This is a genomic window from Noviherbaspirillum aerium, assembly GCF_008929045.1.
In the GTDB taxonomy this organism is placed as follows: Bacteria; Pseudomonadota; Gammaproteobacteria; order Burkholderiales; family Burkholderiaceae_D; genus Noviherbaspirillum; species Noviherbaspirillum aerium.
This window is the reverse complement of record NZ_VFAH01000019.1, coordinates 1-55668: the sequence shown is the minus strand read 5'-3', so window position 1 is coordinate 55668 and position 55668 is coordinate 1. Positions and strand designations below refer to the sequence as shown.

General features: G+C 62.8%; 57 protein-coding genes and 1 pseudogene (1 of these 58 only partly in view). 28 read left to right on the top strand and 30 right to left on the bottom strand.

The annotated features are described in order from the left end of the window. Positions 1-894 carry the 3' end of a S8 family serine peptidase gene (locus FH061_RS22070; protein WP_225984805.1) on the top strand. 1461 nt of this gene lie to the left of the window's left edge, so 894 of the gene's 2355 nt are visible here — the last part of the coding sequence; its start codon lies off the left edge, out of view; the stop codon is at positions 892-894. Positions 895-943: 49 nt separating this feature from the next. Here FH061_RS22070 and FH061_RS22065 read toward each other — a convergent pair whose 3' ends face one another. Together FH061_RS22065 and FH061_RS22060 are read right to left on the bottom strand one after the other, a co-directional pair. Further along, positions 944-2014 carry a flavodoxin family protein gene (locus FH061_RS22065; RefSeq protein WP_151638002.1) on the bottom strand — a complete coding sequence of 357 codons (1071 nt, stop codon included), beginning with the start codon at positions 2012-2014 and terminating at the stop codon, positions 944-946. A 76-nt stretch (positions 2015-2090) separates the two neighbouring features. After that, positions 2091-2426, bottom strand: coding sequence for a hypothetical protein (locus tag FH061_RS22060; protein WP_151638001.1), 336 nt, complete (start codon positions 2424-2426; stop codon positions 2091-2093). A gap of 268 nt (positions 2427-2694) precedes the next feature. Here FH061_RS22060 and FH061_RS22055 point away from each other — a divergent pair, with 268 nt between their 5' ends. After that, positions 2695-4722 carry a spermidine synthase gene (locus FH061_RS22055; protein WP_151638000.1) on the top strand — a complete coding sequence of 676 codons (2028 nt, stop codon included), beginning with the start codon at positions 2695-2697 and terminating at the stop codon, positions 4720-4722. A 25-nt stretch (positions 4723-4747) separates the two neighbouring features. Here the strand turns inward: FH061_RS22055 and FH061_RS22050 are convergent, their stop codons facing one another. After that, positions 4748-4993, bottom strand: a complete 246-nt coding sequence (locus FH061_RS22050; protein WP_225984804.1) for a hypothetical protein — start codon at positions 4991-4993, stop codon at positions 4748-4750. Positions 4994-5148: 155 nt separating this feature from the next. On the opposite strand from FH061_RS22050, the gene FH061_RS22045 reads away from it, so the two are divergent. Then, entirely contained in the window at positions 5149-6555 is a 1407-nt protein-coding gene (locus tag FH061_RS22045; protein ID WP_151637999.1) for a polysaccharide deacetylase family protein, read from the top strand. An 85-nt stretch (positions 6556-6640) separates the two neighbouring features. Here the strand turns inward: FH061_RS22045 and FH061_RS22040 are convergent, their stop codons facing one another. The 6 genes from FH061_RS22040 to FH061_RS22015 form a co-directional block, all read right to left on the bottom strand. Beyond that, on the bottom strand, positions 6641-7066 hold the full coding sequence (locus FH061_RS22040; RefSeq protein WP_151637998.1) for a GNAT family N-acetyltransferase: 426 nt from the start codon (positions 7064-7066) through the stop codon (positions 6641-6643). A gap of 51 nt (positions 7067-7117) precedes the next feature. Continuing rightward, positions 7118-7354, bottom strand: a complete 237-nt coding sequence (locus FH061_RS22035; RefSeq protein ID WP_151637997.1) for an acyl carrier protein — start codon at positions 7352-7354, stop codon at positions 7118-7120. Then, complete coding sequence (locus FH061_RS22030; protein ID WP_151637996.1) at positions 7351-8337, bottom strand: amidohydrolase family protein; 987 nt, start codon at positions 8335-8337, stop codon at positions 7351-7353. Before FH061_RS22030 ends, FH061_RS22035 begins: the two co-directional genes overlap by 4 nt. Next, positions 8331-11675, bottom strand: coding sequence for a class I adenylate-forming enzyme family protein (locus tag FH061_RS22025; protein WP_192805196.1), 3345 nt, complete (start codon positions 11673-11675; stop codon positions 8331-8333). Before FH061_RS22025 ends, FH061_RS22030 begins: the two co-directional genes overlap by 7 nt. A gap of 89 nt (positions 11676-11764) precedes the next feature. Further along, entirely contained in the window at positions 11765-12766 is a 1002-nt protein-coding gene (locus FH061_RS22020) for a 3-oxoacyl-[acyl-carrier-protein] synthase III C-terminal domain-containing protein (RefSeq protein ID WP_151637994.1), read from the bottom strand. A 247-nt stretch (positions 12767-13013) separates the two neighbouring features. Next, on the bottom strand, positions 13014-13343 hold the full coding sequence (locus FH061_RS22015) for a hypothetical protein (protein WP_151637993.1): 330 nt from the start codon (positions 13341-13343) through the stop codon (positions 13014-13016). A gap of 576 nt (positions 13344-13919) precedes the next feature. On the opposite strand from FH061_RS22015, the gene FH061_RS22010 reads away from it, so the two are divergent. Beyond that, complete coding sequence (locus FH061_RS22010; protein ID WP_151637992.1) at positions 13920-14117, top strand: hypothetical protein; 198 nt, start codon at positions 13920-13922, stop codon at positions 14115-14117. 146 nt (positions 14118-14263) lie between these two features. Here FH061_RS22010 and FH061_RS30650 read toward each other — a convergent pair whose 3' ends face one another. After that, on the bottom strand, positions 14264-14434 hold the full coding sequence (locus FH061_RS30650; protein ID WP_192805195.1) for a hypothetical protein: 171 nt from the start codon (positions 14432-14434) through the stop codon (positions 14264-14266). 422 nt (positions 14435-14856) lie between these two features. On the opposite strand from FH061_RS30650, the gene FH061_RS22005 reads away from it, so the two are divergent. Next, complete coding sequence (locus FH061_RS22005; protein WP_151637991.1) at positions 14857-15858, top strand: MBL fold metallo-hydrolase; 1002 nt, start codon at positions 14857-14859, stop codon at positions 15856-15858. Positions 15859-16093: 235 nt separating this feature from the next. Beyond that, the gene (locus FH061_RS22000; RefSeq protein WP_225984802.1) at positions 16094-16966 is read left to right on the top strand and encodes a MipA/OmpV family protein; all 873 of its coding nucleotides are present in this window, start codon (positions 16094-16096) and stop codon (positions 16964-16966) included. Between the two features lie 4 nt (positions 16967-16970). On the opposite strand, the gene FH061_RS21995 is transcribed toward FH061_RS22000, so the two are convergent. The 5 genes from FH061_RS21995 to FH061_RS21975 form a co-directional block, all read right to left on the bottom strand. Continuing rightward, positions 16971-17324 (bottom strand): CzcE family metal-binding protein, encoded by a 354-nt coding sequence (locus tag FH061_RS21995; RefSeq protein WP_151637990.1) that lies wholly within the window; start codon positions 17322-17324, stop codon positions 16971-16973. 64 nt (positions 17325-17388) lie between these two features. Continuing rightward, positions 17389-17862, bottom strand: coding sequence for an SRPBCC family protein (locus FH061_RS21990; protein ID WP_151637989.1), 474 nt, complete (start codon positions 17860-17862; stop codon positions 17389-17391). A 147-nt stretch (positions 17863-18009) separates the two neighbouring features. Further along, on the bottom strand, positions 18010-19179 hold the full coding sequence (locus FH061_RS21985; protein WP_151637988.1) for a glycosyltransferase: 1170 nt from the start codon (positions 19177-19179) through the stop codon (positions 18010-18012). A gap of 48 nt (positions 19180-19227) precedes the next feature. Beyond that, on the bottom strand, positions 19228-20316 hold the full coding sequence (locus FH061_RS21980; protein ID WP_151637987.1) for a PRC-barrel domain-containing protein: 1089 nt from the start codon (positions 20314-20316) through the stop codon (positions 19228-19230). 130 nt (positions 20317-20446) lie between these two features. Beyond that, positions 20447-21505 carry an HDOD domain-containing protein gene (locus tag FH061_RS21975; RefSeq protein WP_192805194.1) on the bottom strand — a complete coding sequence of 353 codons (1059 nt, stop codon included), beginning with the start codon at positions 21503-21505 and terminating at the stop codon, positions 20447-20449. Positions 21506-21728: 223 nt separating this feature from the next. Between FH061_RS21975 and FH061_RS21970 the strand changes: the two genes are divergently transcribed. The 4 genes from FH061_RS21970 (at position 21729) to FH061_RS30645 (ending at position 24302) form a co-directional block, all read left to right on the top strand. Continuing rightward, entirely contained in the window at positions 21729-22793 is a 1065-nt protein-coding gene (locus FH061_RS21970) for an HDOD domain-containing protein (RefSeq protein WP_151637985.1), read from the top strand. A 170-nt stretch (positions 22794-22963) separates the two neighbouring features. Continuing rightward, the gene (locus FH061_RS21965) at positions 22964-23380 is read left to right on the top strand and encodes a hypothetical protein (protein WP_151637984.1); all 417 of its coding nucleotides are present in this window, start codon (positions 22964-22966) and stop codon (positions 23378-23380) included. Positions 23381-23418: 38 nt separating this feature from the next. Then, positions 23419-24096: a DsbA family oxidoreductase gene (locus tag FH061_RS21960; protein ID WP_151637983.1), complete on the top strand. Its 678-nt coding sequence runs from the start codon at positions 23419-23421 to the stop codon at positions 24094-24096. Between the two features lie 53 nt (positions 24097-24149). After that, entirely contained in the window at positions 24150-24302 is a 153-nt protein-coding gene (locus FH061_RS30645; protein WP_192805193.1) for a hypothetical protein, read from the top strand. A gap of 244 nt (positions 24303-24546) precedes the next feature. Here the strand turns inward: FH061_RS30645 and FH061_RS21955 are convergent, their stop codons facing one another. Beyond that, the gene (locus FH061_RS21955; RefSeq protein ID WP_151637982.1) at positions 24547-25308 is read right to left on the bottom strand and encodes an ABC transporter permease; all 762 of its coding nucleotides are present in this window, start codon (positions 25306-25308) and stop codon (positions 24547-24549) included. Continuing rightward, entirely contained in the window at positions 25305-26231 is a 927-nt protein-coding gene (locus tag FH061_RS21950) for an ABC transporter ATP-binding protein (RefSeq protein ID WP_192805192.1), read from the bottom strand. The genes FH061_RS21955 and FH061_RS21950 overlap by 4 nt, the downstream gene beginning before the upstream one ends. A gap of 190 nt (positions 26232-26421) precedes the next feature. Here FH061_RS21950 and FH061_RS21945 point away from each other — a divergent pair, with 190 nt between their 5' ends. Beyond that, on the top strand, positions 26422-26862 hold the full coding sequence (locus FH061_RS21945; protein WP_151637980.1) for a hypothetical protein: 441 nt from the start codon (positions 26422-26424) through the stop codon (positions 26860-26862). 36 nt (positions 26863-26898) lie between these two features. Here FH061_RS21945 and FH061_RS21940 read toward each other — a convergent pair whose 3' ends face one another. Continuing rightward, entirely contained in the window at positions 26899-27474 is a 576-nt protein-coding gene (locus FH061_RS21940; protein WP_151637979.1) for a hypothetical protein, read from the bottom strand. A 197-nt stretch (positions 27475-27671) separates the two neighbouring features. Further along, positions 27672-28349 carry an alpha/beta hydrolase gene (locus FH061_RS21935; protein WP_151637978.1) on the bottom strand — a complete coding sequence of 226 codons (678 nt, stop codon included), beginning with the start codon at positions 28347-28349 and terminating at the stop codon, positions 27672-27674. Positions 28350-28642: 293 nt separating this feature from the next. On the opposite strand from FH061_RS21935, the gene FH061_RS21930 reads away from it, so the two are divergent. The 4 genes from FH061_RS21930 (at position 28643) to FH061_RS21915 (ending at position 32358) form a co-directional block, all read left to right on the top strand. After that, a complete protein-coding gene (locus FH061_RS21930; protein ID WP_151637977.1) occupies positions 28643-29995 on the top strand; it encodes a cytochrome P450 in 1353 nt (450 codons plus the stop codon). Between the two features lie 97 nt (positions 29996-30092). After that, positions 30093-30632, top strand: a complete 540-nt coding sequence (locus FH061_RS31505) for a hypothetical protein (protein ID WP_151637976.1) — start codon at positions 30093-30095, stop codon at positions 30630-30632. A 310-nt stretch (positions 30633-30942) separates the two neighbouring features. Continuing rightward, positions 30943-31722: a CBS domain-containing protein gene (locus tag FH061_RS31840; RefSeq protein WP_404822493.1), complete on the top strand. Its 780-nt coding sequence runs from the start codon at positions 30943-30945 to the stop codon at positions 31720-31722. Positions 31723-31836: 114 nt separating this feature from the next. Beyond that, entirely contained in the window at positions 31837-32358 is a 522-nt protein-coding gene (locus tag FH061_RS21915; RefSeq protein ID WP_192805191.1) for a hemerythrin domain-containing protein, read from the top strand. Positions 32359-32535: 177 nt separating this feature from the next. On the opposite strand, the gene FH061_RS21910 is transcribed toward FH061_RS21915, so the two are convergent. Then, positions 32536-33150 carry a hypothetical protein gene (locus FH061_RS21910; protein ID WP_151637974.1) on the bottom strand — a complete coding sequence of 205 codons (615 nt, stop codon included), beginning with the start codon at positions 33148-33150 and terminating at the stop codon, positions 32536-32538. Positions 33151-33405: 255 nt separating this feature from the next. Between FH061_RS21910 and FH061_RS21905 the strand changes: the two genes are divergently transcribed. Together FH061_RS21905 and FH061_RS21900 are read left to right on the top strand one after the other, a co-directional pair. Beyond that, positions 33406-34125, top strand: a complete 720-nt coding sequence (locus FH061_RS21905) for a transglycosylase SLT domain-containing protein (protein WP_151637973.1) — start codon at positions 33406-33408, stop codon at positions 34123-34125. A gap of 265 nt (positions 34126-34390) precedes the next feature. Next, positions 34391-35182 carry a DUF3014 domain-containing protein gene (locus FH061_RS21900; RefSeq protein ID WP_151637972.1) on the top strand — a complete coding sequence of 264 codons (792 nt, stop codon included), beginning with the start codon at positions 34391-34393 and terminating at the stop codon, positions 35180-35182. A gap of 25 nt (positions 35183-35207) precedes the next feature. Here FH061_RS21900 and FH061_RS21895 read toward each other — a convergent pair whose 3' ends face one another. Continuing rightward, positions 35208-35588, bottom strand: a complete 381-nt coding sequence (locus tag FH061_RS21895) for a hypothetical protein (protein WP_151637971.1) — start codon at positions 35586-35588, stop codon at positions 35208-35210. A 562-nt stretch (positions 35589-36150) separates the two neighbouring features. Between FH061_RS21895 and FH061_RS21890 the strand changes: the two genes are divergently transcribed. The 3 genes from FH061_RS21890 to FH061_RS21880 are packed head-to-tail and all read left to right on the top strand — an operon-like array spanning position 36151 to position 37611. Beyond that, entirely contained in the window at positions 36151-36483 is a 333-nt protein-coding gene (locus FH061_RS21890; protein WP_151637970.1) for a hypothetical protein, read from the top strand. A gap of 37 nt (positions 36484-36520) precedes the next feature. After that, positions 36521-36997 (top strand): hypothetical protein, encoded by a 477-nt coding sequence (locus FH061_RS21885; protein ID WP_151637969.1) that lies wholly within the window; start codon positions 36521-36523, stop codon positions 36995-36997. Between the two features lie 14 nt (positions 36998-37011). Further along, the gene (locus FH061_RS21880) at positions 37012-37611 is read left to right on the top strand and encodes a hypothetical protein (RefSeq protein ID WP_225984801.1); all 600 of its coding nucleotides are present in this window, start codon (positions 37012-37014) and stop codon (positions 37609-37611) included. Between the two features lie 231 nt (positions 37612-37842). On the opposite strand, the gene FH061_RS21875 is transcribed toward FH061_RS21880, so the two are convergent. Together FH061_RS21875 and FH061_RS21870 are read right to left on the bottom strand one after the other, a co-directional pair. After that, positions 37843-39603 carry a glutamine--tRNA ligase/YqeY domain fusion protein gene (locus FH061_RS21875; protein ID WP_151637968.1) on the bottom strand — a complete coding sequence of 587 codons (1761 nt, stop codon included), beginning with the start codon at positions 39601-39603 and terminating at the stop codon, positions 37843-37845. 73 nt (positions 39604-39676) lie between these two features. Next, positions 39677-40009, bottom strand: coding sequence for a YnfA family protein (locus tag FH061_RS21870; RefSeq protein ID WP_151637967.1), 333 nt, complete (start codon positions 40007-40009; stop codon positions 39677-39679). Positions 40010-40150: 141 nt separating this feature from the next. Here FH061_RS21870 and FH061_RS21865 point away from each other — a divergent pair, with 141 nt between their 5' ends. After that, a complete protein-coding gene (locus FH061_RS21865; protein WP_151637966.1) occupies positions 40151-41239 on the top strand; it encodes a DUF2157 domain-containing protein in 1089 nt (362 codons plus the stop codon). 492 nt (positions 41240-41731) lie between these two features. Further along, entirely contained in the window at positions 41732-42145 is a 414-nt protein-coding gene (locus FH061_RS21860; RefSeq protein WP_151637965.1) for a hypothetical protein, read from the top strand. An 18-nt stretch (positions 42146-42163) separates the two neighbouring features. Here the strand turns inward: FH061_RS21860 and FH061_RS21855 are convergent, their stop codons facing one another. From FH061_RS21855 to FH061_RS21825, 7 genes are all read right to left on the bottom strand, one after another. Further along, positions 42164-42961, bottom strand: a complete 798-nt coding sequence (locus tag FH061_RS21855; RefSeq protein WP_151637964.1) for a LytR/AlgR family response regulator transcription factor — start codon at positions 42959-42961, stop codon at positions 42164-42166. Continuing rightward, positions 42958-44043 (bottom strand): sensor histidine kinase, encoded by a 1086-nt coding sequence (locus tag FH061_RS21850; RefSeq protein ID WP_151637963.1) that lies wholly within the window; start codon positions 44041-44043, stop codon positions 42958-42960. Before FH061_RS21850 ends, FH061_RS21855 begins: the two co-directional genes overlap by 4 nt. Next, the gene (locus FH061_RS21845) at positions 44040-44315 is read right to left on the bottom strand and encodes a 2TM domain-containing protein (RefSeq protein WP_151637962.1); all 276 of its coding nucleotides are present in this window, start codon (positions 44313-44315) and stop codon (positions 44040-44042) included. Before FH061_RS21845 ends, FH061_RS21850 begins: the two co-directional genes overlap by 4 nt. A 34-nt stretch (positions 44316-44349) precedes the next feature. Next, positions 44350-44730: a DUF2306 domain-containing protein gene (locus tag FH061_RS21840; RefSeq protein ID WP_151637961.1), complete on the bottom strand. Its 381-nt coding sequence runs from the start codon at positions 44728-44730 to the stop codon at positions 44350-44352. A 128-nt stretch (positions 44731-44858) separates the two neighbouring features. After that, a complete protein-coding gene (locus FH061_RS21835; RefSeq protein ID WP_151637960.1) occupies positions 44859-46466 on the bottom strand; it encodes a gamma-glutamyltransferase family protein in 1608 nt (535 codons plus the stop codon). Between the two features lie 57 nt (positions 46467-46523). Continuing rightward, on the bottom strand, positions 46524-47762 hold the full coding sequence (locus tag FH061_RS21830) for a CaiB/BaiF CoA transferase family protein (RefSeq protein ID WP_151637959.1): 1239 nt from the start codon (positions 47760-47762) through the stop codon (positions 46524-46526). A gap of 146 nt (positions 47763-47908) precedes the next feature. Then, entirely contained in the window at positions 47909-49750 is a 1842-nt protein-coding gene (locus FH061_RS21825; protein ID WP_151637958.1) for a sensor domain-containing protein, read from the bottom strand. Positions 49751-49887: 137 nt separating this feature from the next. Between FH061_RS21825 and ugpQ the strand changes: the two genes are divergently transcribed. The 6 genes and pseudogenes from ugpQ to FH061_RS21795 form a co-directional block, all read left to right on the top strand. Next, positions 49888-50664: a glycerophosphodiester phosphodiesterase gene (gene ugpQ / locus FH061_RS21820; RefSeq protein ID WP_151637957.1), complete on the top strand. Its 777-nt coding sequence runs from the start codon at positions 49888-49890 to the stop codon at positions 50662-50664. 125 nt (positions 50665-50789) lie between these two features. Beyond that, complete coding sequence (alaS, locus tag FH061_RS21815; RefSeq protein WP_151637956.1) at positions 50790-53417, top strand: alanine--tRNA ligase; 2628 nt, start codon at positions 50790-50792, stop codon at positions 53415-53417. 47 nt (positions 53418-53464) lie between these two features. Then, positions 53465-53962 carry an NUDIX domain-containing protein gene (locus FH061_RS21810; protein WP_151637955.1) on the top strand — a complete coding sequence of 166 codons (498 nt, stop codon included), beginning with the start codon at positions 53465-53467 and terminating at the stop codon, positions 53960-53962. A gap of 137 nt (positions 53963-54099) precedes the next feature. Continuing rightward, entirely contained in the window at positions 54100-54327 is a 228-nt protein-coding gene (locus FH061_RS21805; RefSeq protein WP_151637954.1) for a sulfurtransferase TusA family protein, read from the top strand. 273 nt (positions 54328-54600) lie between these two features. Further along, positions 54601-55350, top strand: coding sequence for an electron transfer flavoprotein subunit beta/FixA family protein (locus FH061_RS21800; protein ID WP_151637953.1), 750 nt, complete (start codon positions 54601-54603; stop codon positions 55348-55350). Positions 55351-55400: 50 nt separating this feature from the next. Beyond that, positions 55401-55668: pseudogene (locus FH061_RS21795) on the top strand (electron transfer flavoprotein subunit alpha/FixB family protein); the annotation flags it as partial.

Genomic DNA, 55668 nt, shown 5'->3' with positions numbered 1-55668 from the left:
GAACCATCGGAGGCGCTGGAACAGCAGATCGTCCGCGCCAAGAACGCCGGCGTGGCCTGCATCGTCGCCGCCGGCAATTCGGGAGGGCGGGTGCAGTATCCCGGTTCCTCGCCCAATGTGCTGGCGGTATCGGCCATCGGCCGGCTCAATGAATTCCCGCCGGACAGCTATCACAGCCAGGCGGTGACACCGATGGTCGATGCCAGCGGCTATTTCTTCGCCCGCTTCAGCTGCTTCGGTCCCGAGATCGGCGTCTGCGGACCGGGCGTGGCGATCACGTCCTCGGTGCCAGCCAACAATTTCGCGGCATGGGACGGTACGTCGATGGCGACGCCGCACATCACCGGGCTGGCGGCGCTGGTGCTGGCGCATCATCCCGACTTCCAGGCGGCCTACAAGCTGCGCGGCCCGGAACGGGTGGAGCGGCTGTTCCAGATCATCAAGGCCAGCGCGCGGCCCGTCAATCTGGGCGATACCAGCCGCACCGGCTTCGGCCTGCCGGATGTGCTGACCGCGGTCGGCCTGCAGGCGGGAGCTGGTGCAGGCGCAGGGGCGGGCATCGGGGCGAGCGTTGGGGGTGTTGGCGGCGTCGGCACGCAGGCGGCCACCACCCCGCTCGGCATGGCACCGCAGCAGCAAGGCGGCTTCTTCCCTCTGGGCGCGGTGTATGCGGACTCCGCCCGGCTGGCGCAGCTGGCGCAACTTTCCCAGCTGGCGCAGATGTCACGGCCCGCCGCCGCGGCCTGGGCGCAGCAGGGCCAGGGCGGCGGACTGGGAGTGATGTCTTCCGATCCGTACGGGCTGTATTTCGGACGGCAGGGAATGGGCGTCGGCGCAGGCTCCATGATGCCGTTCCAGATGTCGCCGGGCGGGATGATGGTGCAGGGATGGTAGCTTGTAACGCGGGATGAGTTCCGGCGAGGCGCCCTGCACCGGCAGGGCGCTACTTCGCGCGCGGATGCTGCAGCCGGGCGTCCGGCGCCGACAGCGTGCCCTTGCGCGATTCGGCGACCGCCTGCGCCACGGCGCGGGCCACGTTGCGCACTTCTTCCTGCACCGCGGCATCCTTGTCCAGGGTGTCGTGGCTTTGCGCATAGGATTCGTAATAGCCGATGTAGCGGTCCAGCCGCGCCTTCATCCCGGCGTCGATCAGGCCCATCCAGTCCAGCCAGTCCGACAGGTTGCGCCGCACGCTCTCGATGCCGGCCACGTCGCCGTGCACCGCCAGGCCGTAGACGCGCCCGGCGAGATGCTTGGGATAGGGCCAGCCTTCGTTTTCCATGGCCTTGGCCTTTTCCGCATTCTTGCCCGAGGTGCTGGTCGGGTCGGGATTGCCGCCGTCGGCGCAGACCAGCCTGTCCATCATCAGCTTGAGCACGCTGGGCGCCTGGTACCAGTAGACCGGCGTGAGAATGATGACGCCGTGGGCGGCCACCCATTTCTCGTAGATCTCGTTCATCCAGTCGTTGGTCTGGCGTGCGCCGTGGTTGGGATAGCAGCTGCAGGGCCAGTGGCACAGCGGCATCGCGGTCGAGGCGCAGCCCTTGCACGGATGGATGTGGCGATCGTAATCCGAAATCAGCAGGCTCAGGTCGAGCACGTCGGCGTCGATGCCTTGCGCTTCGAGCACTTCCCGCGCCACGCCGGTCAGGCGGAAGGTCTTGGAGATTTCTCCCGGGCATGAACCGTCGTTGCGGGCCGATGCACAGATGAGCAGCACCCGCGAACGGGTGGCCGGGTCCTTTTGTTTCGCTTCGGCCAGCAGCAGCCGTTCATGCGCCTGGCGCCATTCGACCGACAGGTCATAGTCGGGATCGGCAAAGCCCGGTCCCGCCTTGGCCGTCACCGGCGCCTTGCGGCTGCCGTGATAGTTTTCCCATGCGATCTGCTCGATTTGGTCGAGCGCCTCCGCCGCTTCATTGAAGCTCGGATCCATGAAGGAATTGCGGAAGCGGACATGGAATTCTTCGCGCGACAGCTTGGCGGGCGCCTGCCCGGTACGAGGCTTGGTCATGGGAATGGGTTGTAAAGTGGGTCGGCGCCATGGCGGCTAAGGCCGCCATGGCGTGGGGAAATCCTGTCGCAGCGGTTCAATGCGTGCGATGCGTGCGTCGTCCCGGCCGATGCGGCTGCCCCCTGCGGGCACTTCGGATGATCTGCACGCGCTGCGCCTCGCCGCCCATCCACAGCCATTGCGGATCGGTGCCGCCGCGATTGAGGCACCATGCATGCCAGCGGTAGGTCGCATAGAAACCGAGCGTGATCGCCACGCCCGCCAGCAGCAGGAAGGCAGTCGTCCATGCCAGCACGGGTACCAGCGGAAGTCCGGGAAGGGTCTTGCTTGCCAGGTAGATGATCGTGGCCGCGAGGGCTGCCGCGAAGGTCAGCACGCGCGCGAAAAATCCGAAGCGGGGCTTGCGGTTCATTCTTGCTCCTTGTTTTCTCCTTGAATGCGGCTTCCGATCCGTTGCCGGCAGCCGCAGCCTTGCAGGCGGTCCAATGTCGGCAACCGTACGCTGCACTGGTTGGAGATATGGCCTGCGGCAATGGTTCATTCGGTTCATTCCGGCACGCTTGATCGAATGCAAGAACGCAAACTCGGGAAAGCCGGGGCAGTCTCAATGAGGTTCCATTGCAGGCTTGGCTTGCGTCAATATCGACGCCGCTTCCGATTTTCCCCGTCCCCGAAGGCCAATGACGACACTCCTGTTCGCCGGCACCATCTTTTGCAGCGCCTTCCTGCTGTTCCTGGTGCAGCCCCTGATTTCCAAGCAGATCCTGCCCTGGTTCGGCGGTTCGGCGGCGGTATGGGCAACCTGCATGGTGTTTTTCCAGGTGGTCCTGCTCGGCGGCTATGCCTACGCCGACTGGCTCTCGCGCCATCTGACGCCGCGGCGGCAGGCGATGGTCCACGGCGCGCTGCTGGCGCTCAGCCTGCTGTTTCTTCCGATCGCCGCCGACCCCGCCTGGAAACCGGAGTCGGCGGAAGATCCGGCGCTGCGCATCCTGCTGCTGCTCGGCGCAACGATAGGCCTGCCGTATTTCCTGTTGTCCACGACCGGACCGCTGGTGCAGTCATGGATTGCGCGCACCTTGCCCGATGCCAGGGTCTACCGCTTCTATGCGCTGTCGAATCTTGCCTCGCTGCTGGCGCTGGTGTCCTATCCGTTCCTGGTCGAGCCATCGGCGGCGCTGCTCACGCAGGCCAGGCTGTGGTCTGGCCTGTATCTGCTGTTCCTGCTGCTGTGCGCCGCATCCGCGATGGGTTTCGCGCGCGGCGCCGCGCCCGGTATCGATGCCGGCAACAACAGCAAGGGGAGCGATGCGTCGGATGAAGCGCCGCCGCGCCTGCGCGACTACCTGACCTGGCTGGCCCTGTCGGCAATGGGCTCATGGACCCTGCTCGCCGTGACCAGCCATATCACGCAGAACATCGCGCCCGTGCCTTTCCTCTGGCTGCTGCCGCTCACGCTCTACCTGCTGAGTTTCATTCTCTGCTTCGAAAGCGACCGCTGGTACAGGCGCGCGATTTACATTGCGCCGACCGCGGTGGTCGTCGCATTCTGCGCCTATGCGCTGCAGCATGCCGAGCTCGGCCTCAATCTCAGGCTGGCGGTGCCGCTGTATGCGCTTGGCCTGCTGCTGATCTGCATGCTGCTGCATGGCGAGCTGGCCCAGATGCGGCCGAAAGGGCGCTATCTCACGCGCTTCTACCTGATGCTGTCGCTGGGCGGCGCGCTCGGCGGCATCGCGGTCAGCCTCATCGCGCCGCGCGTGCTGCCCGCCTATTTCGAACTCGGCATCGGCTTCGTCATCGTCGCCTGCCTGGCGGCTTGGGTGTTTCGCCGCAAGCCGCTGCAGACGATGGCGATGCTGCTGCTGGCCGCGGCCTGCGGTTATTTCGTGCATGCGCAAATCAATCTGTACCGCAAGGACATGCATGCCCTGGTCCGCAATTTCTACGGCAGCCTGCGCGTGGCCGATGCGCGGCAGGGCGATCCGCGCCATCATGTGCGCGGGCTCTATCACGGCGTGATCCGGCATGGGAAACAGTTCCTCGATCCGCAGCGCAGCCGCGAACCGACCAGCTACTACGGCCGTGAATCAGGCATCGGCCTGGCCATCCGGCATGCCGGGGAGGCGCCGCGCCGGGTCGGCCTGATCGGCATGGGCGCGGGCACCCTGGCCGCCTACGGCCGGGCGGGCGACGTGTACCGCTTCTATGAAATCAATCCGCAGGTCATCGATATCGCGACGCGCGACTTCAGCTTCCTGCGCGACAGCCGGGCACGCATCGAGACCGTCCTTGCCGACGCCAGGCTGGCACTGGAAAAGGAGGCGCCGCAGCAATTCGACGTGCTCGCCGTCGATGCCTTCTCGGGCGATGCGATCCCGGTGCACCTGCTCACGCGCGAGGCGATGGCGATCTACCGCCGCCATCTCCGGCCGGGAGGCGTGCTTGCCTTTCATGTCACCAACCGCTACCTGAAGCTGGCGCCGGTGGTGCGGCAGCTGGCCGACGAACAGGGGCTGGCGTCGGTGCTGATTCATGACGACGGCATGCTCAGCACGCGGCACAAGACCGACTGGGTGCTGGTGTCCCAGGATGCCGCCGCGCTGCGGCACCCGGCGCTGGCCAAGGCAAGCGTGCCGATCGGCGACATACCCGGCCTGCGTCCCTGGACCGACGATTTCAACAACCTGTTCCAGGTGCTCAAGTAGGCCGCGTTGCCGCTACATCATGCCGTCATGCCCCCGGCTTGCCGGCAATGCTGCAGCGCGCATCCTTGTACGGGCCATCCACTTTTTCCCAGCCGCTGCCCGGCGGCGTCTGCGAGCAGATCAGCGTGCCGTCCATCTTGCTGCGCCATTTGTGCCATGCCGCCGGCGCCGACCAGGCGATGCCGCAGTCGTACTGGATGGCGAAGAGCAGCAGCGCCGCGCGCAAGACTGATTTGAGCGGAGTCATGCGGCGCCGGTGAATAGTTGACATGGATCGCATGACGCCCTCATGTCGTGCAGTTTTCATGAGTTGCAACAATTGAATAAACGATATGGATCATAAGTCGCCGCTTCCTTCCTTTGCATCATGGTGTTCATAAACGCGGTTGGGAGCATCGTTCCCATCGCATTGAACATACAGGGGGAATGATGATTCGCGCAAGTGTCGTACCGGCGGTGGTACTGGGAATGAGTCTGGGTCTGGCAGGATGCGGGGGCGGAGGCGCCGACGGTGGTGGTTCGCCGTCGCCGGGTACTGCCGGCAGCATCAACTCCAGTGCAGGCGCGGGCAGCGTCAATGGCAGCACGCAGACAGGCAACGGAAATGCCGGCAGCAAGCCGGGCAGCGGCGATGCTGCCGGAAGCGTGCAGAACGGGACCGGCAGCACGGGCAGCACAGGCGGCACAGGCGGCACAGGCGGCACAGGCGGCACAGGCGGCACAGGCGGCACAGGCGGCACAGGCAGCACAGGCAGCACAGGCGGCACAGGCGGCACAGGCAACACAGGCAACACAGGCAGCACAGGCGGCACAGGTAGTACAGGCAGTACAGGCAGCACCGGCAGCACCGGAACCACACCCGATGCCAATTGCGTGGACATCAGCCGCTGCCTCAATTTCACCTCGGTGAAGGTGGCTCGCTACAAGGACAACAAGGAAGCCGCCGCATCGTACACCTTCGATGACGGCTACCGCACCAGCGCGGCCATTGCCACCCTGTTCGAAAAGGCGGGCACGCGCGTGACGTTCTATATCATTCCGGGACTTGTCGCCAGTACCGACTGGGCGATGTGGCAGGACCTGAATCGCCGCGGGCATGAAATCAGCAACCATTCGATGACGCATCCGGACTTCGTCGCCACCCCCATGACGGACCAGATGCTCGATACCGAGATCGTGCAGTCGCAGCGCCTGATCGAGCAGAAGGTCGGCGTGCGCCCGCTGAGCTTCGCCTTTCCTTACCATCTCTCGACCACCCGCGCGATGGCTCTGGCGCAGCAAAGCCACATGGCGGTACGCAAGATGGATATCGGCGAAGCCGGCTACCGCTTTGCTTTCTTCGATACCGAGCACGGCACCGATCTGGCCGGCACCCTGCGCACGGTGAACCGCCAGCTCGATGAAGCGGTGCAGCTGGGCGGATGGTTCGTCGCGGGAGGGCATGGCATCGACGGCGACGGCTGGAGCCCGGTGACCACCGACTTCCTGCAGAAGCACCTGGCGCATGCGGCAACCTATGCGCCGCGCCTGTGGACCGATACCTTCGCCAATGTTGCCCGCTACCGGCTGTGCCGCGATAGCGTCATGCCGGAAGCCCAGGTGCTGACCTCGAACAAGGCCAGCGTGCGCCTCGCGGGCTCCTTCAATGCGGCTACCTGCACCGCGCCGCTGACGGTGACGCTGCCGGTCACCGCGATGAAGGAAGGATGCAAGCTGCGCGCGCGCGGCGCCGACGGCACGGAGCTGCCGGTCGTGATTCAGGGCAGCGTCGCCTATTTCAATGCGAAGCCGGGCGATACGGTGTCAATCGAACTGGTACCGGTGGTGAAGTAAGCCGGCGCAGCAGGCTCAACGCGGGAGCAACAAGGAAGTAACGCGGGGCAACGCCTGCGTTGCCCCGCGCAGCCGCAGCCGCCGTTCACAGCATCAGTTCGAAGTGATAGCAGGTGATGTTCATCCTGTTGCGCAGATAGAAGCGGTGCGCGCCGTGCCGCTGCACGCCGGAATCGAGATGCAGCTCGGTGCAGCCCTGCGCCTTGCTGTGGCGGCCGATCCAGTCGAGCAGCGCCTCGCCATAACCGAGGGAGCGCTTCTTTGCATCCGAGATCAGGTCGTCGACATACACGTAGTGTCCCCAGGCCAGCGAACGGGAGATGTGAAATCCGGCCACGGCGCGGACCGCATCGCCGTCGTGCAGGAATGCCAGGCGATAACCGGATTCGTTCGTCTGGCGCCGGACCTGCGCAACATACTCGTCTTCCTTGAGGTGGGGGCGCAACTGCACCATGACGCCGAACGTCGATGCAATGTCGGCATCGGTGTCGGCCAGTCGAATGTCATGCATGGCGATTCCTTGTAGAGGTAAATGAAGTTTGATGATGCATCAATAGCGGGCTTACTGCCCGAGCGGCGCGAGCAGGTCGCCGACCGTGCGCAACTGTCCCACCGTTTCCATGTTGAACGCCGGGCGACCCAGCGCCTGCTCGACATCGAGCACCATCATGATGAAGGCGAGCGAGTCGATGCCGAGATCGGTCAGGCTGTCGGCCGGCTGCAATGTGTCGGCGGGACGTTGCGCGGCGCGCGCCACGATGTCAAGAATGATGTTTTTCTGTTCCGAGCTGTTCGTCATGAGGGAACTCCTTCTCTTTCTTCTCTTTGGGTTGTGGGAACGCCGGCAGCCATGCTGCCGCGCATCGGTTCGCGCAGGATCTGCGCCGCATTGTCATAAAAAATCCACCCCAGTTCCTCGTCGCTCAGAATGCCGCGGCGGGCGCAGTCGATGAAGGCATCCACCCATTGTTTCTGGCCGCCGAGGATGCGGTGAATCGGCCAGTCGGTGCCGAACAGCAGCTTGCGCAGCAATCCGCCGCGCTTGTGCTCCAGCAGAATGGCATCCAGGTCGCCGCGCCGCCACTCCGGCTGGAAGCCCGACAGATCCATGTAGACGTTGGGCCGGTATGCCGCCAGCATGCCGGCTTCCTGGCGCCAGACGACACCCGCATGGCCGAGGATGAAATTCACCCTGGGAAAGCGGAATGCGGCATCTTCGACATCGTCGGGGCGGGTGAAACGGAAAGACAGGGTGGGCGAGGTCGGGCCGATGTGCGACAGCACGGGAGCGCCGTATTTTTCACAAAGCTCGTAGAACGGATACAGCTCATGCACGGAGGGGGAATAGCCGCAGGGCGGATATATCTTCAGCCCGCGGAATCCCCAGTCGCGCAGCGCCTGTTCGACCAGTTCGAGTCCCGCCTGCCCGCGTCGCGGATCGATGCCGGCAAACACGATGAAGCGGCCCGGATGTCTTTGCATCAGCTCCCGGTGCATCGCATAGACCTCCCGCAGCAGGTCGGGCTGGTCCGGATAGGCGAAGGCGAAATCGACGATCAGCAGCACCGTCTTGGCAATGCCGGCGCGGTCCATTTCCGCAATCAGCTTGTCGCACCGCGGGTCCTGGTTCAGCCGCCTGAACATCGCATTGAGCGCATCCCGCTGTCCGGCGGGCGCGTCCGGCGGCAGCAGGCGTTCGAGGTTGTCGACCCAGCCGTCGAAGAAGCGCACCGGCAGGACGTCTTCCGTGGCCGCATGCGCATGGCTGTCAATGATCAGCATGTGGCTACCTCGCCGTTCTCCGCGTGCAGGGCAAGCGCGAGCAGTTCGCGGTGCGCAGCCTTGCCCGAGGGCGTGCGCGGCACGCGCTCGATGAAGACGATGCGGTCCGGCATGTAACGCGGCGTCAGGCGCCGGTGCACGATCGCCTCGACATGCGAACGCGGCATGGGACGGCCGTCGGCGGTGACGATGAAGGTCCAGGCGACGTCCGGCTTGCCCGGCTGGCACTGCACGATGCTGGCGCAGTCCACCACGCCGGGCGCATCGAACAGGCAGCGGTCGAGGTCGTCCAGGTAGACCTTTTCGCCGCCGCGGATCACCATGTTTTTCTTGCGTCCGGTGACGTAGATGTAGCCGTCGGCATCGATATGCCCGATATCGCCGCTGAGGAACCAGCCGTCGTCATGGAAGGTTTTCGCGAAGCGGCCCTCGTGGTCGCGGAAATAGTGCTTGCGGATAACGGACGGCCCGCGCATCGCCAGTTCGCCGGTGATGCCGGCCGCCAGCTGCCTGCCGTGCTCATCCATCACGCAGACCTCGATCCCGGCGGGCAGGCCCACCGAGCCGGCGCGTATGGCCGTGCGCGGCGAGATCGCGGCGAAGCAGGTGGTTTCGGTCAGGCCGTAGCAGGGCACGATGGGATGGCCGAAGAGTTCGAGATAGGCGATGCGCGTGCTTTCCTTGAGCGGCGCGGCGCCGGCGACGGCGAACTGCAGGCTGGGCACGTCGCGCCAGGCGCGCAATGCGCTGCATGCCTCGAAGACCACCGGCGCGGCGCTGTACGATTGCACGCCATGGCGGCGGAATGTCTCCACCACGGGTTTGAGCTTCTGCAGGTCGAAGGAATCGACCAGCACCGTGCGCCCGCCCAGCAGCAGCGCCGGAAGCAGGTCGCTGATCAGGGTGAAGGTATGGAAGCGCGGCAGCAGGCTGCCTGCCACCCATCCCGGCTGGTAGCCGAGGGCGCCGATCGCGTGCCGCACGTTGGCCGCGATGTCGCGCCAGCCAAGCCGCACGCCTTTTGGCTCTCCCGTCGTTCCGGAGGTATAGATGAGCAGGCCGGCCTGTTCGTCGGCGGCGCCGGCAACATCGGCAAGGGCCGCCACGACGGCGCTGGCTTCGGCCATGCCGGAAGTGCCGAAAATCTCGTTCCAGCGCAGGCAAGCTGTTCCCTTTACCGCGCAGGCGTCCAGTCCCTCGGGCAGGGCGGCTTCGTCATCCAGGATCAGCAGGTCGGGGCGCGCATGGCGCAGCTGTCCTTCCAGCATGCTCGCCGACAGGCCCGGATTGAGCGGATGAATGGTGATGCCATTGGCCAGCCCGGCGATGATCGCCAGGGCCTGGTGCAGCGGCCGCTGCGACCACAAGCTGACGCAGGCATCGGGCGCAAGCCCGAGGCGCGCCAGCGCCGTGCGCAGGTTGAGCGCTTTCGATACCAGGTCGCGGTAGGAAAGATGCACCTCCGCCATGCCGTGGCGAGCTTCGATCAGCGCGGTCTGTTCCACCTGGGCATGCCGGCACAAGATGCGGAACAGCGTCGACAGCGGCCGCCTGGGCACCTGCTCGTGCGCATGTTCCATCGCCGCGCAGGATGCCGAAAAATGTTCGCGGAACCATTCCTTGCCGAAAGCCGTGACGGGCACCGCGCGCCGGTTCTTCAGCTGGTAGTCGGCGAAGGCCTGGCAGGCGGCGCGCACATAGCCGGAATAGTTCAGCGCGAGGAACAGCTCTCCGTCGGTGTAGGCATGTCCGCTCTGGCGGAACAGGCGCAGGTCGACCAGGCCGGGATAGACCCGGCCGTTCATCAGGATGGGCTCGGGGCAGCGGATGGTGTTGCGCACCTGCGCATGCACATGGCCTGCATGATGCTGGTCGGACCAGATCGCAGTGTCCGGCATGCGCGGCGGCAGATAGAAATGCCGGTCGGCGGGAACGCTGGCGCGCGGGCAGTGGCCCGGCGTGTAATGCCAGCTGTTGAATTGCATCCGGCCCGAACAGGCATACAGCATCTTGATCAGCATGTCGGGCTGGTGCCGCAGGCGCGCTTGCAAGGCCTTGCTCGGGAACACCGCGCAATAGTGTTCGCCGGGCGCCCAATTGCAGATATCCTCCCAGGACTGCGCCGCGAATGCCTGCTGCCAGCGCAGCATGTCGCGGAAGCCCCGGGTCAGGCCGACGTCGCTGCCGGTCGCTTCGACGGCGCTGTCCACGATCGCCTGCAGCAGTCTTTCAAATGCGTGCATGCCGGTGTCATCGCAGGCGAAATCGTTTGCCGCCATGCGCGCGATGCAGGCCTCGAACAGCCGGTCCAGGCTGTCGAAAGCATCCGCATCGACGCCGCAGGAGGTGGCCAGATAGCGGCGCAGGTCGGCAGGCATCATTCTCGCGCCGGCGGGCAATGCCTTGCGCTCCACCAGCCGCTCTTCCTTGTAGAAAGTCAGGCCGTTGACCCATCGGTACGTGAGCAGATCTCCGGCCGTCTCGCCGCGGTAGCGCGCCAGCAGGCGCGCCTTGTCGGCAATGGAAGCGGCCGGCACGCAGGCGAGCCAGGGCGCGCGCTCGCGATAGTCGCGCAAGCGCTGATCCAGGTAGGCGTCCAGAGTGGCCGGGCTCAGCTGGCGGGCATTGAATTCCTCGCCCCGGCAGCCGGCAACGCGCAGCCAGTAAAGGCAGAACACCATGATGCGCTCTTCTTCGGTCCAGTCCTGAAGGCGCATCCGCGGCGCCCGGTTGAAGAAGCAGTCCGGAAGGCTTGCGCCATTGCGCGCCTGCAGGTTGTTGTACCTGCCGACATTGGTGAGGGTCTTGTCGCCGATGTACAGCAGCAGCGGATCGGTATGGTCCAGGGTCTCATGGACCTCGTAAAGGCAGGCCGACAAGGCCTCCTCATCGCAAGCCGCGAAGAAGGCATCCATTTCCGCATCCTTGGCGCGCAGCGCCTGCCGCAGCTGCGCGGCGCGCGCGTCGATCGCCGCGTCCAGCGCATGCGGCACATGCACATGCCCGATAAGACGGCATTCCGGATCGGCGGGCGCGGCATCGCTCAGCCAGAGTCGTCCATAGCTCCACACCCCGAGGGCGTACGGCTTGCCATCGCTTCCTTCCGCGGCAGCCGGCCGTGCGGCATGCAGGGGCAGGCCAGGCGCGATGTCGAGCAGCGCGGCCTGTAGCGGCGTCAGCGATTCGAGGCCGGACTGCAGGTCGGCGCGGCGGCCGAACGTGAGGATGTCTTCGACGGCTGCCCGCAGGCTGGCGCCGCGCTGGAGCCGTTCGACGATATCGTCGAGAATGAACTGAAATCCCGCTTTGGGCAAATCACGTTCTGGTGTGGAATGCATAGTCGCTCCTTCCGGGTTCCTTCGTTGATCCAGTTGATGCATGAGGAAGGCGCCGCTGCCGCCGGCGCCGTTTGGCGGCACCCGCTCCTTCAATTCGCCTGCGCGGCATCGCTTGCGGAATGCCGCAGCCGGAGAACAAGCGCGGAGTAATAGGTGTTGCCATGGCCTATCAACAGGAAATGCGCACCCGCCAGCGGCTTTCTGGTTTCGCAGTAGTCATGCAGATTGATGAAGCTGTCGGCGCTCCACACATGGCCGTAGCGCAGGGTGTTCTCGATATGGAAGTCCGCATGCGTGAATCCGTACAGGCGAAACAGCGCGGCCATCATCAGGATGTTCATGTTGTTGAGCAGCACGCACTTGACCTGCTCGCGCTGTACGCCGGCCTGGTCGAGCGCGCGTCCAATGACGCGTCGGCTGGCGGCCGTACTGGTGGCGATTACATCCTGGATCGTGGTCTGCTCGCCCTCGGTATAGGAAACGATCTGGTCCATCGCCAGCAGGTCGAAGTCGGCGGTGTCGTTATCCCTGGTAAGGACGAAGCTCACGGCGCCGTCGCCGAAGACGTTCTCCGGCGTGGCGCCCGGCGCAGTTCCTTCCAGTCTTCTTCTATCGTCGCGAAGCAGATTGGTTTCGACCACCAGCACGTTGCGGTAACCGTCAACCATGATCATGTTGCGCGCCACCCTGAGCGAGCTGGTGACATTGGCGCATCCGGCCAGTGTCACGCCGACGACGGGAATGTGGTTCATGCCCAGGCGCGAGAGGATGGCGTAAGTCAGTTGTTCGGGGTAAGAGGTCCATTCGCGCAGTTCGGAGAAACCAATGACCACCGCATCGATATCGCCTGCCTGCATGCCGCATTTGTTCAGCGTCGCCTGCGCGCAATGCGCGGCCTGCTCCGGCAGCGAGATGTCGGACCGGGAAAAATTTCTGAAGTGAGCGGCCTTGAAGCGCTCAAGCAGCTCGGCGTTGTTCGCCAGACAGGACAGTTCCTGGATTGGTACACTGCTGCCCACGTAATAGGCAATGCCCCGCAGGCCGATGGGAAGGCTGGCGCCGGGAATAGTGCTGTGCTCGGTGTCCTGCATTGCGTCTCCGTCTTGTCATGGCCGCACATGAAAGACGCTGAAGCGGGCTTTCATGCGGAGGGAATGCCGGAGTCGGTATTCCCTCAGCCAATCAATGAATGATTGTGATATCGCGGATTCGGCTTCTCGAACCGAGCGGGGCCCGTCCATCAGCACAACGGCGCATTTGCCCGGGCACTGGCCGAGGACTGGCCGCGCGGAAGAGAAGTCGTTTGCCGCGTTTCGATCTCAGCGAGTCACCAGTGGCTCACACCGGATCTTTGCCCTGGTTGATCATATCCAGGATCTGTTGCTTCACCTCGGGAGGCAGGCCGTCGAGGACTTTTTCGAGGCTATTGCCGCCATCGCCGCCGCCACCGCCGCCGCCTTTATCCGGATCGCCGGCCTTCTTGCTGCAGCCTTTATCTTTTTCTTTTTCGACAGCTTGACCACCGCCACCGCCACCGCCGGGAGGAATTGCTGGTACGCCCATAATTTGCTCCTTAAAATAAATAGTTGGTTGTAACTTGTATGTCGCACAACGTTGTGCTTCTATGGGTGGATTGGCGAGTGGGGGCAGTTCCCGAATATTTTTCATGCAATGGAAGTAATTGCATGCTTTCTCAAGCAGTGGCGGGCGGCGCGGCAAGCGGCTTGCGCAAGGCATGAGGCGTGAAGCGCTGCGACCGCGCATTCGAAAGCGGCCAGGAAATCCGCGCGTATGCAAGGCCAGGATTGCGCGGATTAAAGAGGATGACGAAGCCAGCACCGACCAATTGCTTGGCCATTCCCTTATCGACCTTGGTGCTTTGGCGAATACCTTCGGATCTTGTTTTCCACGATGGAAAACGCGCTAGTGAGTCTGATGAAGTTGTAGCCAGGCAGGCAGGTATTTAAGACGTCAGTAGTCTTGCGGCACCGCTTTTTTCGCGCCGGATGAATCTTTGGCAAGCAGCGGCTGTCTACATGGATCGGAGCGTTTTCGCGCTGACCGGCCTGGTCAATCTGTCCGGGATCGGCAGGCAGGTCAGGGTGAAAACGCGCTAATGCTTGGGGTGGATTGCGAATGCGCGTACGGCTGTCCCGGCCTGCCACGCATACCTGGACAGACCGATTCTTCCTTGCACTCGCTCGCAATCCGCTCTAATTTCCAGACATAAACCGAGGGTTCATCATGACAAATGCAAGCACAGGAAATACCGGCGGCACGCCGCAGGATCCGAAAAAAGGAGCGGCCACCGAAGCCGATGCCAAGTCCGTCGACGGCCAGTCGGGACGCAGCAATCAGACCAGCCATGATGCCAAGAGCCATACCAAGGCGGGCAGCGATGAGGGGGCAGGCGGCGGCAAGAAGCAGGAACGCCATCATTGATGAGGAAGGCCTGCTTGCAGCAATCGCAAGCATGAAAAAAGGCACCGTTTAGCGGTGCCTTTTTCATGCCTTGCAAATCAGCAGATCATCAGATCCGCGGATCATGTGAATGCCGGTCCATGTCGTGCAATGGCCTGGGCCTGTTATTACTTGTCGAGCTGGCGCAGCAGCGCTTCGGTGACATCGACAATCGACTTTGATCCGAAGTCCGCGCCTTCAACCGCATCTTTTGCCTGTTCGGGTGCCGCCGGCTTGCCGGTAAGCTTTTCCATCAGGCGCGCAAACGCACTTGTTGCACTGATATTGGCGGAGTTCATTCTGCGATCCTGCATGACATCACCTTGCCGAGGCCTAAAGACATCTTAGTTTCCGCTTTCAAAAAATGGTTCTGCATTGCAACGGATTATTTTGTATCAGAAGCTTTGGTGCTGAGGCTCCGGGTCTTCGCAGTCAGGCATCAGCCGCGCTGTTGCCGGTTGCCAGTTGCCGGTTGCAACACTTGAATGACATTTGAGCAACACTTGAGCCGTGCCGGCAGACGCGTTGATCGGTTGGATCGCGCATCTTTCAAAAGTTGCATGGCTGCGTATTTTTCCCGTCCGCGACGCATCAAGGCCGCGCGGCCGTGCCGGCATGCATGGGACGGCAGCCTGGCCGGGGAGGTGTGAACACCAGGTAAAGTTTCCGCATTCGATTTACGCTATGATCGATAATCTTGTTCAATTGATAGGAAGAGTTCATGGCAACATTCAAATCGAAGACGGGACGGCACTGGCTGCTGTCTGCATTGTTTGCCGGAGCGGCCGCTTTGAATGGCGTCCTGCCGGCTGAAGCGCTGGCCGCCGCGCCGGCCAAGCAAACCACGCAGGTCCCCGGCTTCTACCGGATGAACCTCGGCGACATCGAGGTCACCGCGCTCTATGACGGCTATGTCGCGCTCGACACCAAGCTGCTCAAGGGAGCCAGCGCCGACGATATCCAGGGCCTGCTTGCCCGCATGTTCATTGCATCGAGCAAGGGCGTGCAGACGGCGGTCAATGCCTACCTGATCAATACCGGCAGCAACCTCATTCTCGTCGACACCGGGGCCGCCAAATGCTTCGGCCCGACGCTCGGCGTCATTCCCGACAACCTGCGCGCGGCAGGCTACGACAAGGCGCAGATCGACACCGTGCTGCTGACCCACCTGCACGGCGATCATGCTTGCGGACTGCTGGCCGCCGAAGGCCGGCCGGCCTTCCCGAATGCCACCATTTACGCGGCCGAGGATGAAGCCGCGTTCTGGCTGAACAAGGACGTTGCCGCCAAGGCGCCGCAGGAAGTGCAGGCCTTCTTCAAGATGGCGCACGATGCGATCGAACCCTATGTCGCGGCCGGCAAGTTCAAGCAGTTCAATCCCGGCGATACCATCCTGCCCGGCGTGGTTTCGGTACCGGCGCAGGGACACACGCCCGGCCACGCCGGCTACCTGTTCGGCAAGGACGCGGACCAGCTGCTGGTCTGGGGCGACATCGTGCACAGCCACGCGGTGCAATTCGCGCGGCCTGAAGTCGCGATCGAATTCGACGTCGACAGCAAGAAGGCGATCGCCACCCGCAAGTCCATCTTCGCCCGGGCCGCGAAGAACAAGCTCTGGGTCGCCGGGGCGCACCTGCCTTTCCCCGGCATCGGCCATGTGCGCGCCGAAAAGAAGGGCTTTTCCTGGGTGCCGGTCGAATATTCGCCCTTGCAGCAGAAGTGATTCCCTGCCGTGCCGGCCGCCGCGCCGGCACGGATGTCTGCGGCCTCCGCTTGCTCCGGTCCGCGCTACCTGGCTTTCCCATGAAAGCGGAGAGGCATCACCGGAGCGCCCGCGTCATGCCAATCCCAAGCCATTTCATCGCCTGGCCTGTGCGGCAGGCATGCGCCAGCTCAAGCCGCCGGGATGATTCGCCATGCCCGCGGTCCAATCCGGAATTCCTTCCTTTCCGCTACGCATGCCTGCATATCATCCCGCTTCCTTTATCTCCCTTGCCTGTCTTCCGCGCGCGGCGCTGCTGTTTTTCCTCCATGCCATGACCGTGGCCGCCGATGCCCGCGCCGACACGCAGCCCAGGTGGGAAGTCGGCCTCGGGCTCGGCGTCCTGAGCGTGCCCGATTACCGCGGCGCCGATACCCGTTCCAGCTATCTGCTGCCCGCGCCTTACTTCGTCTATCGCGGCGACATCCTGCAGGCCGACCGCAGCGGCATGCGCGCGGCGCTGTTCGAAAACGAACGGGTGGAAGTCAACCTGAGCCTGAATGCCAGCCTGCCGGGGCGCAGCGACAACAATGCCCTGCGCCAGGGCATGGAAAAGCTCAGGCCCATCCTGGAAGCCGGCCCGACGGCGGACCTGCGCTTATGGAGCAGCGAGCGCCGGCATGCCCGTCTCGACCTGCGCCTGCCGGTGCGCGCGGCGCTGACGGTGGAATCTTCGCCGCGCCATGTCGGCTGGCTGTTCTCGCCCAACCTGTTGCTGCGGCTCGACGATCCGGCCGGCTTCGCGGGATGGAAGCTCGGGCTGCAGGCGGGGCCGGTCTATGGCTCGCGCGAGTACAACGGCTATGTCTATGGCGTTGGAGCGGCAGAGGCAAGACCCGGCCGTCCGGCCTATTCGGCGCCAGGCGGCTATGCCGGCATGCAGGCGGCGGCCACGCTGTCCAAGCGCTATTCCCGTTACTGGGTGGGAGCCTTCCTGCGCTACGACCACTTGGGCGGCGCCACCTTCGCCGACAGCCCGCTGGTGCGGCAGCGCAGCGCTGTCACCGCCGGCCTTGCGGTCTCGTGGATATTCGGCCAGTCGGCAGCGATGGTGCAGAGCGACGATTGAATCGTCATTCTTCGGGAGAGTCGCCGCCGATATAGCGCGGATCGGGCGCGATATAGGCCATGATGCTGCGGTCGAGCAAGCCCGGCGGCGCCACCCGCTTGAGATCGAAAGCGGACACGCTGCCGGCCCCGGTAAAGCTCCAGGCGAAGGACTTGCCGCCGACGTCGAACCGGACGATTTCCCCGCCGGTCACATTGACCCAGCGTGTCGCGGGCGTGATGGCGATGGCATACTGCGCGGCCTCCGGCGGCGCCGGGTCGCCGAGCAGCCTGACCGGCGTCTCGAGCGCCGGGACGGCAGGCGATGCGAGCGACACCGCAAGGGCGCCGATGGCTGCCAGCAGGGAAGTGGTTTTCATGACGGACTCCGATGTTGATGCAGAGATGATGCAGTGATGCGGGAAGCGGCAGCGCGGGCCCGGCTCAGCCGCCGGCGTGCTCATGCGGCTGGTCTATCCTGCCGCGCCATGCTCCCGTCTCCTGGCCGCGCGCTTCGATAAAGCGCTTGAAGCCTTCAAGGTTGTCTTCCAGCTTGCGTTCCAGCAGGCCGAGCACGCTGGCAATGTTTTCGGCGATGCCCTGCGGCGCATAATCCATCTGGACCGTGACCCGGGTGCCGCCGGCGCCGAGGTCCTGGAAGGATACGATGCCGGCGTTGGGCGCGCCCGAGATGCTGCGCCATGCAATGCGCCGGTCGGGCAACTGCTCCGTGATCTCGGCTTCCCATTCCTTGGTCCTGCCGCCGATGTCGGCGCGCCAGTGCAGCCGGGTGGCATCGAGCTGCCTGACTTCCGTGACGCCATCCATGAATTGCGGAAACTCCCTGAACTGCGTCCATTGGTTGTAGGCGGTGCTGACAGGTACATTCACCTGGATCGATTTTTCAACGAGTGACATGGTCACCTCCGGTTTCCAGCTTCCAGTTGCGCGTTGCCATAGATTGCCGCTCATCGCCCGGCGCGGGCGTGCTCCGGCATTCCTGTCATGGCTTCCATGGTTCCCTGGTTTGGACATGCGATGCGCCTGCAAAGATTCAGCGCGGGCTCAGCGTTCATGCGCCCGCTTGAGTTCCTGCAAGGGATAGCGCGTGCCGCGCCAGTCGATGCCGTTGCGCGCCAGCGCCAGCAGGCTGCCGCGCCACCAGATCAGCAGTTCCACCAGGCTGACCAAGGGCGCGTACAGCAGGCAGCGCCAAGGCCAGCCGCGCGCATGCAGCAGGTCGGCGTACAGCAGCATGCCCGCCAGCACGGTCGCGATGTTCAGCCAGCGGGCGGCGCCTTCGGTGGCGAACATGCCTATCCATGGCCATACCCGCAGCGCCAGCATCAGCACGCTTACCGCGATCAGCTGCAGCAGCTGGTAATCGAAGGCGGAGAAAATGTTCTTTTCCATGCCGCGCATCATGTCGCGCGTGGTCGGATACCACTCGATGGCCACCATGTCGCCGCCAAACAGCGCATGCTGGCGAAAGCCATGCGCCTTGATGCGCTTGCCGAGCATCATGTCGTCGAGCACCGCCAGCGGCATCGCGGCATGGCCGCCGATATCGAAGTAGGCATGGCGCCGCACCAGGTTGAAGCCGCCGACGCCGACATAGCGTTTCGGCGAGTCGGCCACCTTCCAGGGCTTGAAGCGCGACATGAAGGCGGTGGCGAAACTCAGGATCATTACCCGCAGCAGGGGCGGCCGCGCGATCACATCGAAGAACAGGGTCAGGTGATCGACCCGCCTGTGCTCGCAGTAGGCGACCGCGCGCCGCAATGCGCTCGGCGCGAACACGGCGTCGGCGTCGGTGAACAGCAGGTAGTCGCCGCGCGCCATCTGCGCGCCGCGCTGCAGCGCATGGTTCTTGCCGAGCCAGCCGGCGGGCAGCGATTCCAGGTGCAGCACGGTAAGCCGCGCATCTTCCGCCGCGATGCGGTCGAGCACGGCGCCGGTGGCATCGGTGGAGCGGTCATCGATGGCGATGATTTCCAGCCTGGGATAATCGATGCGCAGCAGCGAGCGCATGGCGGGCTCGATCGTGCCGGCCTCGTTGAGCGCCGACACGATCACCGAGACCGTGGGCAATGCTTCGTCGTCCCGGGCCGGCGGCATGTCCCTGAGCTGGGCGATCTTGCGCCAGCCGAGCGCGACTTCCAGGCAGATGCCGCCGACGATCAGGAAACTCGCCAGCGCGAGCCAGAAGGCCGCATCGTGCATGGTCAATGACAAGGGCGATCCCGGTCCGCGCCGCGCTTTCGGGCCATGGGGCTCTGGATCTTAGCGCGCGCTGCCGCCCGACGGCGTGCCGGAGGCCGGGGCCGCGCCCGAGCTCGTGCCCGCCGACGAACCGGCATTGGCACCCGCCGAGCCGCCGGCGCCGCCGCTGCTGGAGCTGCCGCCGGTCGCATTGCCGGGGCCGCCGCTCGACGGTCCGCTCGGCTGGGTGCCGGGGATGTTGCCGGAAGCGGCCGTCTCGCGGCCGGTCTGGGTCTCGCCCGGGTTGGACTTCACCGCCGACTGCATGCTGGCCAGTTCCTGGCGGATCTGCTGCTGTGCACCCGTCGCGCCGAGATCCGGCCACTTGTTGTCGGTGAAGCCTTTCGCGTTTTCCACCACCTTGCGGTCGATGTTGAGCAGCAGATCAAGGTCGGGCCGGCTGGGATAGGTAAAGGCGGAGAAGGGCACGGCCACCAGCTTGTCGCCGGGGCTCCAGGATTTGTCCACTTCCATCACCACATACGATCCCGCATTGCCGAGATTGAGCACCAGATCCTCGATTTCGCCGGCGTCATGCGCGGCGCGGTCGTTGATGTCCTTGCCGATCAGATACTTGGCCGACATCAGCTTGGCGCCCGCCGGGGTATGGCGCACGGTTTCTTCCTTGAAGAAATAGCGGTCCACTTCTCCGCGGTAGCTGTCGCGGCTGAAGTTCGCTTCCTTCTTTTCATCGTAGCTCGGTGCCTTCTTCAGCTGGTCGGCGGTGGCGTTGAGAATCACGCCGTCCTTGTCGCTGCCGACCTTGAAGCTGGCGGCCGGCACCGCCACCATCCTGTCGCCGACGCCGAGCGCGCCGCCGGCGGACAGCACCACATAGGCGGCGCGTTCATTGTTGATATCGACCATCACGTCGTCGATCTTGCCGAGCTTGTCGCCCTGTGCATTTTTTACATCCATGCCGATCAGCTTGCTGGCGCGCATGTCGCGCGAAGTGCTCTGGCCGGTGGAGGACCGCACGGCGGGGGCGCCGGTCTTGCCTTGGGCCTGTGCCTGTGTTTGTGCTTGTGCCAGGGCCGGTGCGGAAAGGGCCATGCCGCACGAAGCGACCACGGCCGCCGCGATCAGCTTTCTTCCATTTTCGATTTTCATTATTCAGACTCCTCAAGAGACTCGAGACATGAACGCCCGGAAGTTCCAGACGCTCCTTGCCTTGTCTTGAGCAAAATCCGAGCCCAGCACACGGAAACCGGTAATGAATGGGGGTGAAAAAGGGGGTTTTCTAGGACAACTTCATGCCGGCGGCGTCGGCATCGCGCTCGGCCAGTTCCTGCCAGCATGCCAGGCAGTCCGCTCCGGCTTCGGCGGCAAGGCATTCCGCCTCATCCATGCCGATGCCGCCGCTGTGGGCCAGGGTGCGAGTCTTGCCCAGCAGGTCCGCCTGCCTGACCGCCGGCGCCAGCGACGGCGTGGAGGGAGAAGTAACAGGGGAAGCGGCCGAAGCGGAAGGAAGGCCAGTCTGCCCGGCGGCTTCCACCACCGGGGCGGGAAATGCCCATTCCCTGCCGACCCGCACGGCAAGACGGCGTGCATTGTCTGCAAATACCGCGCAAAATTTTCCCGACTGAAGAGTTTCCCTGCCGTCATGGATCTGGTCCATCGCGCGCAGGGCAACCATCATGCCGACGTTCTGCAGCAGTCCTGCCAGGAAGACCTCGAAGGCATCGGCGCCGCGCCGCGCGGCCAGGCAGCGGCAGGCCAGGGCGGTATGGGAAGACAGTTCCACCAGCCGGGGCGCGGCGGACCGGGTGAAGTGGCCGGACTGCTGGCCCAGCACGGGCTTGAACGCGACGCTGGCCACCAGCAGGCGCAGGCCGTTCTGGCCGAGCAGCGCCAGCGCCTGTTCGATGCTGGTGATGGCGGCGCGGCGGCGGTAATAGGAGGTGTTGACCTGGCGCAGCACCGCGGCCAGCAACACCGGGTCCTGGACGATCTGCTGCGAAAGCCGGGCATTCGACACATCCTTGTCGCGCAGGCTTTGCAGCAGCGTCGGGATCACCGCGGGCATGCGCGGCACCAGGTCCGACACCGATTGCTCGCTCCCGCCCGCGATGCGTTGCAGCGCCCGCGCCAGGCGCACCTCGGTGTCATTGGGCCGCAGGCCGGCGCCGGCATCGATGCCCAGCAGCCAGGGATGGAACAGGCCATCGATATCGGAGGCGGAACGCGCCAGCATGGTGGTCGCGGTGTCCAGCGTCGCCGGCGGCGAGGCGTCTTCCATTGCCTCGGCCGGGGAGGGCTCCGGTTCGCGGCCCAGCAAGCGGTTCAACCAGTTTTTCATCAGCACGGCATCGGGAAGGAATCCGCTCCGGGATGGGGCGGATGGCGGGGTAACGACGGGAAAGTATAGCCTGCCCGGCTGTCTCGGTCTGCATCCGCGGCATGAAACCGCAGGGCCTGCGCGGTGCATGGCCCGTGCCAATCACGGAATTGGCCTCGACGCCGCCTGCGCGGCATGTTTAAATCGGGGCGTATTGCTCCAAAACAATTGACTTACTGATCCCATGTACGATTGGCTTCGCCGCTTATTCTCCGACGCCGGCAAACCCGCGCGAACCGTCCAGCCGGCCGCCGCGCCCGTGCCATCATCACCATCACCGCCGCCGCGCCAGCCCAGCTTCGCCGCGGACAGTGTGTCGACCCTGCAGCGCGATCAGGTGGACTTCGTTTTCGCCAGCTGGCTGTTCGAAGCGGAAAGCCACCCTGACATCTTCACCAACGGCAATGAGGATGCGATCCTCGCGGCGCTGGACGGCGTGGTCAAGTCCGAGCAGGCCGGCGCGCACCTGGTGCGGCGCATGCCGGGCGTGATTCCCCAGCTCCTGCAAAGCCTGCGCAGCGGCGATTTCACCGGGCCCGAACTGGCGCGCAAGATTTCCCAGGACGTGGTGCTGGTGGCCGAGGTCCTGCGTCTTGCCAACAGCGCCGCCTACAGTCCCGGCAAGCCGATCGACAGCATCGACCATGCGATCCTCATCCTCGGGCAGGACGGCTTGCGCCAGCTGATCACGGGGGTCGCCTTCAAGCCCATCATCGATCTCCATTCCGGCAGCTTCACCAGGATGGTGGCGCCGCGCCTGTGGGCGCAGTCCGAGCGCTGCGCGCTTGCCAACCGGCTGCTGGCAAGCGGCGAGGCGGCAGACCCGCTCGACGTGTTCCTTGCCGGCCTGGTGCAGAACGTCGGCCTGACGGTGTCGCTGCGGGTCATCGACCAGATGTCCGACGGCCGCCAGCCGGTGGGATCACCCACCTTCTGCAATGCGCTGGCGGGTTTCGGCCGCACGCTGGCGGTCAATATCGGCAGCGAATGGCATTTTCCCGATACCGTGATGAAAGCCATCCGCGAGCAGGGCGAATCCGTGCGCCCGGCGGCCATGTCGCCGGTAGGCAGGGTATTGTGGATGGGCGATTACCTGAGCAAGATCGACATTCTTTCGCGCCACCAAAGGCTCGACCCTGCCGATCCGCATGTAACGGACGGCCTGTCCGGCAGGGAGATGGATTGCCTGAGGCAGCTGGCGGAAGTCGAGGAGCGCGACTGGCTCGGGACCGCTGGCGGGAATAAATAAGGGACAGCAATCGGCAGCCGCGTTCACTTTCCGCAAGCGCTTGCAATTGATGAATTGTGACTTACTTCTATTTCACCGGTGAACTACTTCCGGTGCAACCGCACTAAGTTTGTTATAACAACATCATTGCCGCACATAAAACTGCGCACATACCACTGAAGGAAGCCGCCATGTCCGAAGACGAATCCGCCAAGCCATACACCAGCCCGGCATCCGGCACCGCCGACACCAGCACTGACGCCCACGCAAGGCCGGATGACACCACGCCGCAGCCCGAGCCGGAACATACCCTGACCGAGGAAGCCGCCGAAGCCGATACGCCGCTGGCCATGAAGGCCGCCGCCCTGATCGGCAACAACAAGGGCAAGCTCGCCATCGGCGCCGCCGCCATGCTGGGCATCGCGGTGTTCTACAAGTGGCGCGACAGCAAGCTCGCCAAGGAAGACCCGGAAGAATATGCCCGCCTGCGCCGCATCAAGGCCGGGCTGGAGAGCGGCGTCGACGGGGTCGGCGACGACGGCGATCTTGAGGCCGACAGCGGCGAGGCTGCCGATGCCGGCAAAGCGGAGCCGGAGAAGAAGGACTAACATTGGGCTTTCCGCATCCGTATTCCGAGGCCAATGTCATGACCAATCCGACCCGACTGAAGATCGATTTTGTTTCCGATGTATCCTGCCCATGGTGCGCCATCGGGTTGAAGTCCCTGGAGCAGGCGCTGGAACGCGTTGGCGACGATATCCGGGCCGACCTGCATTTCCAGCCTTTCGAACTCAATCCGAAGATGCAGCCGGAAGGCCAGGACATCACCGAGCACCTGGCCGAGAAATACGGCGCCACGCCCGAGCAGTCGGAGCGCAACCGCGAAGCCATCCGCGCGCGCGGCGAAGCGGTGGGATTCGAATTCCGCATGGACAAGCGCGGCCGCATCTACAACACCTTCGACGCGCACCGCCTGCTGCACTGGGCCGAGCTCGAAGGTCCGGCGCGGCAGGCGGCACTCAAGCATGCCTTGTTGCGCGCCTACTTCACCGAGGGCGAAAACCCCGGTTCGCATGAGGTGCTGCTGCGCGTGGCCGGCGAAGTCGGGCTGGATGCCGCGCGCGCAAAACAGATTCTGGACTCCGGCGAATTTGCCGAAGAGACGCGCCAGCGGGAACGCTTCTATCTCGACCAGGGAATACATTCCGTGCCGGCAGTCATCGTCAACGACCGCTACCTGATTCAGGGCGGTCAGCCGGTGGAAGTGTTCGAGGATGCGCTGCGCAAGGTGGCGCAGGCCGCCTCGACGACTCCAGCTGCCTGATATCAGATCCTGCGGCGGCCAGGACCGCCCGCGCAATCATCCGAGGAATTGCCATGAACCGAGAAGAGCCGCGTCCCGACCCGATGCCCATCCAGCCGCGGACCGACAAGCCGCAGCAGGATCCTCTGGTGAATCCCGGCTATCAGCCGGTTCCGCAGGAATTGCCGGCGGAGGACGGCAAGCAGCCGCCGGCGCAGTCTTCCTGAGGCTTTCGGCGATGGACCGAATCCACCCGCAGCGATTGGTTCGGCACTTGAAATTCATCAGCCCCGGCTTCGCAATGCATGCATTGCGCCCGCAAGCGCCTGACTGCCAGGGAGAGCAAGCGATGCTCCTTCCTTTTCAGGAGGGAGGCTGGGACGCCCGCCGCACCCGGCGCAGGGAGGGGCGGGCGCATCGCCTCCCATGAAACCGCCTCGGCGCGGCCCTTGACCGTACGGTCTTCTCCCGTCACGTCTTCAACCGATACCCGGTCCTGAAGATCCACCAGATGCCCGCCAGGCACAGCAGCATGAACACCAGCGTCATGCCAAGGCTGATGCCCACGCTCACGTCCGACACGCCGTAGAAGCTCCAGCGGAAGCCGCTGACCAGATAGACCACCGGGTTGAACAGCGTCACCTTCTGCCAGAAGGGCGGCAGCATGCTGATCGAATAGAAGCTGCCGCCGAGGAAGGTCAGCGGCGTGACGATCATGATGGGCACGATCTGCAGCTTTTCCCAGCCGTCGGCCCAGACGCCGATGATGAAGCCGAACAGGCAGAAGGTGATGGAGGTCAGGATCAGGAAGGCCAGCATCCACCACGGATGCACGATCGTATAGTCGACGAACAGCCAGGAGGTGAACATGATGATCAGGCCGAGGATCACCGACTTGCTGGCCGCCGCGCCGACATAGCCGATCACGATTTCGAAAGCCGAGATCGGCGCCGACAGCACTTCATAGATGGTGCCCGCCCACTTGGGCATGTAGATGCCGAACGAGGCATTGGAAATGCTCTCCGTCAGCACCGACAGCATGATCAGCCCCGGCACGATATAGGCGCCGTAGCTGATGCCATCGATCTGCGCCATGCGGGAGCCGATGGCCGAGCCGAAGACGATAAAGTAGAGCGAGGTCGAGATCACCGGCGAGGCGATGCTCTGCAGGAGCGTGCGCCAGGCGCGGGCCATCTCGAAAAGGTAAATCGCCTTGATTGCGTAAAAGTTCATGCGCGCCCCCTCACCAGGCTGACGAAGATGTCTTCCAGCGAACTCTCGCTGGTCTGCAGGTCGCGGAAGTGGATGCCGTGCTCGTCGAGCCGCTTCAGCAGGTCGGGAATGCCGATCTGGTCTTCCTGCGCGTCGAAGGTATAGGTCAGCTGCGTGCCGTCCTGCGAGAGTTCGAGCTGATATTCCTGCAGGCCGTCCGGCAATGCCGCCAGCGGATGCTGCAGATGCAGCGTCAGCTGCTTCTTGCCCAGCTTCTTCATCAGCACATCCTTGTCTTCCACCAGCAGGATCTCTCCCTTGCGGATGACGCCGATGCGGTCGGCCATCTCTTCGGCCTCTTCGATGTAGTGGGTGGTGAGGATGATGGTGACGCCGTTCTCGCGCAGGCTGCGCACCATCTGCCACATGTCGCGCCGCAGCTCGACGTCGACGCCGGCGGTGGGTTCGTCGAGGAACAGGATCTTCGGCTCGTGGCTGAGCGCCTTGGCGATCATCACGCGCCGCTTCATGCCGCCCGACAGCGCCATGATCTTCGCATCGCGCTTGTCCCACAGCGACAGGTCCTTCAGGATCTTTTCGAGGTAGGCCTTGTCGGGCGGCTTGCCGAACAGGCCGCGGCTGAACTTGACGGTATCCCAGACGCTTTCGAAGGCGTCGGTCGACAGTTCCTGCGGCACCAGTCCGATCTTGGCGCGCGCCGCGCGATATTCCCTCGCGATGTCATGGCCATCGGCGAGCACGGTGCCGGTACTGGCATTGACGATGCCGCAGATGATGCTGATCAGCGTGGTCTTGCCGGCGCCGTTGGGGCCGAGCAGCGCGAAGATTTCGCCGCGCCGTATATCGAGGTTGATGCCTTTGAGCGCCTGAAAGCCGGACGCATAGGTCTTGGTAAGTCCGTTGACGGAAATGACTGCTTGCACGAGCACTCCTCAGCAGCCGGACGGGAAACGGGATGGACATGCAAACCGGGCAACTTGCGCCATGTGGGGGTTCTCCTTATCGCAATGAATAGACGACATGGTAAGACATTGCGTGAAAACGCGAGCGGCGCCGCTCCCTGGCGAACCAGGTCCTCAATGCAGCGATGGCAACGGCCATTGACGGCATGGCATGCAGGAAGAACAAGTCCGTTGTACTTCCCGCCATGACCGCAGCCGTAAAAGTTGTTTCCATTCATTTTTTGCGTTGACTGCCGGAACCTTTTCTGCACAGCAATCTCAGAGACACGTGCCTTGCATCAACATGATGCGAGGAAAGTTTTTCTGGGATGGGGAAGTGTTGAAAACCACAGCAACAACTTGCGGAGCGTTGACATCAATGCTGATGTCGGTCGGTGCTGCAATCATGTTAAGCGCCTGCGGCGGCGCGCCCGCCGACGACGATCTGCGTCAGGCCAACGGGGCGGCACTGCCGAATGCCGCGTCCAGCAAGTTTCACGCAACGTCGAGCGAATTCAATCCGTCGGTCTGGGATCATCACAACTGGGACGAATGCGATTGCGGACGCAATGCCGCGCCGATCAACAGCGTGCCATGGACCCAATTGAAATGATGGCCATGCCATGCCTGCCGGCGAGGATGCAATCCATCAGCGCGCCGGCAGCAGGGCAGTGCGCTCGGTGCGCGCACGCCTGAGCATCGCCTCGGCCTCGGCCACATCTTCTTGCAACCGCTGCTGACGCGCCTGGTAATGTTCGTTCAGGCGCGAACCGCCGCCGGCATTGCCGGTGCGCTCTCCGGGCAGGGGTTCGATGCCGGCCTGCTGGCGTTTCTTCGCATCCTCCAGCAGCATCTCGGCCTTGATCACGTCGCCATCCGCATCCTGAACGCTTCTCCGCCTGTCGAGAGAGGCGATGGAAGGCACCTTGTTGACCGGAGTGCGCTCCACGCGCGGCGGCACCGCGGGACGCTTGCCCGATTCGGATTTCCAGGTATTGGCGGCGGGATCGGGCGCAAGCGTTTCATCCAGCTTGGCTCCCTTGACCAGCTTGTCCGAATAAAGGATTTTTCCATCCGGCAGGACTTGCCGGTATACCCGTTCCGCAGGCTTGCCGATCTTGGCAGGGGCGGTGATGGTCAGTTCTTCCGCCGCGTGGGCGGCGAACGGAATGCCGCCGAGCAGCAATGCCAGCGGGAGAAAACGCGGTAAAGAGGATTTGATCATGGCGGCATGCCTCCTTTGTTGCATAAGGTAGCAAAGCCTTGCGGGAAGGCGATGAGAATCAGCAAGGGGTGGAGGAATAAGGAACAAGGGAGGGCATCACCTCATGGGGTTTCAACACCCCCCTCACCCCCGGCCCCTCTCCCGCAGGCGGAAGAGGGGAGCCATGCGCAGTGGCCAGGAGCTCCGGACCTGCTGTTTCAGGTTGTAGCCAGCCAATCCACCGCGCGTTGCGCAATCCGCGCCGGAATCTCGTGCCCGCCTTCGAACTCCTCGTAGCTCACCTCGTATTCGGCGCGCTTCAATCGCGGCATGATGGTCCTGCTGCAGGGATCGATCGGCAGCACGCCGTCGCGGGTGCCATGGGAGATGAATACCTTCGGCTGGCCGCGCGGCGTCACCGGCGCAATGAAGCCCGGCGAAAAGGCGATGACATGCGTAAACAGATCGCCATTGGCCAGCCCGAGGGACAGCGCATAGGACGCGCCGTCGGAGAAGCCGCCGATGGCAAGATGCGAGCGATCGATGGCATACCGTGCAAACACGTGTTCCAGCGCCTGGTCCAGCAAGGCCACGTCGGCGCCATAGGCACGGCTGACGATCACATCCCAGCTGTGCGAGGCCGATGCCGGCGCCACCAGGATCAGCCCCGCATCATCGGCCAGATGGCTCAGCAGGTCGAGCCCGTGCTGCGCATGACCGCCGGCGCCGTGAAGCAGCAGCACCAGCGGCAAAGGCGAGGACGGATCGTAGTCCGGCGGCACATACAGGTAGCTGTCGCGCATGCCGCCGAGCGGCAGGCTCTGCAAGCCTGCTTCTGCGCCGCCGCCAGGCAATGGCGCTGGCGGTCTTGCATGCAGGCGCGGGTCGCGACTCATGATATTGCTCCGTTGTTGCGTCTTTGCATGGCTGTCCGCGGCTTTTCCCGTCGCAACAGCGGGGAAGCCAGCGGCATGCGCAGGCCTGCCGCAAATCCGGTCAGAAAATCAAGGCGGCATAAAGTTCATTCGCCGGCCGGGCGGGAACCGGCACTGAACTTTCCGCGGGCAGGCTCATCGCAAGAGGACATACGACACCGGTGGGCGCCGATGCATGCTGGCTTGCGAGCATGCGCTCATATACGCATCCGAAGCGCGCGCCGACACCGCCAATGACTCCTGCGAAGCATGCCATGAAGCCGATACCCAGGGACAAGGCGCTCGACAGCACGCTGGCCTTGCTGCGCGAAGCCTACAACTTCATTCCCAACCGCTGCGGGCGGCTGCGGACCGACATGTTTGAAACCCGCCTGATGGGACAGAAGGTGATTTGCGTTTCCGGCGAAGCGGGGGCGGCGATGTTCTATCAGCCCGACCGCTTCACCCGCAAGCATGCCTTGCCACCCACCGCGTTGCTGCTGCTGCAGGATCTGGGCAGCGTGCAATTGCTGGATGGCGAAGCGCACCGGCGGCGCAAGCAGATGTTCATGGCCCTCATGCGGCCGGAGCGCATCGGCAGCCTGACGCAAATGTTCGCCGAGCAATGGCACCAGCGCCTCAGGCAATGGGAAAGCGCGGAACAGGTAGTGCTGCATCATGAGATGGAGCAACTGCTGTGCAAGTCGGTATGCGAATGGACGGGACTGAGCCTGACCGACGCGGCGCTGGAACAGCGCACGCGTGAGTTTTCCGCGATGATCGACGGCGCCGGCGCGGTGGGCCCGCGCAGTTGGCGGGGCATGCGGCTGCGCTCGCGCACCGAGGACTGGATACGCAGCGTCATCATGATGATTCGTGCCGGACACATGCAGGTGCCCGACGACAGCGCGGCGCAGATCATTGCGCTGCATCGCGATGCCGACGGCGAACTGCTCGACAACGCCGTGGCCGCAGTCGAGCTGATCAATATCCTGCGTCCCACGGTGGCGGTGGCCCGCTACATCACCTTTGCCGCGCTTGCGCTGCATCGCTATCCCGACGTGCGCGCACGGCTGCTTTCCGCGCAGTCCCGCGAGGACGACTACCTCGGCTGGTTCGTGCAGGAAGTGCGGCGCTTCTATCCCTTTTTCCCCGCGGTCGGCGGCCGGGTGCGCGAAGAATTTACATGGCGCGGCCTGCACTTTGCACAAGGCACATGGGTATTGCTCGACATCTACGGCACCAATCACGACCCGCATCTCTGGAAAGATCCGCAGACTTTCCGACCGGAGCGCTTCCGCGACTGGAATGCCAGCCCGCACAACTTCATACCTCAAGGCGACGGCGACTTCGATCTCGGCCATCGCTGCGCCGGCGAATGGCTCACCATCGAACTGGTAAAAACCGCCACGCGCCTGCTGCTGTTCTCCATGGACTATGACGTGCCGGCGCAGGACTTGCGCATCGACATGTCGCGCATGCCGGCGATACCGGAAAGCCGCTTCGTCATCAGCCAAGTCAGGCATGTATTCAGCACTGCCGAACCGGTGATGGAGGCGGAAAGCGGCCTGATGGGATCGCAGGCGGCGCAGGGCATGGAGAGCGGGCGAAGCGGACAGGAATGGTGATGCGGGCATTATTGTGCATTCAGACATGAGCGCCGCGCCGCATGGCATGCTCCTTGCAGACTCCCATGGTTCCGATACGAATCATGATGGAGTCAAGATGAAAATCCTTACCTCGATGAGCCTTGCGGCGCTGCTTGCGGCCGCCGGCATCGTCCATGCGCAGACACCCACCAACAGCACTTCCGGCATCAGTTCCCGCACCATGGGCTCCGGCAGCTCGGTAGAGCCGGGCGGCCGCGGCGGTTCTGACGCCAGCAGCGGCTCGACCGGCATGTCGTCAAGCGGAAGCAGCGGCGGAAGCGGTTCGTCCGCATCGGGCAACACCCGTTCCGGCACCGCATCGACCGGCAGCGCCGCCGATTGCCCGCCGATGACGAGCGCATCCGGAAGCGGCGGCATGGCAAGCTCGTCGGCGTCCGGCGCATCGGCAACCGGGCAGACCGGCCGCGCAGGCGTCAACTGCGGCAATGCACAATCGTCGGCCAGTTCGGGCACCAGCAGCGGCAACAGCGTCGGCGGTCCCGGCATGCCGAGCGCCAATCCCACGTCGGGCGGCGTAGGCACCATGGGCAGCGGCTCTTCCGGATCGCCCAGCGGGCCGGGAATTTCGGGGCCGACCAACGGCATTGGCCGCTAACGGCACACGACTGTGCCGCAGTGCACACCTGAAACCGCACCGAAGGCCGGCATCCGCCGGCCTTTTTCATTCCCTCGCCCGCTTTCCCTCAGGCGCATCCACCCTGGATTTTCTTTTCTGGCCGGGCGGCGCAACTTGTCCCGCTGACTGCGCTCTCATATCTCCCGTGCCGCAGATGCGCCACCCCGGCATTTGATGCCGCCGGCAAGCACGAGGGGAAGGATCATTGAATCTGCCTGCGGGCCCACGCCGCCGCGCGGGCATGCAATCACGGCCTGGTCTCGATGAGCGGGCCGCCATTAAGGAGAGAATGATGCAAACGGTTTCCGAAATCATGACGCGCGACGTGCGCTTCGTCACGCCCCATGAAAGCCTGCAACGCGCGGCGCAACTGATGGATGAACTCAACGTGGGTGCCTTGCCGGTCTGCGATGGCGATCGCCTGGTCGGCATGGTGACCGACCGCGACATCACCGTGCGTGCCACTGCGGCCGGGCGCGCGCCGTCCGAAGCGCATGTCGATGAAGTCATGAGTACCGATGTGCGCTGGTGTTTCGAGGATGAGGAAGTCGACAGCGTGATGCAGAAAATGGCGGATACGCAGATCCGCCGCGTGCCGGTGGTTTCCCATGACGAGCAGCACAAGCTGGTGGGCATCGTTGCCCTGGGCGACCTGATCACCAAGTCCAGCGACGGCGCGCAGAGGCAGACCGCCGACGACACCGCCGCGCGCATATCCACGCCGTCCGAGCCGGACCGATCGAAGCCGGAGCAGCAGGCGCATCATCATCGGCGAGCGACGGGAGGCAAGCCGTCCGCGGGTTCGAGCCCCGGCACCGCGACCGGCTTCGCCGGCACCGACGCCTTGCTCGCCGAAGGGCGCGACAGGGCCGAGCCGGGCGCGCTCATCGATCCATCGGGCCCGTGGAATTCCGCTTCCTCAAGCGCCGCCGGCACCGCCGGAAGCACCGACAATGCCGGCAGCACCGGAGCGCCGGGCGGCACCGATGCGGCAGGCGCCTCGGGAGCTTCGGGCGGCACCGCCGGCACGGCGGGCTCGGCTGGCACCGGCATCGGCGCCAGGCCATAGCCATCGGCATACGAGGAAACAGAACCCGTCACCCGAAGGCGCGGCGATGCGATACCTGCGGCAGGAGCGGCAGGAGCGGCGCCATGCCCTATGTTTTTTACCTAGGAGATGCGCATGAACAAGGATGCCAATACCAGGGATGCGAACGCATTTCGCCGAGGCGAATTTCCCACCGATGCGCCGATCGAGGCGCTCAGGACCGACCACCGTTTCGTGAAGGAACTCTTCGAGCGCTACTTCGCGACGCGCGACGAAGACGAGAAGAAGGAGACCGGCCGTCATGTGCTGCTGCTGCTGGAGATGCATGCCTCGCTCGAGGAAGGCGTGTTTTATCCCCGGGTGCGCGATGCCGATCCGAGGCTGGTCGACCATTGCGAGGAAGATCATGAAGAGGCGCGCCAGCTGATCGACAGGCTCAAGCCGATGGATGAGAGCGATCCGCAGGCGCAGCAGCTGTTCCGCCAGCTCGCCGACATGGTGTTGCTGCATGTCGAGAACGAGGAAACCAGCCTGTTCCCGAAGGTGGAACAGGCGGGGCTGGACCTGAGCGCGATCGGCGCCGAGATGCAGACGCTGCAGACGCGCATGATCGCGGACCGCCTGCAGAAGCCGATTGCGCCCGGCCTGCGGCAGTGATGCCGATACCGGTTCGCTTCCTCTCTGTTGGATCAGGCCGCACCAGGCATCTGGTGCGGCCTGGTGCGGCTTGATGCGGACTGGCGCACGGTGGCGGCATGACCGCTCCGCCGATGCGCCGCCATAGTTATCGGAGTTCTCAGAGTTCCCAGGCTTTTCAGAGCTCTCAGCGTTTATTCAGCCTTGCGGCCTTTGGCTGTTCTCGATCTGCATTTCCGCGGTGCTGAGATAAGCTTCCGTTGAATTGACATCGGACTTCGCGGTCGAGCTCCCGCCGGCGCGCAGCAGCCCGGGATCGATTTTCCGAAGCAGGTCGGCGGGCACGGATTCCGCGCATGCCGTGACGACTTCATACAGCGGCGAGGCGCTTGCCTCTTTACCCAGTTCGACTTCATTGGCGAAGATCTCGAAGCGCGTGCGGGCCAAGTCCATCAGGCTTGCGCGCATGCGCTGCGAGGAGGGGTTGCCTTCCGCGGCTTCCGCCAGGCTGGCGTGATCGATGACGGGGATGGCGCTGCCGCCATTGCCTGCCTGCGCCAGCTTGAATGGATCGAAACCGGCACGCAGCAGGTCGGCAAGAAAGCGTTCATGAAATTCGCTGTGCCGCATGCCATCCAGTGCGAGCGACTGGAATGAAGGACCTCCACCTTCGTTGTACGCTTCGGCCCCGCGCTGCGCCAAGGATTGCAGCGCGCGCCAGTCGAAGCCCGATGGATTCCTTTCCCATTGTTCCTGCAGATCGGTGAATTCGCCGACAAGGCGATTGATTTCATGCGGGTCGTGATGAGCCATGACGTCCTCCAAAGCGAATTTGTCGCGCTTTGCGGGAAATCGTTCAGCAAAACTGCGCCGGCAATTCAAGTTTCGGGACAGGGACGAACCATGATGGTGAGAAGCGGAAACAGAAACGCTTGCCGGCGATCCGGTAATTGCCTCCAATCGTGTGCGGGGCGGCCGGAACCAGCCGACGCCGGAACCGTCCGCATGGCGCTGCCACTCATAAAGTAATGGCAGTGAAGACATTAACGAAACAGAACGGAGGTTGATGTGGGACTCAAGCTGTATGGAAACTTTTACGAAGAGCGCTTGCGCATGCGCGATCAAGCGAAAGATCCGGCCGTGAAGGCGCACTTCCAGGCGGAATTGGATCTGATCAAGAAAATGAATGAGGCTTCCGATATCCAGGACCCGCCCGCGACCGGCGCTGTCAATCCTCCTGACGCGAAGAAAAATTTCCGTCAACCCGATGGCGATCCTCAATCATCGCCATCATCGCCGCCATCGACACCGCCGTCCGCTCCCCCAACCGCGACCGGCACGGACCCGTCAATTGCAGGCAAGGATAACGACAGCAACAAGAAGGTGCAGACTCTGATGCCGATGTTCGAAAAGCTCTCGAAGGAGACCGGTGTGCCGGCCAATACCCTGGCCGCCGTCATGGTGCAGGAGTCGCGCGGCTACAGCATTGAATCGATGAAGAATGCAGGCGGCCTGATGCAGCTTGGCCCGAACGAATTCAAATACCTGCAAGATAAAAATCCCGAGCTGCTCGGCGGGATGACCCATCTGTCCACGGAAGGCCAGGTTACCTCGGCGGCCTTGTACCTGAAGGAGCTCAAGGGCAACGGCACCTGGGATGACGCGCTCTTCAAATACAACCATGGACCGAATGCGGGCAACAATCCTGCCTTTGGCGATCCCCATTACATGACGAGCATCCATGAACATCTCCGCAAGATCGAGAACGGCGAATCGTTGCCGTCCTGACAGGCGGATTTTTCAGGACGCAACTTGCTTCTTCAAGCAGTCGGGGCCAGTATTTTCCGTCCGGAAGGTATGGCGTGATGCGTGATAGTGTTAGGCGGCCCGCTGGAGTGCAAAAATCCGGCGGGCCGCGGCTGATGCTTGAGCAAACATAAGCGCAGCCATAGCCCGGCTTTAATCCTTGGAAGAAATGACGTAACGTGAAGCAGAACATGCAAATTCAGGTTTGCATGGCTTCGTCTTCCATTCCATCGCATTGGAGAGCCGGATGAAAAAAGCCATCGGGTCGCTGCTTGGCATCATTGTCCTCGCAGCTGTCGCATTTGCCGTCTATCTGTGGCTGCAGGGGCCGACATACCGTCCGGCATCACCGCCACCCCTGGATGCGCCGCCGCCAGCGGCGGCAGCCGAGCCGGAGATTCTTTATCCGATGCCCGAGCCGCCGCCGACCGCGCTTCCGGCGCCCGACAAGAGCGATCCGGCGGTACTGGGCGCACTGTCGGAGCTTCTTGGTAGAGCGGCTGTCAAGCGCCTGTTCCAGCCAGAGGAGATTGTGCGGCGCATCGTGGTCACGGTCGATAATCTGCCGCGCAAGGTCGTCTCGGGGCAGCTGATGCCAACCACACCCGTTCCAGGCAAGCTGAACGTCAGTGGCAAGGGCAAGGAAGTCACGCTGTCCTCCGCCAATTACGAACGCTATACGCCCTTCGTGCGCGTGCTCAATACGGTGGATGCGAAGGGTCTGGCAGCGCTTTACACGCGCTTCTATCCGCTGTTCCAGGGTGCCTACCGCGATCTCGGCTATCCCAAGGGCTACTTCAACGATCGCCTGGTCGCGGTGATCGACCATATGCTGGATGCTCCGGAAGTCGAAGGACCGATCGAACTGGTGCAGCCGCATGTGTTCTACAAGTTCGCCGACCCGGAGCTGGAATCGCTGTCGGCCGGGCACAAGCTGATGCTGCGCATGGGAGATGCCAATGCGGCGAAGGTCAAGAGGAAGCTGCAGGAGATTCGCAAGGAACTGGTGAAGGGGAGTGCGGAGGCGAAGGGGCGGTGATACAACGCGGCACTTCGGCACGGCACTATCTGCGTCCGTGTCGCCAACCCCATGCCGCCCCGCCAGCCAGCGAGATCAATGCCATACAGGCGCTTAGGTGGTACATGTTGCCCTGTTCCGCGTAGAGCGCCGGTCCCACATCCGCAGAAAACATTTCCATGAACAGGCTGAGAAACCACAATGCCGGAAAGGCAGCGGCAACCGGCACCAACCAGCGATGCAGGCGTCCCGCCATCATGCAGAGCAGTGCTGTGCCAAGGCCCGTCATCCATAGGTGAAGGAATGAGGGCTCTTTGTCACTGACTTCCGCATAGGCGATGCAGGGGAGTGCAAGCAGCAAGGGCATGACAAGAATCAGGTTGTTGCGCCACGTGTGTGTCGTATATTTCATCGTTTCTCTATTCATGCCTTCATTTTTCGCATCCGTGCTTGCTTCACGAAGCCATGCAAAGGGGTTCTTAAAAGTTGGTAACAATTGACTGTTTTACAATTTTATCTGCATCCATGATCATTTTGCGCAATGACCCGAACGCGTTGTGCGGGTCGGCAACATTGATTAAAGGTGCTTCATGTTTCGATGCGGCTTCGAATTAAATAATCAGCCTTTGAGTGAATTCTGCATCGTCAACAAATCATTTGCGGATTGCTGGTGGGTGTACGGTCGCCTCGGCTTGCCCTGGGCGCATGGCAGCGTTGTTCGTCGCTAGTGTGGCCCGCCACACGGCGCTCCTTACGCCTTGCATCCCGGAGCAAGCCGATTCTTCCGTACACCCATCTGCAATCCTCTGTAGAACGCCGTGGTGTAGAAATTGCAAACGGCGAATCCGGCATGGTGGCGAACTCGTTCAGACGACGGCAATCGTTGTCGCAATCATTATCCTGCTTATCTTTGGTGGAGTGCTTTATCTGTTTGGTGACGAAAACTATCACTCGGGGCTAGTGGTGCGAGCTAACAATTTGTTGATCAAATGGTGGACGAAAATCATGCCGATACGGCGTCAACAATGCGAGCAACGATTGGCAAAGGCGCGGCCTTGCTGTGCTTTTTTCCTTGTTTCGACATGATTTCGCCAAATTTGCTTTCCACAAGTTTCGAACTCACACCACCAAGGACGCTTGCTTACTATCCGATGTCGTCTTCTCTTATTCGAAATGTTCCGCTTGTCGATGCCGTGTCCATTTCCGCATATCACGGCAGCATAGGCCATGCAGACGCTCGCTATCCCAAGATATTCAGTGAAAACACAAATGTTGCAACGTTGATAAAACCAATTCATGTTTCACTTCCACAATATTGCTAAAATTGCACTCTCTTAAGATTGGAGAAGGTTGTCCAGCATGGTATCTCGCATCGTTAAAACAGGGTTGGTCGTTATCGCCTTAGTTGCGACGCTTCTCGTCGGCTGGCTTTCATACCTGTTTGGTGAAGAAGATTATTACCCTAAGCCAGGGACTCCTTCGTTTTACCTGAAGCTTTCCTCTCTCATCCGCAATATACCGCTTGCTTATGCTTCCTCTCTGCCGGCATATCGCGGCAGCGTCGGTGACGGTCCTAAGCCACCCCAGTCGTCTGTCTGTTACGCGGCGCAAAGCAGCAAAGAAGTCTGGATCATAACGAGTATCCGTACTTATCTACAAAGAAATGGATATACATTCAATTCCTTGGAAACGGATTCTTCCATGACTTTATTTGCAGAAAACAAGCCCCTTCATTACACCGGGTATGTCAACGAGGGTGGTCAATCCGTCGATCTGCTGATTAATGCGTCGTCCAGTCCGCAAGAAATTAACGTCTGCATTACTCATTACGAATAGAGAAGAGAACATACATGTCAAACCGCGAAGACATTCACCATGGAAGGCTTATTTATACCTGCAACTGTGGCTGGTTGGATCTTGGACACTTGAAATCGTCATTGCGCCCTCACGCCAGCGCAAGATATCTATGGCAGGATATTCTTCATGAACGGGGCTTGACCGTTACAGGTTATCAGGGCAAGCACTTCGTCGGTTATAAACAGTCTATGAGCCGTACCGGCATTTCGGCAGAGCATTTCCGAACCTATTGGATCAAAAAAGGCTTATCCATCAATGAAAAACAATCCATTGCGCTATCCATTTTCATGGAAGTGTCTTTGGGTTTTGAGGGTGTGCAGGAAAGGTACTCTTTATTCACCAACAGCGGTTATAGCGAGGAAGACCTTGTTTCCAACTTAGTTGGTTTCTATGTAGAGGTGTTGGGAATAAATTGGGCAACAACATGTAAACCGGTATCGGTAAAAGCTTCACAAAGTGTTTGGGATAAAGCCGGCCCAGTTGGCTTGCGAAAGAACAGAAGTTTTAAACCGAATTTTCATGATTGTGATGAATGCATTAGTAAGCATGGACTTGTAACACCAGTTTTTCCTCCAATCTTCAACTCGATCTAACCTGCGATCAAGGGGAAGCAGTTTGGCGACGCCAATAAAGCAATGCCGCTGCCCAACCACTTGCAATCTTTGCTGTACCGTCAGTAGGAATAGTGTGAAAGACTGCTTAATAAAAATTTGAAGAAAAATTTTTCAAGAGACGAATACTTGATAGCACTCGTCTCTTGTCGGTCAGTATTTATTGCAGAGATTATTTCAGTATCTCGCAATGGAGCCAAATTCGATCAAGGCTTACTTCCCCCAGCTATCCTTCAGCGTCACCACCCGATTGAACACAGGTTTGCCGGGCTGCGAATCCACGCGGTCGGCGACGAAGTAGCCGTGCCGTTCGAACTGGAACTTGTCGTCCGGCAGGGCGGCGCGCATGCCGTGTTCGAGATAGGCGGTGATGACTTCCTTGGCGGCGGGATTCAGCGCGGCCATGAAGTCCTTGCCGCCGGCATCCGGATGCGCATCGGTGAACAGGCGGTCGTAGAGGCGCACTTCGGCTTCCAGCGCATGGGTTGCGCTGACCCAGTGGATGTTGCCCTTGACCTTGTAGTTGTTGGCGCCGTCGGTGCCGCTCTTGGAGTCGGGGAAGTAGTTGCAGTGCACCGCGACCACGTTGCCGTTGTCGTCCTTGTCGCAGGCGGTGCATTCGACCACGTAGCCGTAACGCAGGCGCACCTTGTTGCCGGGGAAGAGGCGGAAGTAGCCCTTGCTCGGCACTTCCATGAAATCATCGGCCTCGATCCATAATTCCTTGGTGATCGGGAAGTGGCGCTGGCCGCGTTCCGGATGGTGCGGATGCACCGGTGCGCTGCATTCGTCGACCAGGTTGTCCGGGAAATTGTCGATGATGAGCTTGAGCGGCTTGAGCACGGCGGTAGCGCGCGGCGCCTTGGCGTCGAGGTCGTCGCGCAGTGCGCCTTCGAGCGTGCTCATGTCGATCCAGCTGTCGGCCTTGGCCACGCCGACGCGTTCGCAGAACAGCTGGATGGATTCCGGCGTATAGCCGCGGCGGCGCAGGCCGACGATGGTGGGCATGCGCGGATCGTCCCAGCCGTCGACGATGCTTTCATCGATCAGCTGGCGCAGCTTGCGCTTGCTGGTGATCGCATAGGTCAGGTTCAGGCGCGCGAATTCGGTCTGCTCCGGCAGTGGACGCTTGAAGAAGCCGCCTTCGGCAGCGCGTTCCAGCACCCAGTCGTAGAAGGGGCGGTGGTCCTGGAATTCCAGCGTGCAGAAGGAATGGCTGACGCTTTCGATGGCGTCTTCCAGCGGATGCGCGAAGTCGTACATCGGATAGATGCACCACTTGTCGCCGGTGCGGTGGTGGTGCGCATGGCGGATGCGGTAGATGGCCGGATCGCGCAGGTTCATGTTGGGCGACGCCATGTCGATCCTGGCGCGCAGGATATGCTCGCCATCCTTGAATTCGCCGGCCTTCATGCGGCGGAACAGGTCGAGCGATTCCTGCGCCGGGCGGTCGCGGAAGGGTGAATTCTTGCCGGGCTCGCCGAAATTGCCGCGATTCTTCGCCATGTCTTCCGCGCTCTGGCTGTCCACGTAGGCATGGCCGGCGGTGATCAGGTATTCGGCAATTTCATAGAACTTGCCGAAATAGTCGCTGGCGAAATACAGATGCTCGCCGGACTCGTCCTTCCAGTCGAAGCCCAGCCACTTGACGCTGTCGAGGATGGTGTCGACGTACTCCTGTTCTTCCTTGGTCGGATTGGTGTCGTCGAAGCGCATGTGGCAGCGGCCGCCGAAATCGCGCGCCAGGCCGAAGTCGACGCAGATGGCCTTGGCGTGTCCGATGTGCAGGTAACCGTTGGGCTCGGGCGGGAAGCGGGTGATGACGGCGGGCAAGGGGCGGCCGAGGATATCGGTGCGCTGTTGGTATTTGCCGGAAGCAAGGTCGGATTCGATCAGGCCGCGCAGGAAATTGGAACCGCTCGCGTTATCGGTGGATACAGCGGATGCGGCGGATGCTTTGGGATCGGTGCTCATGAATTCTTGGCTTTGCATGGATGGAAAGACTGGCAGCATTTTACCGTACGGGGAGGGGAGGGGCGGAGGAAGCTTACGTACCCCGCGGCGCAAGCATAATGATCGCCATCCCGGCCAGCGACACCGTCACGCCGGCAACATCCCAGGCGGACGGGCGGATGCCGTCGACCGCCCATAGCCACCCCAGCGCGACCGTGATGTACACCCCGCCGTAGGCGGCATACACCCGGCCGGCGGCCTCGGGATGCAGCGTGAGCAGCCAGGCGAAAACAGCCAGGCTCAATGCCGCCGGCGCCAGCAGCCAGGGAGTTGCTCCTTTCTTGAGCCACAGGTACGGCAGATAGCAGCCGATGATTTCGGCAAGCGCGGTCAGGATGAAAAGAAGGAGTGTCTTGGCAGCGAACATGGATTTTCAGGTTGATCCGGCGGATTCCGGGTATTGCAATGCGAGACTCGCGGTAGCAGGAATGGCCGCCGGGGGCTTTCCCGGTAGGCAGCGCGGGGAAACGGGGTTACATTGCCAGCGCATGATAACCCGGGAGCATCCATGAAACTGAAACGCGAAGACTTGCAGGCGGCGGCCGACGCCGGATTCATCGAACCGGCGCAGATCGACGGCTTGCTGGATTTCCTCGGACGGCGCCTGGCCCCGGGGCAGGCTCCCGGCATGGCCCGCTTCTCGGGCACGCATGTGCTGTACTACCTCGGCGGCATGCTGGCCATCGGCGCCGCCACGCTGTTCGCGACCCTGGCAGTGGAAGCCGCCGGAATGCCCGCCCTGCTGCTGATCTCTTCGCTGTATGCCATTGCCGCGATCGCGGCGGCGGCATGGCTGGAAAGGCGGGGACATGCCATCCCCGCCGGCATTCTCGCAGCGCTTGCCGTCGCCCTGGTGCCGCTGGCCACCTACGCGCTGCAGCATGTGCTCGGCTTCTGGGCGGACGGCACGCATGCGCAGCATTACCGCGACTACCACCGCTATATCGACTGGCGCTGGCTGGTCATGGAACTGGCGACGCTGGTGGCCGGCGCGGCGATGCTCCGGCGTTTCCGCTACCCCTTCCTGATGATGCCGATTGCCGTCACCTTGTGGTACATGGGCATGGACATCGTTCCGGCGCTGATCACCCAAGCTGGAGAAAGCGGCGGCTGGTTCAGCGGCCGGGCCTGGGAATTGCGGAAGATGATTTCGCTGGCATTCGGCATGGTGATGCTGGCCGTGGCGTTCATCGTGGATTTGCGCACGCGCCATGACAGGGACTATGCCTACTGGCTGTATCTGTTCGGCCTGATGACGTTCTGGGGCGCCCTGTCCCTGATGGGATCGGGCCGGCTTGACGGCAAGCTGTTTTACCTTGCCGTCAACTTCGGCCTGGTACTCGCCGGCACGGTGCTGGGACGCCGCATGTTCGCGGTGTTCGGCGGCATCGGCATCGCGCTGGTGCTGGGCGACCTGTCATGGAACCTGTTCAGGAACAGCATCGCCTTCGTTCTGGTGCTGAGCCTGCTGGGTTTTGCGCTGATCGCCCTCGGCCTCTGGTGGAGCAGGCGCGAGGCCGCGCTGTCCGCCCGCATGCGCGGATGGCTGCCGGCACAAGTGCGCGAACTGCTGGAAGCGAGAAGGACTTCTTATTGATTCGGCCCGAAAAACGGTGCATTTTCCGCGCCGGAGCTATGGAAAGGATGCAAACGGTTCATGAAGCGCCCGGGGCATAACCCGGAATTAAGGCGCTTTATGCCTTCAAATCATGGTTATCAAGTTCTCGTGATTGACATTGCTTAAAGGACATAGCGGTTGCACTGCCTGCCTTGATTTACATCTATTTCTTCGCATTTGAAAGTGGTTTTAATACACCACGTAGAGCAGTGCAAGCCGACCGGTTTGGCCAAGGCCGAGGCGCTCGGGCTCAAGCTTCTCTATGCAAGGCGCCAGGTGCCGGAAACCTTCTGTACATCATCACGCATAGCTCCACCGCTGGCCCGCGGGGTCCAGCGCCACAGAAGCCGGCATCGATGCAACGCATCTGCAACCGGGCGCTTTTTTGTCATCAGGGTATGCGCATATATCTGGCACCGGAATGCCGGGGCGTACCCGCATCATCCGGTTCAGGACAATCAAGGAGCGAGCATGAACATTCGACGCGAGGATCTCGAAGCCGCAGCCGCGGTGGGCATATTGCAATACCGGGAAATCGATTCCCTGCTGGTGTTTCTTCTGCAGCGCGACGTGCGGCTCAAGCGCATGGAACTGAACGGCCAGGCGGAGGCGCAGCCGGGCCGCATTCGCGGCGCCATCGGCTGGCTGCTCACGCTGGCGGGGCTGGTTGCCGCGGCGGTGCTGGCATTCCAGTTCACCGGGCAGGCGGTGCAGTCGCTCGGGGTCGGCGTGCTGTTCTTCCTTGCGCTCATCTACGCAAGCGGCACCTTTGCGCTGACCACCTTCATCAAGGGCGAGGTGCTCGGCAGCCGCGCCCGCATGACGCTGGCCTTCCTCTTCGGCGCGGCGCCGCTCGCGGTGTTCGCGCTGCAGCGCGCGCTCTGAAAGAGCAGGGCAAGGCCGTCACATCTGGCGGAACAGGTGCGCGTACACGCGACTGACGGGAAGCATCGCATCCCGCCCGCGCAGCCTGAGCGAGAGCTTGCCGCTGTCGTCGCGAACCGCGGCCTGGATGCACTGCACGTTGACCACCGTGCCGCGATGGATTTGCCAGAACTGGTTGCCGTCGAGCTGCGGCAGCAATTCCTTGAGGCTGGTGCGTATCAATGACTCGCCGTCCGCGGTCACCACATTCACATACTTGTCGGTCGCCTCGAAGTAATGCACCTCGGCGACCGGAATCAGCCGGATCTGGTTGCCGACCGCGGCCCGGATGATGGTCAGCCTTTCGCTCGGATGCGACTGCGACTGCGCCGGCATCAGCGTGCGCAGCTGCCCGACGATGCGCTCAAGCGCCGCGTCGCGCTCCGCATGCCGCTGCAGCCGCGTCTTGAGGCGCTCCACCGTCTTACCGAGGCGCGCCTCGCTGACCGGCTTGAGCACGTAATCCGCCGCCGCCTGCTCGAAGGCCTGCAGCGCGTATTCATCATAGGCCGTCACGAACACGACGAGAGGAAACGGCGACTGTTCGGGCCAGTCTTCGGCCAGTTCCTGGGCGGCCTCGATGCCGGTCTTGCCGGGCATCTTGATATCGAGGAACAGCACATCCGGCCGCTGCGCCAATGCCTCCTGCACCGCGCTCACGCCATTGTCGACCACGCCGCAGATCTGCATTTCCGGCCACAGACGCTGCAGCGTCTGCTGCAATGTAAAGGCAAGAATGGGTTCGTCTTCGGCAATCAAGGCACGCAATCTGTTCATGATGGAATCCTCAGCCTGGCCACGGCGCCTTCGGGCTCGTTGGGCAGGAGTTCAAACGATGCCCGCTCGCCGTACAGCGCGCGCAGCCGGTCGCGGATGTTCGCCAGGCCCACATGGGTGCTGTGCACGCCGGCCGGCTTGGCATCCAGGCCGAGCCCGTTATCGGCGATGCGCAGACACAGCATGCCGGTCTGGCCTTCCCGGGTGGCCGACACTTCGATATGGCCGCCGCCCAGCTTGGGTTCCACGCCATGCTTGATGGCGTTTTCCACCAGCGGCTGCATCAGCATCGGCGGCACTTCCTGCGCACTCAGCTCATCCGGCAGGCTCAGCCTGTACGACAGGCGCGCGCCCATGCGCACCTGCATCAGGCTCAGGTAGGCATCCATCAGCGAGAATTCATGCGCCAGCGTGGTTTTTTCAGATCGGGAAGAGGTCAGCGTCGCGCGCAGGTACTGGATCAGCTGGTCCAGCATGTGCTGGGCGCGCTGCGCATCGACGGCGATCAGGCCTTGGAGGTTGGCCAGCGTGTTGAACAGCATGTGCGGCTCGATCTGCGCCTGCAGCATCTGCAGCTGCGCCTGGATCGCCTGTTTCTCGATGGCGGCGGCCCGCGCCTTTTCGGCTTCCGCCTGCGCCTTCAGGTATTCCATCTTGCCCCGGCTCCAGAAGAACCAGGTGATCGCGATGCAGGTCAGCAGGAACAGGGTCATGAAGCTGACCATGTTGTTCGAGCGGACGGCGGAAATGCTTTCGCGCGGGATGCCGAGTATCCAGCTTGCCACCGTGTTGCCGCAGAATTGCGACAGCGGCAGCGCCATCAGGAACAGCAGGAAGAAGGGCAGGCGCGGCGGTCTGCCGGTGCCCCACATCAGCAGCCGTCCGCCGTCGACGATGGACACCATCAGCAGCCCGATGCACATCGACACCACGAAGCTGACATAGAACGAGGTATTGACGCGCATCAGGTAGGTGATGGCCAGCGCGATCGCGGTATTGAAGATGCAGGTAATGCCGATATCCGCGGCGAACCGGCGCAGTCGCGGATAGGTTTCGGTTGCTGTGGCTTGTGCGGAATTCATTCGAGGCGGCGATGCTTGTTCATTTCATGTTCGATCAGGCGTTCCTTCCATGCGGCTCCCGGTGCATGCAGGAAAACGCCGAGGCCATGGAATAGTAACCCGATTCCCCAGCCGAACAGCGGCCAGACCGCCCAGACCTTGTGAGGCGAGGCCAGGAAGTTGACCAGTACCAGGCCGATATTCACCAGCACATACACGCCGAGATGAATGCCGAAGCCCAGCTTGCGTTCGACATGGCGGCGGGCGTTGCGATACGAGGGGGAAGTGTTCATGATGTTCTCCATTGCCAGCGTTTTTTCAGATAGCTCAGATGAGACCGGCCGAATGCCACACCAGGTAGCCCAGGCGGCGGTCGGGCAGCAGGGTGAAGACGCCGGCGATCACCAGGCCGATATAGGTGTAGCGCATGCCGCGCCGGTGCGCCTGGATGCGGCCGCGGGCCACGGCGAAGAGGGATGCCCCGAGGCCGGCCAGCGCCAGCACCGATAGCAGGTGTATCCAGGACAAATGACCGTTGCTCCGGATGGCAAAGGAACCCAGCGCGGTCACCAGCATCAGTGCCACCCAGATGCGGCCGAGAAAGCGGTGCAGGGTCGTGCCCTTTTTCAGCGCCAGCGCGAGTCCGCCAGCCAGGACCGCGCCGCTTGCCGCGAAGATATGGATCAGGATGACTGGAGTGAATTGCATGATGCGCTCCCGAAAATGCCGTTGAATGGGGTCATTTTCGGGAAGGCGCGGGCCGCTTCAAAGCGGAATGCGACGAATTGCGGTTTTGCGGCGTGAACCGAAGTTTTGCGGGAGTGAAGCGTGGCGGCTCAGAACCCGACGGCCTGGCCGTCGCGCCGGGTGTCGCTGGCCGCGACATAGCCGTCCGCCGTTTTCCAGATGAACTGACCGGCGCCGAAATCATGGATGCTCTTGGTGCGGGTGTTCACCAGATGGCCCCGCGCAGCCAGCTCGGCCACCACCTCGGCCGGCATGCCGCGCTCCACATCCAGCTCCAGGCCGGTGTTGATGCGCCAGCGCGGCGCATCGCAGGCCGCCTGCGGCTGTTGACCGTAAGACAACATGCGGACCAGTGCCTGCACATGCCCCTGCGGCTGCATGTTGGCGCCCATGACGCCGAAGCTCATCTGCGGCAGGCCATCCTTGGTGAGAAAGCCCGGAATGATGGTGTGAAACGGGCGCTTGCCGGGCGCCACGCAATTCGGATGCGCCGGATCGGTCGAGAAACCGCAGCCGCGGTTGTGCAGGCTGATGCCGGTTCCCGGCACCACCACGCCGGAGCCGAAACCGAGGAAGTTCGACTGGATGAAGCTGATCATCATGCCGCTCTCGTCGGCGGCGCTGAGATACACCGTGCCGCCCCGCGGCGGCGTGCCGTGCGCCGCATTGCCCGCGCGCTTCATGTCGATCAGCTTTGCGCGCTCGGCAAGGTAAGCGTCGTCGAGCAGTTGCTCGGCGGTGACCTCGGTCATGTGCCTGGTGTCGGCAACCCAGCGGTAGGTATCGGCAAAGGCCAGCTTGACGGCCTCGATCATCAGATGGTGAAAATCGGCCGAATCCGGCGCATGGCGGCGCGGGTCCGATTGCGTGTGCTGCTCGATGATGCCCAGGGCAAGCAGCGCCGTGATGCCCTGGCCGTTCGGCGGTATCTCGTGCACCGTATGGCCGCCGTAACTGCGGGAGATGGGCGTCACCCATTCCGGCCGGAAAGCGGCCAAGTCATCCGCGGTAAGCGCCGCGCCGTGCTGCCTGGCGTGCAGCGCAATGGCTTCGGCCAGTTCGCCGCGATAGAACGCCTCGCCATGGGTTTCCGCGATGCGCATCAGCGTGCGCGCGGCGTCGGCGAATACGAATTTTTCACCCACATGCGGGGCGCGGCCCTGCGGCATGAAGGCCTGCGCATAGCCGGGCTGGTCCTTGAGCCTGGGCACCGCCTTTTCCCATTTGCTCTGCACCACCGGAGTCACCATGTGGCCGCGTTCGGCGATATCGACCGCCGGTTCGAACAGTTCCGTGAAGGGCAGCTTGCCGAAGCGTTCCGACAATTCCACCCAGCCGGCCACCATGCCCGGCACGGTCACCGTATCCCAGCCCAGGCCCGGAATCCTGCCGTCATGCCGTTGCCTGAAGTAGTCGGGCGTCCATGCCTGCGGCGCCGGTCCGGAGGCATTCAGGCCGTGCAGTTGCGCGCCATCCCAGAGAATGGCAAAGGCATCGCCCCCGAGGCCGCAGCCGACCGGCTCGACCACCGTCAGCACCGCAGCCGCGGCAAGGGCCGCATCCACGGCATTGCCGCCGCGCAGCAGCATGCGCAAGCCGGCCTGCGCCGCCAGCGGATGGGAGGTGGAAACGACATTGCGCGCCATCAGCGGGCTGCGCGTGGTCGGGTACGGATTGTTCCAGTCGAAGTCGTCCATGGCAGCTCCCTTATGGTTTTAAAAGATCAAACGGGCCGGAAAAGGGTCAGAAAAGGATCAGATCAAACCCTTGGCGCGCAATTCCTGGATCTGCGGTTCGCCGTAGCCGAGGATGTCGCGCAACACCTGGTCGGTATGCTGGCCCAGCGTCGGCGGTGGCGCGTCGTAGCGCGGCGGCGTGGCCGACATTCTCATCGGGCTGCCAACCAGCTTGACCGTGCCGCCGCTCGGATGCGGCATGTCGACGCGCAAGCCGCGCGCCTGCACCTGCGGATTGTCGAACACTTCATCCAGGTCGTTGATCGGTCCGCAGGGCACGCCCGCCGCTTCCAGCGCGTCGATCCATTCCTGCTTGGTCTTGGTCCTGACCATGTCGGCCAGCAGGGGCACCAGCGTGTCGCGGTGCCGCACCCGCATCGGATTGGTGGCGAAACGCTCGTCCTGGTGCAGGTCGGGCCGCCCGCCGGCTTCGACGAAGCGGCGGTACTGGCCGTCGTTGCCGACGGCGACGATGATGTAGCCGTCCGAGGTGGGGAAGGTCTGGTAGGGCACGATGTTCGGATGCGCATTGCCCCAGCGCTTCGGCGCCTGTCCGCTCGCGAGGTAATTGGTGTTCATGTTGGCCAGCATGGCGACCTGCACGTCCAGCAGGGCCATGTCGATGTACTGGCCTTCGCCGGTGCGGTCGCGATGCGTCAGGGCGGCCATCACCGCGATGGTCGCATACATGCCGGTCATCAGGTCCGAGATCGCCACGCCGGCCTTCTGCGGCCCGCCGCCCGGCAGGTCGTCGCGCTCGCCGGTGATCGACATGAAGCCGCCCATGCCCTGGATGATGAAGTCATAGCCGGCGCGCTGCGCGTAAGGGCCGTCCTGGCCGAAACCGGTCACCGAGCAATAGACGAGATCGGGCTTCTCGCGCCTGAGGGATTCATAGTCGAGCCCGTATTTCTTCAGCTGCCCGACCTTGTAGTTTTCCAGCACCACGTCGGACTGCCGCGCCAGTTCGCGGATGATCCGCTGGCCTTCCGCCGAGGCGATGTCGAGCGTGACCGAGCGCTTGTTGCGGTTGGCGGCGAGATAGTAGGCCGCTTCGCTGGTGTCCCTGCCTTCGCCATCGCGCAGGTAGGGCGGGCCCCAGTGGCGGGTGTCGTCGCCGGCGCCCGGACGTTCGATCTTGATGACGTCGGCGCCGAGATCGGCAAGGTTCTGCGCGCACCACGGCCCGGCGAGGACACGGGTGAGGTCGAGAACGCGGATATGGGAAAGCGCTTGTTTGGCGGGCGTGGCGGGCATGTTTTGAGAATTTGTCGTGAGCATCGATGAAACGTCGGGACTTCGCTTTGCCGCCGCGTCTCCATTGCCTGCGCCGGCCAAGCTCCACCGATTCTAACCCCATGCATGAAACCGCGCCGGGCGCGGCCCCGGTGCATGGAACCCGCTCAGTTGCGGCCGCTGCGCGTCGTCGGCGGAAGACCGTCGTTCAACTGCGGCCGGAACATCTGGTACTGGTCGCGGCCGGAGCGCTTGGCTTCCACCAGGGCGATATCGGCCTTGCGCATCAGCGTGTCGAGGTCGGTGCCATCGAACGGGTAGAGCGCGATGCCGACGCTGGCCGAAATCTGCACCTTGTGTCCGCCGACCGAAAAGGCGCCGCGCATGGTGTCCACCAGCTGCGAGGCGATGTCGTCGGCAATCTTCATGTCGCTCAGGTTCACCGCCAGCAGCAGGAACTCATCGCCGCCGAGGCGGGCAATGATGTCGTTCTTGCGCACCACGTTGCGCAGTCGCATCGCCGCCGCCTTCAGCAGCTCGTCGCCGACATCCTTGCCCAGGTTGTCGTTGACTTCCTTGAAGCCGTCGAGATCGATGAAGAAGGCCGCCAGCGTATTGGCTTTCGCGGTCAGCTTGGGGAAAATGTCGGCCGCCTGGTCGAGCAGGGAGTCGCGGTTCGGCAGGCCGGTGAGCCGGTCATGGCGGGCGAAATGCTTGGCCTGCGCTTCCGCGCGGACGCGTTCGACTTCCCTGAGAATCAGCGAAACGACACCGGCGACGCTTTCGGCGAACTCCGATTCATCGCGCCGCCACTGCCGTGCCTGTCCGAAATGCGACAGCATCAGCACGCCGACGTACTTGTCGTTGTGCTTGACCGGCATGGCGATCACCGCCTTGATCGAATGCGCATGGAAATATTCGCAATACAGCGCGGCGCGCGGATCCTGGTCGACGTCGGCAATCACCAGCTGATGCTCGGTGCGCAGCACGTTGCGCAGCAGCGGATGCAGGCTGCCGCCGGCCTGGTCCACCTTTTCCTCGATGAAGTTCTGCTTCGTTTCGTCATAGGACAGCATGCACAGCGTGCGCGCGGCTTCGTCATGCACATCCCAGTAGGCGCAACGATGGGTGCCCAGGGCCTTGGCGGCCGACTTGAGTATGACCTTGAGCGCCGAAGAAAAATTGGCATGCGGATGCTGCGCCGTCTGCAGCAGGCGCGTCAGGTAATGCAGCTGCCGCTTCTTCTCCGCGGCAATATCCTGCTGGCGCTGGGTTTCTTCGGTGACATCGCGCAGGTTGAGCAGCAGGCCGCCGATGTCTTCGTCGGCGAGCAGATTGCGCACTTCGCCGGCGACATGACGCCAGCCGCCGGCGCGGGACTTGAGCCTGAAAGCCAGATGCCCGGTGCGCCCGCTTTCGGTTGCCTCCGCCAGAGCGCGCTGGAATCCGGGGCGGTCTTCCTCGTGCGCCAGGTCCGCCACTGATCTGCCTTGGGAACCGGCGAGATTGTCGTAGGCCTTGTTGGCATAGCTGATGCTGCCGTCGGGATCGCACACCATCACCAGGTCCGGCAAATGTTCCGTGATGGCACGAAGCCGGCTTGGCGAATCGGGCGCATCGATCTCGCGCTTCGACAGCAGCGGCTGCAGCACCCAGATCACGCAGCCGGCGCCGGTAAGGGTATCGACGCGGTTGGCAATCAGCAGGAAATCATGCGCGGTGCCATTCTTGTTGCGCAGCCTGATGTGGCTGCCGTCGTTGGCGGGCGGCTGCACGGCGTCGCCGTCTTGCCTGAGGAAAAGGGATTCCAGCGGCTGGCCGGAAAGTTCGTCTTCGTCATAACCGAGTTGCGAGGCGAGCGTCGGATTGACATGCAGGACGATGCCGTCGCGCAAGAACAGCAGGCCGGTATCCGCTCCGCCCAGGAGATCGGAGAAGGCGTGCCACTCTGCCGGAATAATGAAAGTGGCCGTATCGAAAGGCGTGGAGTAGGTGCTATCAGCTGGCATGGCAATGCAATTTAAGGGGCTGGCCGCATGCGGATCACCATCATCGCGACGACATCGCAATGCGGCCTTCGCCCTGGATTAACGATTGGCATTAGACTACGACTCGTTTGATAATATTCCGAGACATAGATCAAGCCATGTGGTTTTATCCGAAAATCATCGCACATCGCGGCGGCGGCACGCTTGCCCCGGAGAACACGATTGCCGCATTGCGATGCGGCCTGTCCTACGGCTTCCGCGCCGTGGAATTCGATGTCATGCTGTCGGCCGATGGCATTCCCGTGCTGATGCACGATCCCCATTTCGGCCGCACCGTGCATGCGCAAGGGCAGGTCGCGCAGACCAGCGCCGCCGAGCTCGGCCGCTTCGATGCCGGATCCTGGTTCGGTGCCGGCTTCGCAGGCGAACCGGTGCCGACGTATGAACAGGCGGTGCATTTCTGCAAAACCAACGGCATCTGGATGAATGTCGAAATCAAGCCGGCGCCCGGCCATGAAGCGGAAACCGGACGCATTGTCGGCGACGTCACGCGGCGTCTTTTCGCAGAGGAAATCGCCATTGCTGAAAATGATGGCAAGCCGCATGATCCTTCGGGCCTGCCGCTGTTCTCCTCGTTTTCGTTTGATGCGCTGATGCAAGCCGCCCGCGCCGCTCCCGCAATACCGCGCGGCTTCCTGCTCGATGCCATCTTGCCTGGCTGGCATGAGCAGCTGAAAGCGCTTGAGGCGGTTGCCCTCCATACCAACCACAGGAAGTTGTCGCACCGGCAAGCCGCCGAGGTGAAGCAGGCCGGATACGGATTGTTCTGCTATACCGTCAACGACCCGCCGCGCGCGCGCGAACTGCTGGAATGGGGCGTCGACGCCTTCTGCACCGACCGGATCGATCTGATCGGCCCCGATTTCGCCGGGTAAAGCGATCCCGGGCGGCAGGCTTTCCGCGCCGGTTTTGCCGATCCGGCCACAGCGCTTCGCGCGGGACTTATCACGTATAATCAAGCGTTTGCAAGATCCCCGCTTACCCCTATTCGTCACTGAACATGAAATCGTCTGAAATCCGCGAAAAATTCCTGAAGTATTTCGAATCCAAGGGCCACACCATCGTCTCGTCCAGCCCGGTAGTGCCCGGCGACGATCCGACGCTGCTGTTTACCAATGCCGGCATGAACCAGTTCAAGGACGTGTTCCTCGGCTTCGACAAGCGGCCCTATACGCGAGCGACGACTTCGCAGAAGTGCATCCGCGCCGGCGGCAAGCACAATGACCTCGAAAACGTCGGCTACACCGCGCGCCACCATACCTTCTTCGAAATGCTGGGCAACTTCAGCTTCGGCGACTACTTCAAGCATGACGCGATCCAGTACGCATGGGAACTGCTGACCGAAGTGTTCAAGCTGCCCAAGGACAAGCTGTGGGTCACGGTCTATGCGGAAGATGACGAAGCCTACGAAATCTGGAACAAGACGGTCGGCGTGCCGGCCGAGCGCATCGTGCGCATCGGCGACAACAAGGGCGCGCGTTATGCATCCGACAATTTCTGGATGATGGGCGACACCGGTCCCTGCGGCCCCTGCACCGAGATCTTCTACGACCACGGTCCGGACGTGGCCGGCGGCCCGCCGGGATCGCCCGATGAAGACGGCGACCGCTACATCGAGATCTGGAACAACGTGTTCATGCAGTTCAACCGCGACGAAGCGGGCGTGATGCACAAGCTGCCCAAGCCCAGCGTCGATACCGGCATGGGCCTCGAGCGCATCACCGCGGTGCTGCAGCATGTGCACAGCAATTATGAAATCGACACCTTCGCCAACCTGCTCGCCGCGGCCAAGCAGGCTGTCGATGAATCCGGCGGCGGCGACTGCGACAAGGATTCCCCTTCGCTGAAAGTGATCGCCGACCACATCCGCGCCTGCACCTTCACCGTCGTCGACGGCGTCATCCCGAGCAACGCCGGCCGCGGCTATGTGCTGCGCCGCATTGCCCGCCGCGCGATCCGCCACGGCTACAAGCTGGGCGCGCGCAAGCCGTTCTTCCACAAGCTGGTGTCCGCGCTGGTCAGGGAAATGGGCGAAGCCTATCCGGAACTGCGCCAGAACGAGCAGCGCGCCACCGAAGTGCTGAAGCAGGAAGAAGACGCCTTCTTCCGCACCATTGCCAACGGCATGGAAATCCTGGAGCGCGCACTCGCGTCCGGCGCCCAGCAGATCGACGGCGACACCGCCTTCAAGCTGCACGATACCTACGGCTTTCCGGTCGACCTCACCGCCGACGTCTGCCGCGAGCGCGGCGTGACGGTGGACGAGGCGCGCTTCAACGCCCTGCTCGACGAGCAGCGCCAGCGCGCCCGCGAAGCCGGCAAGTTCAAGATGGCCCAGGGCCTGGAATACAGCGGCCATCCGACCACCTTCCACGGCTATGAAAAGCTGATCCACGACACCGCGGCGGTCACCGCCATCTACGTCGACGGCACGGCCGTCAACGAAGCCAACTCGGGCGACGATGCGGTGGTGGTGCTCGACCATACGCCTTTCTATGCCGAGAGCGGTGGCCAGGTCGGCGATACCGGCGAACTGCGCAACAGCGCATCCCGCTTCCTGGTGGAAGATACCCTTAAGATCCAGGCTGACGTGTTCGGCCATCACGGCCGCATCGTCGAAGGCGTGATCCGGGTTGGCGATGTCGTCAATGCCAAGGTCGATGCCGAGAAGCGCGCCCGCACCGTGCGCAACCACAGCGCGACCCACCTGATGCACAAGGCGCTGCGTGAAGTCCTCGGCGCGCACGTGCAGCAGAAGGGCTCGCTGGTCAATGCCGACCGTACGCGCTTCGACTTCGCGCATAACGGCCCGCTGACGCAGGAGCAGATCCGCAAGGTGGAAGCCATCGTCAATGCGGAAATCCTTGCCAACCATCCGACCCAGGCGCGCGTGATGGCGATCGATGAAGCGCAGAAGTCCGGCGCGATGATGCTGTTCGGCGAGAAATACGGCGACGAGGTACGCGTGCTCGACATCGGCAGCAGCCGTGAATTGTGCGGCGGCACGCACGTGCAGCGCACCGGCGACATCGGCCTGTTCAAGGTCGTGGCCGAAGGCGGCGTTGCCGCCGGCGTGCGCCGCATCGAAGCGGTCACCGGCGAGAATGCGCTGGCTTACCTGCAATCGCTGGAATCCACCGTCAACCAGGTGGCCGGCACGCTGAAAGCCACGCCAGCCGAAATCTCCAGCCGCATCGGCAGCGTGCTCGAACAAGTGCGCAGCCTGGAAAAGGAACTGGCCTCGCTCAAGGGCAAGCTGGCTTCCAGCCAGGGCGATGAACTGGTCGGCAAGGCCGTCGACATCAACGGCATCAAGGTGCTTGCCGCCACGCTGAACGGCGCCGATGTGCCGGCGCTGCGCGAGACCATGGACAAGCTCAAGGACAAGCTCAAGACCGCCGCTATCGTGCTGGCCGCCGTCAACGACGGCAAGGTCAGCCTCATCGCCGGCGTTACCCAGGACGCGACCGCCAAGGTCAAGGCTGGCGAACTCGTCAACTTCGTCGCCCAGCAGGTGGGCGGCAAGGGCGGCGGCCGTGCCGACATGGCGCAGGCCGGGGGCACCGATCCGAGCGGTCTGGCAAAGGCGCTCGACGGCGTCGGCGCCTGGGTGCGCGAGCGCGCCTGACGCAATCAACGCAAAAGGAGAACGGCTTGGATTACCGGTATTGTCCAATGTGCGCAACCCCGCTGATCGAGCGGACCGACGCAGGGGAGGGCGGCAAGCTGCGGCTTGCCTGTCCCGACGGACACTGGACGCACTGGGACAATCCATTGCCGGTCGTGGCCGCGCTGGTCGAGGTCGAGGGCCGCATCCTGCTGGCCCGGAACGCGGCCTGGCCGGAAAAGACCTTCGCGCTGATTACCGGCTTCATGGAACGCGGAGAAACGCCGGAGCAGGGGGTTGCCCGCGAACTCAAGGAAGAAACCAATCTGGATGCCGACGAAATCAAACTCATCGGCGTCTATGAATTCATCCGCAAGAACGAACTCATCATTGCCTATCATGTGAAGGCGTCCGGCGACATCCGTCTGTCGGAAGAGTTGGTCGAGTACCGGCTGGTTGCACCGGAAAAACTGCGGCCATGGCGAGCCGGCACCGGCTATGCGATGGCGGACTGGATGCGGTCGCGCAATCTTCCGGTCGAGTTCCTGGACTGGCCTTCTTCCTGATGCCATCGCCAAGCGCGTATCGTTGTGCGGTTTCACGCGATTATTTCTCTATGGCTTGCTGCGTCGCACCATCCCTCCCATAATTGCGGTAGAATTTTCTGCAACTTTCCCATCTATCGTTTCTTAGGGACTCGAACATGGATTTTCATAAAGAGCTCGACGCCCGCGGCCTGAATTGTCCTTTACCCATCTTGAAAGCGAAGAAGGCGCTGGCCGAAATGAGCAGCGGCGAAATACTCCGTGTATTGGCGACCGATCCCGGATCGGTGCGCGACTTTCAGGCTTTCGCACGCCAGACCGGCAATGATCTTGTCGGACATAGCGAAAGCAACAAGGAATTCACCTTCTTCATGAAGCGCAAGTAAGAATGATCAGGCGCACAAACGTGCCGCTCCTTCCACGTTAATCTACCTTCCGCGGTGAACTCCGCGGGACGGCTTCCATGCGGCAATTTCTGCTGCCCCCTGGCATTTCACCATCGTAAAAACAGGCTCGTCTTGGATTTTTCATTCAATTTAGTGCATACTCTCTACCAATTAAAAGAACGGTCGTGCTAAATTTCTGCATCAGTACAGATCTCTTTATAATCACGGTTCGGTTTACGTAAACGTCAATTGTTTCTTTACAAAGGCAAAGCTATGAAAGTTTTGGTTCCAGTCAAGCGCGTGGTGGACTACAACGTCAAGGTGCGCGTGAAGTCTGACGGTTCTGGCGTCGATATCGCCAACGTCAAGATGTCGATGAATCCCTTTGACGAAATTGCCGTCGAAGAAGCCACCCGCCTCAAGGAAGGCGGCAAGGTAACCGAAATCGTGGCGGTGTCCTGCGGCGTGACGCAGTGCCAGGAAACCCTGCGCACCGCCATGGCCATCGGCGCCGACCGCGGCGTGCTGGTCGAGACGGCCGAGGAACTGCAGCCGCTGGCCGTGGCCAAGCTGCTCAAAGCCCTGGCCGACAAGGAACAGCCGCAGCTGATCATCCTCGGCAAGCAGGCCATTGATGACGATTGCAACCAGACCGGCCAGATGCTCGCGGCGCTGCTGGGCTGGCCGCAGGCGACCTTCGCCTCCAAGGTCAGCATCGAGGACGGCAAGGCGACGGTGACGCGTGAAGTCGACGGCGGCCTGGAGACGATTGCACTGCAGCTGCCGGCGATCGTCACCACCGACCTGCGCCTGAACGAGCCGCGCTATGTGACGCTGCCCAACATCATGAAGGCCAAGAAGAAGCCGCTGGAAACAGTCAAGCCGGCAGATCTGGGTGTTGACGTGACGCCGCGCCTGAAGACCCTGAAAGTGTCCGAGCCGCCCAAGCGCTCGGCCGGCATCGTGGTCAAGAGCGTTGAGGAGCTGGTCACCAAGCTCAAGAACGAAGCCAAGGTCATCTAATCAGCCAGCGGTCGAACGCGCTTACCTCCAATTCAGATACGGAATCCATCATGACTGCACTCGTCATTGCTGAACACGACAACGCCTCCCTGAAGGGAAGCACCCTCAACACCGTCACCGCCGCCGCTGCCTGCGGCGGTGACGTCCATGTGCTGGTTGCCGGCGCCAACTGCGGTGCCGCCGCCGAAGCCGCCTCCAAGATCGCCGGCGTGTCCAAGGTGCTGGTTGCCGATGCGCCTCACTTCGCCGACGGCCTCGCCGAAAACGTGGCCGAGCAGGCACTGGCCATCGCATCCTCCTATTCCCACATCCTGGCCC

Excerpts from the sequence above, each read along its gene's own strand:
- FH061_RS22065 (WP_151638002.1), bottom strand. The coding sequence starts at position 2,014 with ATGACCAAGCCTCGTACCGGGCAGGCGCCCGCCAAGCTGTCGCGCGAA.
- FH061_RS22060 (WP_151638001.1), bottom strand. The coding sequence starts at position 2,426 with ATGAACCGCAAGCCCCGCTTCGGATTTTTCGCGCGCGTGCTGACCTTC.
- FH061_RS22055 (WP_151638000.1), top strand. The coding sequence starts at position 2,695 with ATGACGACACTCCTGTTCGCCGGCACCATCTTTTGCAGCGCCTTCCTG.
- FH061_RS22050 (WP_225984804.1), bottom strand. The coding sequence starts at position 4,993 with ATGTCAACTATTCACCGGCGCCGCATGACTCCGCTCAAATCAGTCTTG.
- FH061_RS22045 (WP_151637999.1), top strand. The coding sequence starts at position 5,149 with ATGATGATTCGCGCAAGTGTCGTACCGGCGGTGGTACTGGGAATGAGT.
- FH061_RS22040 (WP_151637998.1), bottom strand. The coding sequence starts at position 7,066 with ATGCATGACATTCGACTGGCCGACACCGATGCCGACATTGCATCGACG.
- FH061_RS22035 (WP_151637997.1), bottom strand. The coding sequence starts at position 7,354 with ATGACGAACAGCTCGGAACAGAAAAACATCATTCTTGACATCGTGGCG.
- FH061_RS22030 (WP_151637996.1), bottom strand. The coding sequence starts at position 8,337 with ATGCTGATCATTGACAGCCATGCGCATGCGGCCACGGAAGACGTCCTG.
- FH061_RS22025 (WP_192805196.1), bottom strand. The coding sequence starts at position 11,675 with ATGCATTCCACACCAGAACGTGATTTGCCCAAAGCGGGATTTCAGTTC.
- FH061_RS22020 (WP_151637994.1), bottom strand. The coding sequence starts at position 12,766 with ATGCAGGACACCGAGCACAGCACTATTCCCGGCGCCAGCCTTCCCATC.
- FH061_RS22015 (WP_151637993.1), bottom strand. The coding sequence starts at position 13,343 with ATGAAAAATATTCGGGAACTGCCCCCACTCGCCAATCCACCCATAGAA.
- FH061_RS22010 (WP_151637992.1), top strand. The coding sequence starts at position 13,920 with ATGACAAATGCAAGCACAGGAAATACCGGCGGCACGCCGCAGGATCCG.
- FH061_RS30650 (WP_192805195.1), bottom strand. The coding sequence starts at position 14,434 with ATGAACTCCGCCAATATCAGTGCAACAAGTGCGTTTGCGCGCCTGATG.
- FH061_RS22005 (WP_151637991.1), top strand. The coding sequence starts at position 14,857 with ATGGCAACATTCAAATCGAAGACGGGACGGCACTGGCTGCTGTCTGCA.
- FH061_RS22000 (WP_225984802.1), top strand. The coding sequence starts at position 16,094 with ATGCCTGCATATCATCCCGCTTCCTTTATCTCCCTTGCCTGTCTTCCG.
- FH061_RS21995 (WP_151637990.1), bottom strand. The coding sequence starts at position 17,324 with ATGAAAACCACTTCCCTGCTGGCAGCCATCGGCGCCCTTGCGGTGTCG.
- FH061_RS21990 (WP_151637989.1), bottom strand. The coding sequence starts at position 17,862 with ATGTCACTCGTTGAAAAATCGATCCAGGTGAATGTACCTGTCAGCACC.
- FH061_RS21980 (WP_151637987.1), bottom strand. The coding sequence starts at position 20,316 with ATGAAAATCGAAAATGGAAGAAAGCTGATCGCGGCGGCCGTGGTCGCT.
- FH061_RS21975 (WP_192805194.1), bottom strand. The coding sequence starts at position 21,505 with ATGAAAAACTGGTTGAACCGCTTGCTGGGCCGCGAACCGGAGCCCTCC.
- FH061_RS21970 (WP_151637985.1), top strand. The coding sequence starts at position 21,729 with ATGTACGATTGGCTTCGCCGCTTATTCTCCGACGCCGGCAAACCCGCG.
- FH061_RS21965 (WP_151637984.1), top strand. The coding sequence starts at position 22,964 with ATGTCCGAAGACGAATCCGCCAAGCCATACACCAGCCCGGCATCCGGC.
- FH061_RS21960 (WP_151637983.1), top strand. The coding sequence starts at position 23,419 with ATGACCAATCCGACCCGACTGAAGATCGATTTTGTTTCCGATGTATCC.
- FH061_RS30645 (WP_192805193.1), top strand. The coding sequence starts at position 24,150 with ATGAACCGAGAAGAGCCGCGTCCCGACCCGATGCCCATCCAGCCGCGG.
- FH061_RS21955 (WP_151637982.1), bottom strand. The coding sequence starts at position 25,308 with ATGAACTTTTACGCAATCAAGGCGATTTACCTTTTCGAGATGGCCCGC.
- FH061_RS21945 (WP_151637980.1), top strand. The coding sequence starts at position 26,422 with ATGCAGGAAGAACAAGTCCGTTGTACTTCCCGCCATGACCGCAGCCGT.
- FH061_RS21940 (WP_151637979.1), bottom strand. The coding sequence starts at position 27,474 with ATGATCAAATCCTCTTTACCGCGTTTTCTCCCGCTGGCATTGCTGCTC.
- FH061_RS21935 (WP_151637978.1), bottom strand. The coding sequence starts at position 28,349 with ATGAGTCGCGACCCGCGCCTGCATGCAAGACCGCCAGCGCCATTGCCT.
- FH061_RS21930 (WP_151637977.1), top strand. The coding sequence starts at position 28,643 with ATGAAGCCGATACCCAGGGACAAGGCGCTCGACAGCACGCTGGCCTTG.
- FH061_RS31505 (WP_151637976.1), top strand. The coding sequence starts at position 30,093 with ATGAAAATCCTTACCTCGATGAGCCTTGCGGCGCTGCTTGCGGCCGCC.
- FH061_RS31840 (WP_404822493.1), top strand. The coding sequence starts at position 30,943 with ATGATGCAAACGGTTTCCGAAATCATGACGCGCGACGTGCGCTTCGTC.
- FH061_RS21915 (WP_192805191.1), top strand. The coding sequence starts at position 31,837 with ATGAACAAGGATGCCAATACCAGGGATGCGAACGCATTTCGCCGAGGC.
- FH061_RS21910 (WP_151637974.1), bottom strand. The coding sequence starts at position 33,150 with ATGGCTCATCACGACCCGCATGAAATCAATCGCCTTGTCGGCGAATTC.
- FH061_RS21900 (WP_151637972.1), top strand. The coding sequence starts at position 34,391 with ATGAAAAAAGCCATCGGGTCGCTGCTTGGCATCATTGTCCTCGCAGCT.
- FH061_RS21895 (WP_151637971.1), bottom strand. The coding sequence starts at position 35,588 with ATGAATAGAGAAACGATGAAATATACGACACACACGTGGCGCAACAAC.
- FH061_RS21890 (WP_151637970.1), top strand. The coding sequence starts at position 36,151 with ATGGTGGACGAAAATCATGCCGATACGGCGTCAACAATGCGAGCAACG.
- FH061_RS21885 (WP_151637969.1), top strand. The coding sequence starts at position 36,521 with ATGGTATCTCGCATCGTTAAAACAGGGTTGGTCGTTATCGCCTTAGTT.
- FH061_RS21880 (WP_225984801.1), top strand. The coding sequence starts at position 37,012 with ATGTCAAACCGCGAAGACATTCACCATGGAAGGCTTATTTATACCTGC.
- FH061_RS21875 (WP_151637968.1), bottom strand. The coding sequence starts at position 39,603 with ATGAGCACCGATCCCAAAGCATCCGCCGCATCCGCTGTATCCACCGAT.
- FH061_RS21870 (WP_151637967.1), bottom strand. The coding sequence starts at position 40,009 with ATGTTCGCTGCCAAGACACTCCTTCTTTTCATCCTGACCGCGCTTGCC.
- FH061_RS21865 (WP_151637966.1), top strand. The coding sequence starts at position 40,151 with ATGAAACTGAAACGCGAAGACTTGCAGGCGGCGGCCGACGCCGGATTC.
- FH061_RS21860 (WP_151637965.1), top strand. The coding sequence starts at position 41,732 with ATGAACATTCGACGCGAGGATCTCGAAGCCGCAGCCGCGGTGGGCATA.
- FH061_RS21855 (WP_151637964.1), bottom strand. The coding sequence starts at position 42,961 with ATGAACAGATTGCGTGCCTTGATTGCCGAAGACGAACCCATTCTTGCC.
- FH061_RS21850 (WP_151637963.1), bottom strand. The coding sequence starts at position 44,043 with ATGAATTCCGCACAAGCCACAGCAACCGAAACCTATCCGCGACTGCGC.
- FH061_RS21845 (WP_151637962.1), bottom strand. The coding sequence starts at position 44,315 with ATGAACACTTCCCCCTCGTATCGCAACGCCCGCCGCCATGTCGAACGC.
- FH061_RS21840 (WP_151637961.1), bottom strand. The coding sequence starts at position 44,730 with ATGCAATTCACTCCAGTCATCCTGATCCATATCTTCGCGGCAAGCGGC.
- FH061_RS21835 (WP_151637960.1), bottom strand. The coding sequence starts at position 46,466 with ATGGACGACTTCGACTGGAACAATCCGTACCCGACCACGCGCAGCCCG.
- FH061_RS21830 (WP_151637959.1), bottom strand. The coding sequence starts at position 47,762 with ATGCCCGCCACGCCCGCCAAACAAGCGCTTTCCCATATCCGCGTTCTC.
- FH061_RS21825 (WP_151637958.1), bottom strand. The coding sequence starts at position 49,750 with ATGCCAGCTGATAGCACCTACTCCACGCCTTTCGATACGGCCACTTTC.
- ugpQ (WP_151637957.1), top strand. The coding sequence starts at position 49,888 with ATGTGGTTTTATCCGAAAATCATCGCACATCGCGGCGGCGGCACGCTT.
- alaS (WP_151637956.1), top strand. The coding sequence starts at position 50,790 with ATGAAATCGTCTGAAATCCGCGAAAAATTCCTGAAGTATTTCGAATCC.
- FH061_RS21810 (WP_151637955.1), top strand. The coding sequence starts at position 53,465 with ATGTGCGCAACCCCGCTGATCGAGCGGACCGACGCAGGGGAGGGCGGC.
- FH061_RS21805 (WP_151637954.1), top strand. The coding sequence starts at position 54,100 with ATGGATTTTCATAAAGAGCTCGACGCCCGCGGCCTGAATTGTCCTTTA.
- FH061_RS21800 (WP_151637953.1), top strand. The coding sequence starts at position 54,601 with ATGAAAGTTTTGGTTCCAGTCAAGCGCGTGGTGGACTACAACGTCAAG.